49 protein-coding genes and 1 pseudogene are annotated in these 57579 nt (G+C 50.3%); 24 read left to right on the top strand and 26 right to left on the bottom strand.

Going from position 1 to position 57579, the window contains the following annotated elements; genetic code table 11:
• On the bottom strand, positions 1 to 517 hold a 517-nt coding region (locus tag HOM51_09755), incomplete at its 3' end, for a sel1 repeat family protein (protein MBT5034793.1).
• Positions 518 to 691: 174 nt separating this feature from the next.
• On the opposite strand from HOM51_09755, the gene HOM51_09750 reads away from it, so the two are divergent.
• Positions 692 to 1699, top strand: a complete 1008-nt coding sequence (locus HOM51_09750; GenBank protein MBT5034792.1) for a hypothetical protein — start codon at positions 692 to 694, stop codon at positions 1697 to 1699.
• Between the two features lie 61 nt (positions 1700 to 1760).
• Here HOM51_09750 and HOM51_09745 read toward each other — a convergent pair whose 3' ends face one another.
• From HOM51_09745 to HOM51_09730, 4 genes are all read right to left on the bottom strand, one after another.
• On the bottom strand, positions 1761 to 3059 hold the full coding sequence (locus tag HOM51_09745) for a hypothetical protein (protein MBT5034791.1): 1299 nt from the start codon (positions 3057 to 3059) through the stop codon (positions 1761 to 1763).
• Positions 3059 to 3241 (bottom strand): hypothetical protein, encoded by a 183-nt coding sequence (locus HOM51_09740; protein MBT5034790.1) that lies wholly within the window; start codon positions 3239 to 3241, stop codon positions 3059 to 3061. The genes HOM51_09745 and HOM51_09740 overlap by 1 nt, the downstream gene beginning before the upstream one ends.
• 329 nt (positions 3242 to 3570) lie before the next feature.
• Complete coding sequence (locus tag HOM51_09735; protein MBT5034789.1) at positions 3571 to 4332, bottom strand: hypothetical protein; 762 nt, start codon at positions 4330 to 4332, stop codon at positions 3571 to 3573.
• Positions 4333 to 4418: 86 nt separating this feature from the next.
• Positions 4419 to 5447 (bottom strand): SEL1-like repeat protein, encoded by a 1029-nt coding sequence (locus tag HOM51_09730; GenBank protein ID MBT5034788.1) that lies wholly within the window; start codon positions 5445 to 5447, stop codon positions 4419 to 4421.
• A gap of 119 nt (positions 5448 to 5566) precedes the next feature.
• On the opposite strand from HOM51_09730, the gene HOM51_09725 reads away from it, so the two are divergent.
• Positions 5567 to 6235, top strand: a complete 669-nt coding sequence (locus tag HOM51_09725) for a CPBP family intramembrane metalloprotease (protein MBT5034787.1) — start codon at positions 5567 to 5569, stop codon at positions 6233 to 6235.
• A gap of 6 nt (positions 6236 to 6241) precedes the next feature.
• Here HOM51_09725 and HOM51_09720 read toward each other — a convergent pair whose 3' ends face one another.
• Both HOM51_09720 and HOM51_09715 read right to left on the bottom strand, forming a co-directional pair.
• Positions 6242 to 6553, bottom strand: coding sequence for a hypothetical protein (locus tag HOM51_09720; protein ID MBT5034786.1), 312 nt, complete (start codon positions 6551 to 6553; stop codon positions 6242 to 6244).
• Between the two features lie 6 nt (positions 6554 to 6559).
• Positions 6560 to 7093: an HAD hydrolase family protein gene (locus HOM51_09715; protein MBT5034785.1), complete on the bottom strand. Its 534-nt coding sequence runs from the start codon at positions 7091 to 7093 to the stop codon at positions 6560 to 6562.
• 119 nt (positions 7094 to 7212) lie between these two features.
• On the opposite strand from HOM51_09715, the gene HOM51_09710 reads away from it, so the two are divergent.
• The 15 genes and pseudogenes from HOM51_09710 (at position 7213) to HOM51_09640 (ending at position 21845) form a co-directional block, all read left to right on the top strand.
• Positions 7213 to 8019, top strand: coding sequence for a sulfite exporter TauE/SafE family protein (locus HOM51_09710; protein ID MBT5034784.1), 807 nt, complete (start codon positions 7213 to 7215; stop codon positions 8017 to 8019).
• Between the two features lie 624 nt (positions 8020 to 8643).
• Entirely contained in the window at positions 8644 to 9099 is a 456-nt protein-coding gene (locus HOM51_09705) for a hypothetical protein (protein ID MBT5034783.1), read from the top strand.
• A 3-nt stretch (positions 9100 to 9102) separates the two neighbouring features.
• Positions 9103 to 10185: a hypothetical protein gene (locus HOM51_09700; GenBank protein ID MBT5034782.1), complete on the top strand. Its 1083-nt coding sequence runs from the start codon at positions 9103 to 9105 to the stop codon at positions 10183 to 10185.
• A gap of 532 nt (positions 10186 to 10717) precedes the next feature.
• Positions 10718 to 10870: pseudogene (locus HOM51_09695) on the top strand (esterase).
• A 131-nt stretch (positions 10871 to 11001) separates the two neighbouring features.
• On the top strand, positions 11002 to 11901 hold the full coding sequence (locus HOM51_09690; GenBank protein ID MBT5034781.1) for a hypothetical protein: 900 nt from the start codon (positions 11002 to 11004) through the stop codon (positions 11899 to 11901).
• Positions 11898 to 12962 carry a hypothetical protein gene (locus tag HOM51_09685; GenBank protein ID MBT5034780.1) on the top strand — a complete coding sequence of 355 codons (1065 nt, stop codon included), beginning with the start codon at positions 11898 to 11900 and terminating at the stop codon, positions 12960 to 12962. Before HOM51_09690 ends, HOM51_09685 begins: the two co-directional genes overlap by 4 nt.
• Before the next feature lie 185 nt (positions 12963 to 13147).
• Complete coding sequence (locus HOM51_09680) at positions 13148 to 13570, top strand: cupin domain-containing protein (protein MBT5034779.1); 423 nt, start codon at positions 13148 to 13150, stop codon at positions 13568 to 13570.
• 34 nt (positions 13571 to 13604) lie between these two features.
• A complete protein-coding gene (locus HOM51_09675; GenBank protein ID MBT5034778.1) occupies positions 13605 to 15047 on the top strand; it encodes a hypothetical protein in 1443 nt (480 codons plus the stop codon).
• Positions 15047 to 18337 (top strand): hypothetical protein, encoded by a 3291-nt coding sequence (locus tag HOM51_09670; GenBank protein ID MBT5034777.1) that lies wholly within the window; start codon positions 15047 to 15049, stop codon positions 18335 to 18337. The genes HOM51_09675 and HOM51_09670 overlap by 1 nt, the downstream gene beginning before the upstream one ends.
• A complete protein-coding gene (locus HOM51_09665) occupies positions 18337 to 18672 on the top strand; it encodes a hypothetical protein (GenBank protein MBT5034776.1) in 336 nt (111 codons plus the stop codon). Before HOM51_09670 ends, HOM51_09665 begins: the two co-directional genes overlap by 1 nt.
• Positions 18669 to 19082 carry a hypothetical protein gene (locus HOM51_09660; GenBank protein ID MBT5034775.1) on the top strand — a complete coding sequence of 138 codons (414 nt, stop codon included), beginning with the start codon at positions 18669 to 18671 and terminating at the stop codon, positions 19080 to 19082. Before HOM51_09665 ends, HOM51_09660 begins: the two co-directional genes overlap by 4 nt.
• Positions 19058 to 19603: a hypothetical protein gene (locus HOM51_09655; GenBank protein MBT5034774.1), complete on the top strand. Its 546-nt coding sequence runs from the start codon at positions 19058 to 19060 to the stop codon at positions 19601 to 19603. Before HOM51_09660 ends, HOM51_09655 begins: the two co-directional genes overlap by 25 nt.
• Positions 19604 to 19916: 313 nt before the next feature.
• The gene (locus HOM51_09650) at positions 19917 to 20402 is read left to right on the top strand and encodes a hypothetical protein (protein ID MBT5034773.1); all 486 of its coding nucleotides are present in this window, start codon (positions 19917 to 19919) and stop codon (positions 20400 to 20402) included.
• 308 nt (positions 20403 to 20710) lie between these two features.
• Positions 20711 to 21235 (top strand): phosphonopyruvate decarboxylase, encoded by a 525-nt coding sequence (locus HOM51_09645; protein MBT5034772.1) that lies wholly within the window; start codon positions 20711 to 20713, stop codon positions 21233 to 21235.
• A 7-nt stretch (positions 21236 to 21242) separates the two neighbouring features.
• Entirely contained in the window at positions 21243 to 21845 is a 603-nt protein-coding gene (locus HOM51_09640; protein ID MBT5034771.1) for an aldehyde dehydrogenase, read from the top strand.
• Between the two features lie 149 nt (positions 21846 to 21994).
• Here HOM51_09640 and HOM51_09635 read toward each other — a convergent pair whose 3' ends face one another.
• The 9 genes from HOM51_09635 to HOM51_09595 form a co-directional block, all read right to left on the bottom strand.
• A complete protein-coding gene (locus HOM51_09635; protein ID MBT5034770.1) occupies positions 21995 to 22882 on the bottom strand; it encodes a response regulator in 888 nt (295 codons plus the stop codon).
• 36 nt (positions 22883 to 22918) lie between these two features.
• On the bottom strand, positions 22919 to 23722 hold the full coding sequence (locus HOM51_09630) for a serine/threonine-protein phosphatase (protein ID MBT5034769.1): 804 nt from the start codon (positions 23720 to 23722) through the stop codon (positions 22919 to 22921).
• Between the two features lie 119 nt (positions 23723 to 23841).
• Positions 23842 to 24147 carry an STAS domain-containing protein gene (locus HOM51_09625; GenBank protein MBT5034768.1) on the bottom strand — a complete coding sequence of 102 codons (306 nt, stop codon included), beginning with the start codon at positions 24145 to 24147 and terminating at the stop codon, positions 23842 to 23844.
• Between the two features lie 43 nt (positions 24148 to 24190).
• Positions 24191 to 26866 carry a HAMP domain-containing protein gene (locus tag HOM51_09620; protein MBT5034767.1) on the bottom strand — a complete coding sequence of 892 codons (2676 nt, stop codon included), beginning with the start codon at positions 26864 to 26866 and terminating at the stop codon, positions 24191 to 24193.
• A 343-nt stretch (positions 26867 to 27209) separates the two neighbouring features.
• Complete coding sequence (locus HOM51_09615) at positions 27210 to 27515, bottom strand: STAS domain-containing protein (protein ID MBT5034766.1); 306 nt, start codon at positions 27513 to 27515, stop codon at positions 27210 to 27212.
• 316 nt (positions 27516 to 27831) lie between these two features.
• The gene (locus HOM51_09610) at positions 27832 to 30471 is read right to left on the bottom strand and encodes a PAS domain S-box protein (GenBank protein ID MBT5034765.1); all 2640 of its coding nucleotides are present in this window, start codon (positions 30469 to 30471) and stop codon (positions 27832 to 27834) included.
• 170 nt (positions 30472 to 30641) lie between these two features.
• On the bottom strand, positions 30642 to 31508 hold the full coding sequence (locus tag HOM51_09605) for a TauD/TfdA family dioxygenase (GenBank protein MBT5034764.1): 867 nt from the start codon (positions 31506 to 31508) through the stop codon (positions 30642 to 30644).
• A gap of 13 nt (positions 31509 to 31521) precedes the next feature.
• Positions 31522 to 33057, bottom strand: a complete 1536-nt coding sequence (locus HOM51_09600) for a methylmalonyl-CoA carboxyltransferase (GenBank protein MBT5034763.1) — start codon at positions 33055 to 33057, stop codon at positions 31522 to 31524.
• A 5-nt stretch (positions 33058 to 33062) separates the two neighbouring features.
• Positions 33063 to 34184: a 2-methylcitrate synthase gene (locus HOM51_09595; GenBank protein ID MBT5034762.1), complete on the bottom strand. Its 1122-nt coding sequence runs from the start codon at positions 34182 to 34184 to the stop codon at positions 33063 to 33065.
• Positions 34185 to 34492: 308 nt separating this feature from the next.
• On the opposite strand from HOM51_09595, the gene HOM51_09590 reads away from it, so the two are divergent.
• The 4 genes from HOM51_09590 to HOM51_09575 all read left to right on the top strand — a co-directional run bounded on the left by HOM51_09590 (position 34493) and on the right by HOM51_09575 (position 37255).
• On the top strand, positions 34493 to 35545 hold the full coding sequence (locus HOM51_09590; protein ID MBT5034761.1) for an Ldh family oxidoreductase: 1053 nt from the start codon (positions 34493 to 34495) through the stop codon (positions 35543 to 35545).
• Positions 35546 to 35728: 183 nt separating this feature from the next.
• Positions 35729 to 36457 carry a response regulator gene (locus HOM51_09585; GenBank protein MBT5034760.1) on the top strand — a complete coding sequence of 243 codons (729 nt, stop codon included), beginning with the start codon at positions 35729 to 35731 and terminating at the stop codon, positions 36455 to 36457.
• 160 nt (positions 36458 to 36617) lie between these two features.
• On the top strand, positions 36618 to 36848 hold the full coding sequence (locus HOM51_09580; protein MBT5034759.1) for a hypothetical protein: 231 nt from the start codon (positions 36618 to 36620) through the stop codon (positions 36846 to 36848).
• Between the two features lie 230 nt (positions 36849 to 37078).
• Positions 37079 to 37255 (top strand): hypothetical protein, encoded by a 177-nt coding sequence (locus HOM51_09575; protein MBT5034758.1) that lies wholly within the window; start codon positions 37079 to 37081, stop codon positions 37253 to 37255.
• 5 nt (positions 37256 to 37260) lie between these two features.
• Here HOM51_09575 and HOM51_09570 read toward each other — a convergent pair whose 3' ends face one another.
• Positions 37261 to 38202 carry an alpha/beta hydrolase gene (locus tag HOM51_09570; GenBank protein ID MBT5034757.1) on the bottom strand — a complete coding sequence of 314 codons (942 nt, stop codon included), beginning with the start codon at positions 38200 to 38202 and terminating at the stop codon, positions 37261 to 37263.
• Positions 38203 to 38397: 195 nt separating this feature from the next.
• Here HOM51_09570 and HOM51_09565 point away from each other — a divergent pair, with 195 nt between their 5' ends.
• On the top strand, positions 38398 to 39312 hold the full coding sequence (locus HOM51_09565) for a TauD/TfdA family dioxygenase (protein ID MBT5034756.1): 915 nt from the start codon (positions 38398 to 38400) through the stop codon (positions 39310 to 39312).
• Positions 39313 to 39339: 27 nt separating this feature from the next.
• Here the strand turns inward: HOM51_09565 and HOM51_09560 are convergent, their stop codons facing one another.
• The 3 genes from HOM51_09560 to HOM51_09550 all read right to left on the bottom strand — a co-directional run bounded on the left by HOM51_09560 (position 39340) and on the right by HOM51_09550 (position 42971).
• Entirely contained in the window at positions 39340 to 41325 is a 1986-nt protein-coding gene (locus HOM51_09560; protein ID MBT5034755.1) for a hypothetical protein, read from the bottom strand.
• A 7-nt stretch (positions 41326 to 41332) separates the two neighbouring features.
• Positions 41333 to 42346: a sulfotransferase gene (locus HOM51_09555; protein ID MBT5034754.1), complete on the bottom strand. Its 1014-nt coding sequence runs from the start codon at positions 42344 to 42346 to the stop codon at positions 41333 to 41335.
• A 91-nt stretch (positions 42347 to 42437) separates the two neighbouring features.
• On the bottom strand, positions 42438 to 42971 hold the full coding sequence (locus tag HOM51_09550; GenBank protein MBT5034753.1) for a hypothetical protein: 534 nt from the start codon (positions 42969 to 42971) through the stop codon (positions 42438 to 42440).
• Between the two features lie 203 nt (positions 42972 to 43174).
• Between HOM51_09550 and HOM51_09545 the strand changes: the two genes are divergently transcribed.
• Positions 43175 to 46117, top strand: coding sequence for a CHAT domain-containing protein (locus HOM51_09545; GenBank protein ID MBT5034752.1), 2943 nt, complete (start codon positions 43175 to 43177; stop codon positions 46115 to 46117).
• 73 nt (positions 46118 to 46190) lie between these two features.
• Positions 46191 to 47360: a mandelate racemase/muconate lactonizing enzyme family protein gene (locus HOM51_09540; protein MBT5034751.1), complete on the top strand. Its 1170-nt coding sequence runs from the start codon at positions 46191 to 46193 to the stop codon at positions 47358 to 47360.
• Between the two features lie 19 nt (positions 47361 to 47379).
• On the opposite strand, the gene HOM51_09535 is transcribed toward HOM51_09540, so the two are convergent.
• From HOM51_09535 to HOM51_09510, 6 genes are all read right to left on the bottom strand, one after another.
• On the bottom strand, positions 47380 to 48507 hold the full coding sequence (locus HOM51_09535; GenBank protein ID MBT5034750.1) for a response regulator: 1128 nt from the start codon (positions 48505 to 48507) through the stop codon (positions 47380 to 47382).
• A complete protein-coding gene (locus tag HOM51_09530) occupies positions 48504 to 51569 on the bottom strand; it encodes a response regulator (protein MBT5034749.1) in 3066 nt (1021 codons plus the stop codon). Before HOM51_09530 ends, HOM51_09535 begins: the two co-directional genes overlap by 4 nt.
• Before the next feature lie 305 nt (positions 51570 to 51874).
• Positions 51875 to 54391, bottom strand: a complete 2517-nt coding sequence (locus HOM51_09525; protein MBT5034748.1) for a PAS domain S-box protein — start codon at positions 54389 to 54391, stop codon at positions 51875 to 51877.
• A gap of 171 nt (positions 54392 to 54562) precedes the next feature.
• Positions 54563 to 56077 (bottom strand): C4-dicarboxylate ABC transporter permease, encoded by a 1515-nt coding sequence (locus tag HOM51_09520; GenBank protein ID MBT5034747.1) that lies wholly within the window; start codon positions 56075 to 56077, stop codon positions 54563 to 54565.
• A gap of 54 nt (positions 56078 to 56131) precedes the next feature.
• On the bottom strand, positions 56132 to 57130 hold the full coding sequence (locus HOM51_09515; GenBank protein ID MBT5034746.1) for a tripartite tricarboxylate transporter substrate binding protein: 999 nt from the start codon (positions 57128 to 57130) through the stop codon (positions 56132 to 56134).
• An 86-nt stretch (positions 57131 to 57216) separates the two neighbouring features.
• On the bottom strand, positions 57217 to 57579 hold a 363-nt coding region (locus tag HOM51_09510; protein ID MBT5034745.1), incomplete at its 5' end, for a tripartite tricarboxylate transporter TctB family protein.

Here is a 57579-nt window from a genome sequence, read left to right as displayed (position 1 = left end):
GGAATGAGTCGCGTCCATACATACTTCCAAGCATCGACATAATACCTGGGTCGTTTTTTTTGCTTGCGCGGCGTACCCAGTAGTTTCCTTTTTCCACATCCTGTTTGAGATGTTCGCCAGACAGATATAGATCGGCCAAATCAATTATGGCCATTGCATACCCCCCATCGGCCGCTCGAGTTAGCCATTTAATTGCGAGGGATACATTTTTTTCAACAACTCTCCCTTCTAAATAAAGCCGACCAAGATCATGTTGCGAATCGACATACCCGGTCTCGGCAGACCGGCGATAGAAGGAAATTCCGAGTTTGTGATTTTGTTTAATTCCCCATCCTCCGGTATATAGAAAACCTAGTTTATTTTGGGCTTCTGTGTTCCCAGAATGTGAGAGAGACGTCCAAATGTTTTCGGCAGTTTTGACATCTCCTGCAATATAGAATTTCTCAGCTTCATAGAGTTTTAATTGAGAGCAAGCTGAAGTCACAGCAATGCATATAAGAGTAATTAAGGTTCGCATTTGATGTCTCTATTTGATCCGAATTACTTGCAATAGCGTATCTCTGAATACATTGATAGCTATGAAAGCATTAGGCACGTTTTTCCAAGACAGTCGTAAACAATTCCGAACTAGCTCTCCACCGACATCCCCGAAGACGAACGCTCGGGTCTCACCCGGCAACTCGAAGCCGGCTTGCAAGACATCACCGAGCGGCAAGAGTTGCAGGCGATGGAGCAATCCATCCAGGCTGAAACTTTTACCGGCATTCAGACCGCTGCCCTAGCGGATCGGATCGAGCAAGGTCAAGCCGGACGCCACGATATTGCGGCTGCGGGGTTTTTGTTTGAAGAAGACGGCAGTGACAACCCTGTGCGTGCCCAGCTCAACGCGCTCGCCGATAAATCCATAAAAGACCGCCGCGATAAGACAACCCGGGTGAACTCCATCGCCAGTGCCTTGGGCGTGAACTCCCTCGATCCGCGCGACAAATCCCACGCACGTGGCCTCGACGAATTCTACGAAGACCGAGTCCTCCCGCAACTCACAAATCTAAATCCCCAACTCCGCGCCGAAGCAGAACTCGGCCTGGTCAAGCAGCTCGGCACCATCCCCAATCGCCTCGCCCAGACCACCCGAACTCACCTGACCCACGGCACCCCAGAGGCCGCCACCTTCGCCGCAAACTCGCTGATGAAACTCACCCGAGAAATCCCAACCGCACTCGCCCCCATCCCACCAAAAGACCTATCCCGCGCCGCCCTCCTAACCACCTACACCCAAACCGGCCTCGACCCGGCAACAGCAGCAGACCGCGCCAACGAAGCGCTCACCACAACCCCCGCGATCACCACCGAACGCGACACCGACTTCGCGGCAACGCTTGAAGACAACTTGTTCGATGAAGGCCTCTTGGGTGACTTCGGAGACGGGGTGTTTGATCCCGATGATCTAATCTTTCCTAATCCTGGGTTCGAGCCAGAGCTTCCGAAACTCCCTAATGATTGGAACACCTCACCTGTCGAGCCGAAAGAGTCAGGGGAGGGTGATGTGGAAGAAGAGCGGTATGATCTTCCCGTTGACCCGACGAAACCGCCGATTGATCTCCGAAAAATTCCGGAGGACATCATAATTATTGGCGATGACGACCTTCCGGAGAAACTTCCGAAAATTCGTAAATTGGTCCCTTTATGGAAACGCTGAGCCAAGCAACGGGCGTCGGGCGTTATATGTTGAATACTAAGGAGTGATTGGTTTGCCAGGACTACAGTTTGCAAGCTGCTCCCATTAGCTCTGAACTGTAGCAAGCCATTTCATAAATCTGATCCATCAGGTTGAAACCAGTTAATGTGATTAGTTTGTTAATTCCCCATCCGCCTGCAATGACGGTGGCCAGCCCAATGCCGAGCGCCAACGATATTACAATGAGACCATGCGCAATTTCTTCGGTGCGAAGTTTCTGTGCAATTTTGACACGCATTGAAATCGGGATCACCAGCAAGGGCAGACCAGCAACGGCGACGGTTAAGTGCAAGATTGTTGGAACCAAGTTTGTGAGTAGCATCAAGGTGAACCATAAACCGTTCGGTGAAAATGGCCCGTTGCTGGCAGAGAAAAGGAGGGGCGCATGGTTAAATTTCAAAGCAACGCCAAATTGATCAAGCATGAAATTGGTTATCTGAAATCCACCAATTAATGCAGCCGGTACCAATGCCAGCAACGCAATGGCGATTAGGGTGTCGTAGAGTAAGATGTGTGTAACGAACTTAAAGAGTGAATGATCATCTTTGATCGAGGTCGCGAGATGTCGGCTGACCGCCCAAGATGCCCAGTCGAATAAACCATTCATAACGGAAAGCATCGTACCAAATCCAAATATTCCAAGAAAGGCAACCACCGTTATGAGCGTCGCTCCCAAGTGGTTAAGCACCAAGGAGATGATCAGGGCAATAAGGCCGACAAGCACGACCCCTCGGCCTGAAATCGGGATGCGGCCTGCTGCCGCCGCCCCAATAAAGTGAATACCAAGCCCCGCAGCCGCCCCGATTGCCATTCCCGACGTTCCCTTGCCTTGAGCTAAGGTAACAGATACCGCCATTCCCACCGCGATGACGACAATGCACGAAACGCCCCCGACCCAGTTCTTGGATTTATCACTCAAGTCTGGAAGACGACGCCAGAATAAATAGCTTGCGGTAATGAAAATCAGAATGATGACAAATACGGTGACACGATTGCCCATGGGTTGTACTGGGAAAACTTTTATGTCGAACACACCGCCATGAAAGCCGAAGGTCCAGGCGAACATGAAAAAGAAAAAACCGTACGCACAACCAATCGCCATGCATCTATCTAACGCGTGGAAGGACCAGCCTTTGCCGAAGAACGAATGTAGCCCGTCCAGGCCCCACGTCAGAAAGGTGCTATATTTTTCCTCATACTGCTGGCTTTCGATTATAGCTGCTACGGCTTCTCGTTTGGCGGCGCTTTCATTTAAGAGCCTTATCCCCAAATTAAATAGAAAGGCGAAGATTGCGAGGCTGATTGCAAAGTTCTGGCCCATTAGCCGATTCCCAGTTCCTTGGCGGTGTCGTTGTTGACCCAAAAAAATAATTCTATCGCGCTACTCCGTTCGATCGTCGCGATAGGGTCTTCACCGATGACAATGATATGGCACAGAACGGTTATGGCAGCCGTTGCGGTCCAAGCCGCCGCCGTGTTGGGGGGCACCTGTGGTGGCAGCATCTTCGTTACCGAGAGATGAGTGGGTATGCCCGCTGTAAAAATTGACGGGTTTCTGGTCAGGACTAAAAGCGTAGACAGCGCCGGCCGATACGGCAACGACCAAAACAGCAGACAGAATGATCCTTAATTTATGTGACGGCATGGCTCGACCCTTTCGTCCCTGATCGCACGATCCGCACCAGGGATACATCTAAAAGTTATACAGAAATAATAAAAACACTTTTAACGATAATATGATATCGGTAAAGTTGTCAAATAACAATGTAAACACGTAAAACGGTAGGGGGCGGCGAAGGGTAATGAGTCAAGTTTCTCTAAACTGAGAAAAACTAATACGCAGATACCATTCGGCGGCGGAGTTGGGGCAGGGCCTCGGCGGCATTTCTGATCTGGGTCTTGGATTTCTCGTTGCACGGCGCGGTCGCTAATTTGGCCGCGTCGGAGAGGACCTTATTGACCGCGTTTTCGCTGGTGCGTTTTCGTAACGACAGTTCGACCACACTGAAATCTTCGCGCATTTGATTTCGTTGTGACGGGTTCAGAACTTGGCAGCGGCGTTCCAGATTGAGCCGAATGGCGGCGTTTTGGAATTGCCGTAGGTAGTTTTTCCATTCGGAAAATCCCGAACGGTACGGCTGCCTGATCATTGACTTCGACATTCGCCGGGCGAGGCCCAAGGTGTCGGTGACCGCCTTCTTCGCCTTCTTGTCGCACTTTTCAAACTTTTTTGAACTGGCACTGCTTTCCGCGGACGCGCGTGCTTTCGCCAGTGTTTGTGGTTTTACATAGCGGCGCAGCCCCCGAGTTAGCATCGTCGCATGCCATTCGAATTCACGGGTTGCTTGTTCCGGCAGGATTCTGCAGCGTTGATTGACAAACCATCCGCCCGAGATAAGGGCGTAGTCATTGACCATCTGTCCAATTCGCTTGCGGCGTTCTTCATTGGAGATCGCCTTCCCTTTCGCCTGAGAAATCTGTGGCGATGCGGCATCGGAGTTGGCTGCCGAAGCAATTGCTGAAAAGCCCGCAATTCCTACTGATAAAGCCCCTATTGATAAAGTATAGGCCAGGGTAAGTCGGAACAGGAACATTTCGTCTCCTAAAAGGCATTCACGTTTTAGAATCGTTTGCTATTCTGCCTGGGTTTTTCCGCTGTTGTCACGTGAAGAAATCGGCCCTACCCCTGTGTCATTGGCCTCAGTTTTTGATGGATGAGAACCGACGGGTTCAAGCCTTGGGCGCGGAGGCCCCGGACAAACCAGCTGTAGGCTCGGGTGATTCCGTCTCGGGCTTTTAATTCGCCGCCCAAGTACATGGCCGACAAGGAGAAGGCGGCGTTGGCATTGTTGTTGTTGGCAGATTTTTCAAACCAATGACGGGCGGATTTTAGATCACGCGCCGTGCCCCGTCCGTCCCGGTAGAGTTCCCCCAATTGAAATTGCGCCTTGGCGAGGCCTTGGGTAGCGGCAACGCTTAAGTGTTTCAGGGCCAGGGTGTAATCGACCGCCCGGCCTTCGCCTTTTAAGTACATTTCACCAAGATCTCCGTGCGCGTCGGCATCGCCTTGGACGGCCGCGCGGCCGAAGAAGCCAAGCGCCTTGGCCAGGTTTTTAGTAGCCCCGCGCCCTTCTCTGAAAATCCGACCGAGATCAACCAACGCGCCAACACTTCCCAGGGCGGCGGCGCGTTCAAACCAGGGCACGGCGCGGGCATCTGCTGCGGCGTTTTGGGTGGCTTGGTAGTAACTGCCGATCATGCGGACAATGAAGGGGTCGTTCGAGCGGGCAGCCCGGCGAAACCAGTATTCGGCTCGATCAAGGTCGCGGGCCTGACCATCGCCCCAGGCGAAGCTGCTGCCGAGGAGCATCTGGGCATGGGGATGATTTTGCTCAGCGGCGGGGCGCAGCCAGCGATTGGCCTGCTCCGGTCGCGGTCGCGTGATTTCGCCATTGGTAAATAAGAACCCCATGCGGAACTGCGCCGTGGCGTTGCCCTTATTCGCTAAATCCTGCCAGATTTCCACGGCGTCGGCATATTCATGCCGGATGTAAGCTTTTTCAGCCGTTCGCAGCAGAGGCTCAGCAACTGAAAGAGGCACGGATGCAAAAGAATTGGGGGCCTTCTTTGCCTCTGTTGTGGAGGGAGGCACAGGGCTAGCACAGGCACCCAAAATAAGAACAGAAGCGACGATAACGGGAAACTTCATGGAATCCTTAACCGGCAGCGCATCAATAGAATCGACCTGAATTTCAGTATACCTGCTGACGCAGTGTTTGGGTATAGGGTGAAATGCGATAAGCTGTGGACAAATATGGGGAACGGGTATTGGGGCGAGAATTAGCGATGGGGTCTCGGGCGACGGATTTGCTTATGGGGGCTGCGGTGGCGGCCCCTTTTGTGCTGAATGATTTTTTATTCGTTCGTGCCGAGGGGGTGACGGCCTGGCTGACGGTGGATTACGGTTCTCGGTTCCTGGCCTTGGCAGTGATCTTCTTTTATCCGCCATTTCGCGCCGCCGCGACGGAGGCACTTCGCTTCAACAAGTATCCGTCCCATCCGTGGGGGTCTTATTTTGGGAATTTCGCATTTGGGATTGGTCTTGTTGTGGTCTTATCAATGGCCGCTGAATACGCCGTGCGCCAACCCTTAAAAGAACTCATTCCGGGGACGGAACTATTTACCTATCCGGATTTAGACTTAGGGGCCGTGTATTGGCTGGATGTCACGTTCGGTCTGGCCTTGGTCGCATTAAGCGAGGAACTGGCCTTCCGCACGGTGGCCAAGAGGGTGATCGGCGCTTTTAGCGAAAACCAGGTTTGGTTGGTGGTGGTGTCATCGGTGGTGTTTGGGATCATCCATTGGTCCAACGGCGTGCCCAACATCATCGATAGCGCCGTGGTCGGGGCGGTTTTGATGGTGTTTTATCTGCGCTCAGGCTCAATTCTCGGCCCTGTGGCGGCACATTATTTAATCGATTTGTGGTATTTCGCGTGAGGCAGCTTACTTCACGCAGGTAAAGTTCGCCGCAATTGGGTTCATGAGCGGGCAGGTCAAGCGATCTTGATTCACAAACTTGGCCGATTTGCCAAACTTGCCACATTCATCTTTTGCCATTTCCAGAACGTCTTGGGCTGACGTGTCGCTCTTATTATAGCAGATGGTGAGTTCATCCCGATCTTTGATGTCTTTGTTAAAATTTTTGGCGTCTCGTTTGAATTCGATTGGATTGTGGATATAAGCGGGCGACTCGCAGGCGGCTGCCAGAAAGACGGAAAGGATTAGGGCCAGGGCGGTGAGGGGACGGTACTGCATGCGTCCTTAGTCCTCCAAACTCACTTTAGATTCAAGCAAAAGATCGCAAATTTCACGAACCGCACCCTGTCCACCGGCCCGATCTGTCACGTAGGCCGCACATTCCATCACTGCCGCCGCGCCATCTGCAACCGTGATCGGCACACCAACGGCCTGCATGAGGCTGAGGTCCGGTAGGTCGTCGCCAATATGCGCCACATCGTTTAGGTGGATGTCGAGGCTGTCGCAGATTTCCGAGAGTTCCTTAAGCTTGTCACTCACCCCAACCCGAACATGTTCGACGCCTAGATCCTTGGCGCGGGTGACCGTAGACGCGGGCCGACCGGCGGATATGATCGCGACTTCCAAGCCTGCCTCGCGGACGAGCACGATGCCTAAGCCGTCGCGCACATTGAATTTTCGAAATGCCAAACCATCGTCCGTATAATAAAGGCCGCCGTCGGTCAGCACGCCATCCACATCAAGTGACAATAGCTTGACCGACTTCAGTCTCTCGCCCAGTTGGTCGCGGTTAAGCTTGGTTTTAGATTGATACGCCATGGTGGGAAGAGTTTTAGCCAATCCGCGCGTGATCACAATACCTTTCACCTTAATTCACGCCGGGGTATAAATTCGGGGTATAAGATTTCCTTCCCCTCATTCGACGAAGTCTCTTCAACATGATGCAGCCTTTTCCTGAACTTTTTGGCATTTCCGTATTCGCGGGATTGGCCCTATGGGAAGTTGTGCTGTTGCTGTCAATTTATTCGATCGCTTTCTTTATTAAGGGAGCCATCGGCGTCGGTAACGTATCGATGATGGTGCTGTTCGGTGCGATGATCCTGGAGCCTCATCATGCGGTCGTCTTGGCAGCAATGACCAATTTCGTCGTGCAGATGCAGTTCATTCCGGAGGCTAATAGAGACGGCAACTATAGCGTCATTCGTACCGCCATTTGGCCTTATCTTCTGGGCGTCTTTGTTGGAATTACACTATTTGATTATCTGAGTGCGACCTGGTTGACCATTATTCTAGGCGTTTCAGTCGGGGCATTGGTCGGTTTGGATATGTTTGGGGTAATGCGTCATTTGTTTGATAGACTTAATCTCAAGTCGGCTAAATCTCTGTTCCCGTATACAAGCATATCAGGATTGATTGTCGGCGTGACCGGCGCCGGTGGATTGTTGATGCTGGCGTTCTATGTGAAGCAAGTTCTAAAGGTGCCGCGATCAATAAGAGGAACTATGTTGTTGATCAGCGTTATTGTCTCGGTCGCACGTGTTAGTGGGCTGAGTATTGCAGGGTTTGTTGACCTTAAAATTCTTACAGAAGTTCTGATTTGTTTGCCGATCGGATTCGTAGGTGGACAGTTGGGGCAGCTCTTTTTCAAACAACTTTCTGATAAAAACTACCACCGAATTTTGAGTGGAATTATGATGTTTGCGGCAATTATCCTGGCGGTTAAGGGTATCTCACAACTTATTTAAGCACTTTTTGGTATCTCAAAAATGTGAATTGGGCGCGCGGGGTGCCCGTGTCCCCGCGCGCGAGACCAAAAAAACAGGTCTCCAGCAACCCGCGTCCGGGCGCTTCCAAACTCTACAGTTCCGAGAATATCTATGAAAAGGTTAGGTCTATTTTTTCCTGTCCCATTGAGAACAAACGACAATTTAGACTTTAACAGAGGATGATACTGGACACTGGACACCTATTTTGTTCGCGAACAAAATAGGTGTTAAAGGTAGACACTTTTTTAATCGAAAATCACGCATATAACCCCCGCTTACATGGCTGCCAATTCGATGTTGACCGATCTACACCTGATGTCAGTATTGATTTCTATTAATATGGTGTTGGTAGAAAAATATTCTATATAAAACAATACGATATATTGTCTTTATGAAAGTTTAATTCCATTATTTAAAGTATGAAATATCAAAATAATTATACGTATTTGGTATGAAATGTCGGCATAAATAAGTGTCCAGTATCAGCATCGATTTGAAGCTGGACACTTTAAACTATTTTGTTCGCGAACATTTTAAAGTTTGCAACAAGGCCTAAAAATCCTTCACTTATACGACCCAGACAACACAGTTTGGGTGCGTAAATTGCAAAATAAAAATTACCGTAATGCGTTAAAAGGGTCGCTAAGAGATTGCTACCGACCTCACGGCTTACATTCCCCAAAGGGCAAATTTGTATGGGTTGCTATTGCGTTTTTTGCAGTAACGGCCTGTGCCCCTGTTTCGCTACACGGGGCGGAAGGGCAAACCGAAATTCGGCCTGAACGGGCGATTGAGGTTAAGCGCAGTGATGTATCTTCCCAGGATTTGGTTTGTGCCGAGCAGAAGGATATGGCGGCGGCACTGTTGAAAGCTTATGGCGAGCGGAGCATTTCAGCCGGCCTCGCCAGCACCGGGTATCTCCTGCAAATTTATGCCGCAAGGTCGGGATCGTTCACCATAGTTGCGACCGGCCCCAACGGAATTTCATGCATTGCCGCTGACGGACAAGGTTGGAACCCGATCCCCGTTGCTAAACCCTCAATTGGAAAAAGGAGTTAAGAAATGGCCCAGAAACATATCACGATTAATGACGTTAGTCCGCGTGCAACGTTTGTCGCCGACGGCGTAATAAAGATCTACGAATTTTCGTTCCCGGTCTTTTCCGGGGCTGACGTCAAAGTTTACTTGGACGACTCACTTCAAAGTTCTGGCTTTACAGTTGTCGTAAATAAGGCACCCACCGTCGGTGGTTCAGTAACGTTCACAATTGCGCCAACGGCGGACAGCGCGATTACGTTGGTTCGAAACTTGCCTATTCAACGACTGTCAGACTTTCAGGAGTCCGGCGAGTTTCGCGCCAAGATCATTAATGATGAATTGGATTATTTAACCGCGTTGGTTCAGCAAGTAGATGATGATGCCAGTCGTTCTATTGGGCTTAGTCCTTCTGATCCCGATGCCAGTTTGCTTTTGCCTGTCGTCAGTGCGCGCCTTGATAAGGCTCTTGTGTTTGATGCAAATGGCAACGTGGGAGTATCAGCCGAGGCTTACAGCACGATCTTACAACGGGCGACGGATTCGGAAGCTGCTGCAGCCAGTGCGGAAACAATTGAAGCTGCGGCTCTCGCGTCTGCGACGGCGGCAGGGGCAGCTGAAACCGCCGCCGCCGCCGCCGCCGCTGCTGCACAGGTAGTGGTGTCTCAGCTCGACGGCGAGGCCATTGCAGACGATGATGGCGACACTTCTTGGGAAACTGAACGCGGCACCGATGACGATACCTTGCGCGGCAAAGCCGGTGGCACGGACGTCATAGAGGCAGGCGCGACAGAGGTTAAATCGCTTGTGCCCTTCGATGTCACCGGCACCATTGTTGCCTCAGGGAATATCACGTCGTCTGGTGTGCTCAGTGGTGCGTCGGTCAGCACAGCGGGCAGTGTGACGGCTGGAAGTGTTTCCGCCGCCACAGTTGCCGCCACAACCCTCTCTGGAACGAATATTTCTTTTGCCGGTCCGATTACTCAGACCGTCCCCGGCACAGGGACGGGGCTGGATGCAGAACTTTGGGATGGTGCCACCAAGACAATATCCACCGGCGCACCTAGCGGTGGTGTCGACGGCGATATCTGGTTCCAGTACGACGCATAAAGGGGACATCATGGCCACAATACACACCAAAGTCGGGGCGACCTGGAAAGAAGCAACCAATGTCTTTGTGAAAGTATCCGGTGTCTGGAAAAGCGTAAATAATGTTTACGTCAGGCAAGGCGGTGTTTGGAAAGGTTTTGGTATTACGACGGTTTTGAATATCACCATCGATACCTTCAATTATGACATCTTTGTTGAAGCGGGGTCGCCGGTCGCTGCGGTTGATGTCGTCATAAATATCGCAAACGGCATAAAGGTAGGTTCCACCACGACAGCAACACCTGCCATGTATGGGTCGGCAAACCTGCCGACCGGATCAACCGTGGTGATTAATAACCTCGGCAAAATTCAAGGCAAAGGCGGCGACGCGAACGCTGGTACGGGGGGCGTGGCGCTACAACTTGTGGCGACGACAACAATCGATAATACCGCTGGCAATATTTGGGGCGGTGGTGGCGGCGGTGGAGAAGGCGGTCAGAGCCGGTTAAACATCGCCGATGACGAGGAACCCGCAAGCTATGTCTATGTCAATGGCGGCGCGGGCGGGGGTGGTGCGGGTCTTAACGGCGGCACCGGATGCAATGTCGGCACGGTGACTTCAGGCGGAGCTGGCTGTGCCGGTGCAATTTATCAAACGGTAATTGGTGGAGCAGGCGGCTTAGGTGGTGCCCCCGGCACAAATGGATCACTCGGCGGAGCTGGCAGTTTTACCCCTAATTCGCCTGGTGGGATTGCCGGCAAGGCGGTCAATCTAAACACCTTTACGCCGGTCTGGACGGGCGGAAACAACGCGACTCAAGTTAGAGGGCTCGTCTCATGATCAAGGCGCTTTTTTGGTATGGGCAAAATGGATTGATTGTTGGCGATGGGGTGCGCGAGCAATTGGCCACCAAGCCTAAATTGCCCTTTACCTTCGATGTCCTTTATTTCGAATCCACACAGATGTGGTGTTCGGACGCCGAATCCCGCCGCACCTTAACAGCGGAACAACAGCGCGTATGCGAAGACTTTGTCGACTCATATGCCTTCGCTGTGCCCCCCGAGCCACAGGTGCATCTGGTCGGCAAAGATGGCCTCTACAAGGGGCTGGGAAGACCAAGCGATGGCATCGTCGTCGGCCCACCGCCGTCGGATGGTGTGTATCGCTGGGACACCGACACCGAAACCTGGAACCGAGTCATGGGCGCGGATGTTGACGGGCAGTTCGTCATGGATGATGTCGATGCCGTCGCTCTGGTTACCCCTCGACCGCCAAGTTCAGACTCGTGGTGGCGCTGGGATGAATTAGAAAAGGACTGGAAAGACGTCCGCACCCTTCAAGACCTTCAGAGAGAAGGTGTTCAAATTCTAATGGAAGGAATTGAAGACGTCCGACTTGGATTTTTGGAACGGCGTGGATCGCAAGATTATATCTACATTCTAAAAGCCCGCGAGGCACAAGCGTTCAAGGATGCAGGCTCACCGGATTTTGTAGCCGGGGATTGGCCCTTTCTAAAGGCCGATATGGAGGTTGAGCGGTTCACCAATCCAACCATCACAGCCGATGAACTGGCCGATGCGATCTTGTATCAAGCGGCCTACAGTGCCGCGGCTCTCCTGCCCAGTGAACGCATCCGCCGTGGTGCTAAGAAATCGATCATGGCGGCGACAAGCAGTGACGAGATTGACCTGATCATTGATCTCGCGGTTTCTGAAATGGGGTCGCTGGTTCGATGATCGTTCACACCAGCCCCAAATCATTTTTACTTGCCGCCCAGCGCCTTGGACGGGAGCTTCCCGTTTATAAGAAGATCATTGGCTGGGCCGGGTTATCCCACGTGGATCGGTCGGAAACATTAGATCTTGGTTTCCCGATAAAAATCTTGGAGCCAATTCCAAAGGACCGCTTTACCGCTAAAACTTTCGCCGAAGTTTGTGACGATGCGGCAATTGAAATTATCAAAGGCGACATGCCAATCGATGTTGCCTGGTCGGGCGGTATCGACAGTACCGCGGCACTGGTCGCGTTATTAAAAGCTGGCATCGATTTGGATCGGCTGACGATCTTAATGCTGCCGGAAACACCGGGCACGAGAAGGCTTCCCTTTCGATGTGGTTCGGTCGCCGAGTACCCCGAATTCTTTAAGAAATACATCAATGGAAAAATTCAATGGCGCATGGTCAAGGACGTCCGCCAGGAAATTTGTTCTGATCGCCTTATGCTGACCGGGGAATTGGGGGATCAATTATTTGGCTCCATTCGTTTGTTCAGTCGCTTTCAACCCTATCTCATGCGCCGCCCGTATGAAGAAGTCATAAATATCGATGAGGGACTTTACAAAATCATCGACATTCTCCGGCCCTTTATTGCGGCCAGTCCTGTTCCCATCGTGAGCATCTACGATCTTATGTGGTGGCTGAACTTTGGACTTAAGTGGCAATCAGTCAGTTTTAGAATGTTAGCGCCCAACAGGTTTCATCTGTATCCGAACATGCGGCATTTTTTTGGAACCGATGATTTCCAGCGCTGGTCGATCACCAACCACCACATAAAAATGCAAGGCGTGGATTTAAAATCCTACAAGATGCCCGCCAAGGACTACATCTACGAATTTACCCGTGATGCGGATTATCGGGATAACAAACTCAAAGAACGATCATTGCCTGCAGGTGGCTTTGGGGCCGGGTTCTGCTGTGTCTTTGATGATCTCTCAACACTTAAATTCGGCGCGTATTCGGTCGAGGGCTCCGCCTTTACCGACGAAATACAAAATCAACTTAAAAGGAAGATGCAGTGACAACATACATCGCTCCCGGTCAGGAATATAACGCCAAGTCCAACCCTAATCTGCCGTACGCGCACGAAGTATTTGTTGGTGATTTTAATGTCGCCATCGGCGAAGGTGACTGCGCGTTTTACGTCCAACCGGAAGAAGGAATTGCCGGGGTGCGGCGCGGCGTGTGTTCGCTGTTTCTCAACGGAATGGCAGTCGTGGTGCGCGGCTTTGCGCCGATGGACACAACGATAATCTTAAATTCTGAAACCTGCCTGCCCTACGTCAATGGCTGTTCGACGAAACAAATTATTCCGCCGCCGAGACCAGGTGATCCGTCGCTACAGATGCTGCGAATTCCCGCCGGCTCCAGCGAACAAGCCCACCACATCCATTCCACGGCGCGCGTTGTCTATGTTCTGGAAGGCGAGGGGAAATCCATTGTCGGGATGGAAGACAATGCAGTTTCCCATGACCTGTCCCCCGGCACGGTTGTCGATCTTCCGGCCATGGTGCCGCATCATTTTGTTACCGGCCCGGATGCGGATTTGGTGGTCTTGCCTGTGCATGTCTGGAGCTCCACACCGTCCGAATTACACCACCCCATGTTTACCGGAACCCATTTGGCGTAACGCCAGCTCGCTCACATTTTGTAAGGATATTCTCATGGCTGAAGAACACATTAAGATTAACGACATCAATCCCCGGGTGCAGTTTGCCGCAGACGGTATTGCGGTTGAATTTGAATTCCTGTTTCCCGCCTTCGATCTATCAGAGGTCGAAGTTTATCTTGGGGACACGTTGCAAGTAACCGACCTTGCGGTGGAGCTGAATATTCCACCGGCGGTGGGAGGTACCGTGACGTTTGATGCCCCACCGGCTGCTGCAACCGTTGTGACGATTGTCAGGAATCTTCCAATCATCCGGACGACTGACTTTCAAGAATCGGGCGAGTTCAGATCGAAGGTGATTAACGATGAACTTGATTACCTGACGGCCTGCCTGCAGCAGGTGAATAACATCACAGGCCGCTCAATCACGCTGAACACGACCGACCCCGACGGCAGCCTAAATTTGCCGACAAAGGATGTCCGCGCCAGCAAGGCGTTGATCTTCGATGGCACTGGTGACATTGCGGTTTCAAACGACAACTACAATGATCAAGCGACCGCGGCAGCTGCGGACGCTGCATCAGCGACAGCATCGGCAGCAGCCGCAGCAATATCAGAAACCAATGCCGCGACTTCAGAAACAAACGCTGGGGTATCTGAGACCAACGCCGCGGCATCGGCCACAGCAGCGGCGACTGCGGCGACATCGAACCTGTTCAATACCATCACCAACAAGTCGGACGCCGACAGTCCCATCGCACCCGATTTGGGCGATGATGGTACCGTATTCGTTATCGATACAACCAGCGGCAACGTGGTCATCAACATGCCATCGATTGATACAGTCGGTGAAGGTTACCGAATTGGCATTGTCAAAAATGGGGCTGCAAATACGATCACCGTTAACCGCGATGGTACAGACACAATTAACGGCCTGACGGCACTCACCATCACAGAAGACACAGAGCAGTTCACTCTTGTTGCCGATGACAATTCGCCGGATAACTGGGTCGGTTTTGGGGGCTCCGCGATCATCAGTGCAGGCTCAATCGTGACGGCGATGTTGGCCGATGATGTGGTTACGACGGCGAAGATTGCCGCCGGTGCTGTGGCTCTCGCTGAAATGTCGAACGATGCAAAACGACAAGTGATTGCCATCGCCGTTGGCGACGAAGTGACGCCAATTGTGATCGGTACGGGTGCCGTCACGTTTCGTACGCCTTACGCCTTTACTCTGACAGATGTACGCGCGTCTCTGACCACGGCACAGGCCAGCGGCTCGATCTTGACGGTTGATATCAACGAGGGCGGCACCACGGTTCTGTCGACCAAGATCACACTGGACAATACAGAAAAAACATCCACCACAGCCGCCACTGCGCCGGTCATTTCCGACAGCGCGCTTGCCGATGATGCGGAGATTACCGTCGACATTGATCAAGTCGGTGACGGCACAGCGGCGGGTCTAAAAATCTATCTCATAGGATACCAAGCATAATGTCATTCATCATAAATCCATTTCGGTTCGGGGGAACCGGGTATGTCATTCCACAGTCTTGTCGGTTTAACGATGATGATAATGCGTATCTTTCATGGACCCCTGGCGTGGCAGCGACATCAACCACGTCCGGGACGTTTTCGTGCTGGTTCAAGCGTGGAAATATGAGTGAAACAGGCGCGCTACGGCGTCACTTTATTTCAGGTGATGGTTCAGACCGACTTGAATTCGATGACGGTGGCGACCCTCCCACGGGAGACCATCTTTGGTGGTTTGGAAATGGCGGTGCAAAATATATAACCACCGCAGAATTCCGTGACCCTACGGCGTGGTATCACGTGGTTGTGGCGATAGATACGACGGCTGTTGCTGCCGACAGAATGAAGATGTACGTCAACGGCGTCAGAATAACTGACTTCAGTACCGAAACCCAATACAGCGCCAGCCAAACGATTACCATCGGTAAAAATGGCACGACCACCTATATCAGCAAGCAAGATAACGCGAATGCCGGTCACTTTGATGGCTATATGGCGGAGTATGTTTGGATCGATGGTTCGCAAGAACCGGCGACATCGTTTGGGAGATTTGATTCCAACGGCAATTGGGTTCCCATTGATGTGGCAGCAGGTTTTCAGCAATACACTTTTCTTACAGGTGAAAGTTCCACGTTCGGCGATATAACAGGCGGTTCTGGAGTTGCGGGGTGCTTTGATGAGACTTCTGGAAATTCTTATGTTGCGTCAGGAGATAATTGGTATGCGGGTCAAGACTGGGGTTCAGGTATTACTAAAACCCCAATTAGATGCGTATATGAAGCCTCAAACGTTTCAGACATCGCAGGCGGCTCACACAACTCAGACCTTACGTTAACTGTTTACGGGTCCAATAGTCTGCCATCAAACGGAACGGATGGAACAGCCCTCGGAAGTACAACTGTAACAGACCCAAGTAACGGTCACTCAAATTCAGAACGCGTCATAATTGATGAATTAACTTCTACCACCGCTTATCGCTATCACTGGTTATATGCACTGGATACTGGTTCTAACAATGACAGTATGTATTGCGGTGAAATTGAATTCCATGAAGATAACGGGTTCGGGTTCGGAGCCAATGGGTTCTATTTAGATTTTAGCGACAGTTCAGATTTTGGTCGGGATGCTGTATCCAGGGGTTCCTCAACGGCCTATCGATATTTTCGCTTGAACATTACAGCCAATGGCGGATCAGGCAGTGCGCAGGTCGGCGAGCTAGAGCTCTTTACTTTAGATGGCACGGCCTATCCGACATCAAACATGACGTCTAACTCCGCGCCTTCGCCGCTGGTTGCCAGCGATAATGAAAGTGGATCGGACGCTTTTAAGGCATTTAATGGTGTAAATACGGATGGTAATACGTGGGGACTATCGACTGCCACAGGTTGGCTTAAAATTGATCTAGGCTCGGGAAACGAAATAGAGCTTGATCATTATACGATAACAGAATCCGCCTCGGCTGCCACAAATAACGCGCCAAAAGATTGGACACTAGAAGGCTCAAATACAGGGTCGTTTTCCGGCGAAGAAGAAATTATCGATACCGTCACAGGCGTGACTTTTGCGGCATCCGAAACTCAGACATTTATGAAAAATAATTTTGCGTCAAGCGGCTTAACCGCCGACGATCAAGTCAAAGACAGCCCAACAGACGATGTGGATAACAGTGTTGGGAACTATGCAGTCCAGAACCCACTGGACGTTAAAGGATCCAGCCTCGTATTTGCAGAGGGCAATACAAGAACCAGCAGGGCATCGGGGGCGTATGCGGGAAGTCACTCCTCAATTCCCATTCCATCGACAGGAAAATTTGGCTTTGAAGTTACGATCACTGTACTGGGCGGTGGCGGAAGGCATGGGGTTGTTAGCTTTAATGCGAACCAATGGGCAGATGAAGGTATGGACGTATCACAAGCCCCTTCGTCAACTTACACGACGCTGATATCGCTAGATGCTTCCGGTGATCTTTATCGGCGATTTAATAATGCGGGCTCCAGTACCACAGAAGCAACAGACACCAGCAATGTCGTGGGAGACGTGTTCGAATGGCTCGTTGATCGTGATGCCGCGACTGTAAAAGTGAAACGAAATGGCACGCTAGTCGGAACTGTTTCGAGTGTTCCCGCAGACCCGTTGTTTGCATATGGAAGTTGTTATGGTCGGACTTATGATTGGGACTTTGGACAGAATGGATATGTTCCTTCAGATGCAGCGTATTCGCCACTCTGCACGGCCAACCTACCTGCACCTGCCATCACCGACCCCAGCGCCTATTTCCAAACCAAGCTCTTCACCGGAAACGGAACCGCAATTGGGTCGGGTGGCAACGCGGTTGTGTTTGGTGGCAAAAAGGCACTGCAGCCCGACCTTGTGTGGATCAAGGATCGTGACACGGCGGTAGAGCATGTGCTCACAGACAGCGTTCGCGGTACGACAAAAGAAATCAGCACCAACGACACGTTATTAGAAGAAACAGTGAGCGAAGGGCTGAGTAGTTTCGATACGGATGGTTTCACTGTTGGAAGCGACGCAAGTTACAACGCGTCAAGTTCACCCAACGTCGCCTGGAGTTGGAAAAAAGGCGCAACGCCCGGCTTTGACATTGTTCAATACAATGGCGACAACACGGCAAACCGAAATATTTCCCATGGCCTTGGGGTTGTTCCGGCATTCGCAATTAACAAACGATTAGACGCGACCGGGGAATGGACTTTTTGGAGCCAGGTCCTAACCGGCGATGATTATTTTGTTAAGTATGCGACCGCGCAAAGCAACACGAATTCGCCGTGGGGAACCGGAAACTTTTCTTCAACGCAATTTATGGTGACGAATAACGGAACCAACAACGCAAACGCAAGCGGCACGAATAACTACGTTCAATATCTTTGGGCCGAAGTGGACGGGTTTAACAAGTTCGGAACCTACGTTGGGAATGGGTCGACAAATGGAACATTTATTTACACAGGTTTTCGTCCCGCACTGGTCATAACCAAGCGCTACAATTCGACCCAGCTTATGAGGATGTTTGACAACAAGCGCGAAGGCTATAACGCGACGACAGGAACAGATTTCTTCATCACATCTACAACGGCTGTTGAAGAACCGAGTGAGCCTTTCGATTTGCTGGCCAATGGGTTTAAAGCCCGAACATCTACGGCGTCCTTCAATGCGTCTGGCGGCACATACATGTTTGCCGCATGGGCAGAAAACCCCTTCGGTGGTAGTGGTGTTTCGCAGGCTCGAGCACGCTGATGGAGTGGTTTTCTGACTGGCGGTTTTGGGCGGTGGTGCTGGGCCAGACGGTGGCGCTTGTCGCGTTGCTGTTGCGGCTTCAGCGCTTCGCCACCTGTGTGCGGATCAAGGTCGAAGAACACGATCAGATGCTCAGCCGGGATAAGGTCGTCGAATGGGTTCAAGACCGCACCCGCCAGACCGAACAGATCAAACGCAACACCGAAGTCATCGATGAGCTGCGGCTTAAGGATCGCGACATCGGTGACACGCTGCGCCGGGTCTGGGAAGGGATCGAGTCCAACAACGTCAAGATCGCCGAGCTTAAACGCAATGGTCGGGGGAGTGCCGCATGATCTATGCACATTACTCCCTAATCCCGTGGAACGAGGCACGATGGCCGAATTTTTCCGCCATGGAAATTGCCTGTCGGTTTGATGGTGAAGCCTATCTCGATCTTGGATTTCTGGATGCGCTGCAACGGCTGCGGCGGTTGTTGAACAGGCCGGTCCTGTTGACATCTGCTCATAGGTCGCGCGTCCACAATCGTATGGTTGGCGGCGCGGTGAATTCAGAGCACCTGAAACTGGCGGTTGATGTTTCGCTGAAGGGGCACGAGCCGCGAACGCTATTGGGGGCGGCGAAGGAAGCCGGCTTTACGACTTTCGGATTCTACAAAACATTTTTGCATTGTGACCTCAGACCAAATCGCCGTTGGGCGACGAAAGAAGGAAAAAAGACATGGAAACGCTTGGTGATATCTTAGGCTTTGGCGCGAGCGTCGCCTCAGGCGGCCTGTTCGGCCTGATCGGATCCGGCTTGGGTGTGGTCGCGAAATATTTTCAAACCCGTGCCGACCGCGAATGGGAAGAAAAAAAGATCGAACTCGACATGCGTTTGTTTGATAAACAGATGGAAAGCCGCAAGCTCGAAACCGAAATGGAAATCGCCGTCGCATCGAGTGAAGGAGCCTGGGCCGGGCTTAGGGGATCAGTCTCCGCCGACAAAGCCCTGGCAGCCCACACAGGCCCTCTGATCAATGGTATCAAATCCTTGTTCCGTCCGTTCCTGACAACCGCCCTGGTCGGCCTCAGCTTCGCGGTGATCTTCATGATGTGGCATTCCATCACAGGCGCCACCGACAACTTGTTGACCCTATTCAACGAAGCCGAAATCAAAGACCTGCTGCGCTACATGATTTATTCTTTGTTCTTTGCAACAACGACCGCAATAACCTGGTGGTTCGGAGATCGCGCCTTTGCACCGCCAGGGATGAAGAATCGGTGAGGGTGGCGGCGTGCCCGGACTGGTGTTGGATATTACGATCACATCTATAAGTAATTTAAATAATTAATTAATCTTTTAAAACATGTCATTAAACGCGTGAGTTCATAGGCCTGTGGGACATCTCACAATTAAATTATGAATTTGTGACCTCTTGATCGAAGAAATTGGTTGAAAAAATTGGGGATAGGCACACCTAAATAGATATAGCTACCTTATTACTAAAGATATCCATATTTTTCGGATTATCGGTGTTGAGATTTAGGTTTGTCATAAATTGAAAAATCCCAATCATTCAAACCCTTATCGGGATTATATGCCTACGGTAACTGCGGACCTGTCGGTGATGAAGGGAGAGACTTCTCTCGAACTCTATCGTTATTGGGAGGGCCTTCGGAAGGGGCGGGATATGCCGGCGTGCGATGATTTCGCGATGATGGATATCTATAAGATCGCGCCTTATTTGATCATGTTGGATGTGGTGCGGGGTGGAGATGGTTCGATCCGACACCTGTATCGTTATGTTGGCACTAAGATCGTCGAATACCGCCGCAAGCGCGGCATGACTGCCCCAGACCATACTGGCCAGTTCGTGGATGAGGCGTCACGCTACTATTCACCTGAGTCGATTGCTAATTCGTATGCTCAGTGCACTGAAGAAGGAACACCGCTTCTTGCCTACGGTACTTTTAAAACAGATGTAAAAGTCGATCTTCACGAACGTTTATCGCTGCCTTTGGGCGATGGAAAAGGGTCGGTTCAAAGGCTTGCGGTATGTGTATACAGGCCCAAGGATCTATAGCTAACATGTCGTAAAGTTTTGTGGATATTGGCTTGTTCTGTTTTCATTCTGAAATGTTATAGACCAAATAAAACCGCACGATACGGATACCTACAAAACAGGGACATATTCCGGTTCTCACGAACGCGTGCTACTTCCGCTCGCTAACGAACACAGTACGGTCGATAAATTGGTGACTTGCGTTGACTGTCTTGAAAGCCATTAATTTGCCCATCTTTCTCTCTCATTTAACATTAAGATTTGCCACGACTGGGTCCAATTGGTAACAGTGGTTAAGCTAATTCTTCGTAATTTGTTTGAGGGGACACATGCCAAATTCATCTGTTGATTGGGCTGCCGGCGTGCACCGCGTCTTTCAGGATGCGGGGGTCAGCCTTGCCGCCTATGTGCCGGATGGTGGGCTAAAGGACATCATTCGCCATTGCGATGAAGATCCGGACATTCGCGCGATTCCCCTGACCAATGAAAGCGAAGGCCCGTGTTTGATGGCAGGTGCTTGGTTGGGCGGCGAACGCAGTGTCCTGCTTATGCAGGGCTCCGGCGTTGGCAATTGCATGAATAATTTTGGCATTACCATTGCCGGTAATTTTCCGCTGCTGACGATTGTCACGCTGCGTGGCAGTTGGGGGGAGGGCAATCCTTGGATGCTCTATCAAGGCCGCACGGTGGCCAGGATGTTCGATCTCGCAGGTTTCATGGTCAACGTCGTCGAACGCGCCGAAGATGTCGAAGACGCGGTTGGGGCCGCTGCCCAGACCGCTTTCAACGCTTCTGGTCGGATGGCGATCATTCTCAGCCAGCGCGTGACCGGCGCTAAGAAATTCAAGCGGTGAGGGTGATATGACAGACACACATCAAACAGACCCTCACCAAATTAACAGGCGCGCTTTAACGAAAGACATCCTCGGCGACCGCGAAGATATTTTGGCGATTTCTGGGTTGGGCGGCGCGGGTTATGACCTGACCGCATCGCGCGGCGACCATGACTTTAATTTCTGCCTGCATGGCTCCATGGGCGGCGCACCGCTTGTCGCTATGGGTCTAGCCTTGGCACAGCCTGAGCGGCGCGTTGTTGCGGTGCTGGGTGATGGCGACATGCTGATGGGCATTGGTTCATTGGCGACAATCATGACCGAACGTCCGACGAACCTTGCGGTGCTGGTGCTCGACAATGGGCATTACGTTGAAACTGGCGGCCAGAAAACTGCCGCAGGTCACGGCGCAGACCTAACCGCAATGGCCGCAGCAGCGGGTTTCGAGACAGCAATAACCCTGACCGATCCAAACAAACAAGCTGACGTCGTCAAGATCATCCAAGAAGCCCCAGGGCCGGTCTTCGTTTGCGCAAAGATTTCAAAAGACCAACCCGAATCCCTACCCAAGACCCGCGACGGCAACCTAATGAAGCTGCGCTTTCGGAAGGCGTTGTTGGGGACGGAGTAGGGGTATTCCCCCAGTTCACCAATTATTTAATGAGAATTAGTCTCATGTTCGCGAGGCGGGCACCCTGTCACGAATGACGGTGCATCTGGGTAATCAAGATGATGCGGAATGGCAGACCGATGAGCTTCGCGCGCAAGGCTTCAACTCCGTTACGACGTCGCTATTTTAATCACGACTTTGTTGCCGCTGCCTTGATATTCCATTGAGGAGAATCCAGAAAGCCCAGCCATCGCGATGCCTCGGCCATGCGTATGGGTTCCGCGAGAAGGGTCAAATTTCAAGTACGGGGTCCAGTCAAACCCATCGCCTTGGTCTTCGATCCGTATTTCAATTTCACCTTCATTCTTAACAATCCATACGTCGACCATTTTACTGGCGTACTCGGGCAAGGAATGGCGTCGGTCTATTTCTTCGGTGTACGTCTGATCCTGTTTCAGATCCGTTTTTTCGTCATAACTTATTCCCAAGTTTCCATGTTCTACCGCGTTCAGCATAAGCTCCACCAACCCAATGATCGCTGCGTCGGGCTCCGGGCAGGTGAGGGCAACAAGTTTTGAGACGTCGTGCGCTTGGGAAATTGTTTGAAACTGAAAATGCCCCAACCGCAGACTATCGACGGCTTCTTTTCTACTGTTAAGATCTTCACGTAAGTTTCGATAGAGCCTCGAATCATCAATCGCCGAGCTTACAATTGTCAACATGACGCTCGGGTCATAGGGCTTGGTTAAATAATAATAGGCCCCTGCTTTTATGCCTTCGGCAACCCGTTCGGTATCTTTTACCGCTGTCTGCATGATAACTGGAATATTACGAAGGTCCTCGGTCGCCTTGATCTTTCGCAAGACATCAAAGCCATCCATCTTCGGCATATTTTTATCGAGAAGAATTGCACTGAAATTGTTGCGGTTGGAGAGAAGTTCCAAAGCTTCTGGGCCATCTTCTGCCTCAACCACGTCATATCCCGCATCATCCAAATATATTTTTAGGTGGGCGCGATTGATCTCATCATCATCGATAACGAGGACACTGGCTTTCATGATGTGACTCTCATTCCATATGGTCGTTTAAGAGTGTCATTTGGCTTCGCCGTTCTTCGGATAGACAAGGCAAACAGCTGTAAGATCATCCTTTAAGGGACGAACGGCAAGATTAAAAAAACCTTCAAGTATTTTAGAAACATCGAGACTTTCGCCCGTGCTCTCACTTGCCGCCTTGAGAATATCCATAACACCATCGTCTTCGATGAACGTGCCGTCGGCTTGCTGGGTCTCGGTCATTGCGTCGCTATAAAGAAACAGCGCGGACCCCGGTGAGAAGGAGAGGCTTCGGTTCTCGTAGGATGTTTTGTCGGATATACCAAGTGGAAGGCCGGACCGTTCGCCGGCAATGACGTTGGTGGTGCCCAACTGCACCGTCAGTGGTTGAGTTGACCCAGCGGCGGCGTAAGTAAACGTATGGGCGGTAATGTCAACGATGCCATATATTATTGTCGCAAATTGCTGAGGCAAAAGGACGCGGCATAATTCCTTATTTAAAAATTGTACATACTTTGCAGGGTCACGCATCAGTTTATTGCGATGACGTACCAGCATGAAAAACCGGATTGTATTCATTGCCGCAGTAATTCCGTGCGTCGAAAAATCGACCAGACAAACTGCTAATTTGGTGGGACTGACTTGCCAAGCATCCCAAATGTCGCCGCTAATCTGACCGCTTGGTTCGAACCATGATGTAATATTTGTGCCAAACTTTCTCTGAAGACGCTGCAAATGTTCATCGGTGGGCAAAAGTTCTAATTGCATAATCCGAGCTGTAATTAGCTCGTATTCCATATCACTACGGTAATGCTCAATATCGGTGGCTTGGGATTCACTCAATTAAAAGGATCTCCATAAAATTATCCACCCGTTAATATATAACCAGAGAAATAAATTGCGCCGTTACGTCTTGCAGGTACCTTGGGGTCCCTAAACTTTACGTAAAATACACAAATTAGCTAGGCCTTGATCGTAATGACTTCCGCAAATTTTGATATTTCCAGCATCTTTTGAACCTGCCCGGTTGCGCCGCGAAATTCCACTGATTTTCCATCTTCATGAATGGCTTCATGGATTAGAATGAGCATTCCTAATCCAGCGGAATCGATATCATCCAGGCGCCCGAGTTGGACCGAACACTGTGAGCATCCACTGTCCTTAAACTCCTCGATGAGATTTCTGACAGCCTCATTATCAGAAAACGAGAACTTTCCGAGGAAATTGAATTCGCATGTTGCCCCGTCCTGATTCGATGAATACTCCATTTACTAGTCTCCTGCTTCTAATGATTGTTCTAAACTGTGAGAGTTAGCCGCGCACTGTTTCTAGGAACTCTGTAAGGTCACCTTGCATTTTTTTGGTCGGCGCATCCAGCTCTTCCGCCGCCCATAGGACCTTAATGGCGGAACCATAAGATTGGGCCGATTTTTGGGTAACGTTGGCAATTCTGGATGCGACCAACTTCGCACTCTGATCGACCCGTTCTACCGTCTGCGCAATTTCTGATGTGGCCGCACTTTGTTCTTCGACGGCTGCAGAAATTGATGTGACGATTTCATCGATATTGGTGATGGTATTGGTAACGTTTTGTATGGCGTTCATCGACTCCCGAGTTTCAGATTGAACCTTGCTAATTTGTTCGCTGATTTCATCGGTCGCTTTTGATGTCTGGCTGGCCAGGTTCTTTACCTCCGATGCGACGACGGCAAAACCTTTACCGGCATCCCCGGCTCGGGCTGCTTCAATGGTTGCATTCAGGGCCAACAAATTGGTTTGTTCAGCAATATCGGTGATCATACCCACGACCTCACCAATTTTTAGCGCGGCGTCATTCAGGCCTTGAATTTTAGTATTTACCTCCTCTGCTTCGCGGACTGCTGAATTTGCAACTGTAGAGGATTGTGCAACCTGTCGGCTAATCTCTTGAATTGATGCGCTGAGCTCTGCGGTGGCTGCTGCGGCAGACTCAACGTCATGGGACGTTGATATGGATGCTTCTGCAACCTCCAGCGAACCACTGGAGGTCCTGTTAATGCTTCCACCCATTGCGGTTGCAATATCAAATATATTTGTGGAACCAGTGACGATGGTTTTCACCGACGTGCCGACCGATTGATCCAGTTCATCGGCCATCTGATTCATCGTCGAGCGTTTTTCTTCTTCGGCCTCCTGCTTCAGCCGTTCTTGATCGGCCTTAAGTCTATCGCTTTCCAAGGCATTATTCTTGAACACCTCCACCGCTTCCGCCATGTCACCGATTTCGTCGCCACGTCCCGTGCCCGGTACATCAACGGTCATATCGCCGGCGGCAAGTGATTTCATGGAAGTGGTCATGTTGCCGATCGGGTTGGCGATGCCGGCGCCGATGACAACCGCTAGAATAATGCCGATAACCACGCCGCCGATGATGCAGGCCGCGATGAGAGTAAAGGTCGATTTAAGGGTGCTTTCATTCTGCGCCTTACGAGCATTCATTAGACCCGATTCTTCGGCTGCGAATTCACCCATCAGCTTGCGAAAGCCATCGAAGTAGACCTTGCCCTTCGCCTGGCCCACCAGGTCGGCCATGTCGTCCATGGTCTTGGCGGTGCCAATTTTGCGTCGGAGATCGATGGTTGGTTCGGTGACTTTTTGTTGCCAGCCTTTGATCGTGCCTTCTGTTTCTTTCAGCAGTTTGACTTGGGCCGGGTTGTCGCTGACGGTTTTACGAAGTCCCGCGATCTCACTGTAGAACGTTTTTGAACCACCTTTATAGGGATCAAGGAAGACATCTTTACCCGCCAGCAGGTAACCTCGCATGCCGGTTTCCATATCCACCGCGGACGAAAGAATGCCATTGGCCCGCGCAATCACTTTGTAGGTATGCGTGACCCAGCCTTCATTGTCCTTCATGACTTTCAGGTTGGCACCGACTTTGCTTTCGGCGGCTTTTGACTCCGCCTGCCGCTTGGCCATAAGTCCCGCTTCGATATTTTTGAAGTCGGCAATGTGTTTGCGCACGCCGTCGATGAATTTCTTGCCTAATTTCTGTGACACGTAGGCATCAATATCCTTATGGATTTTGGTGCCGGAATTAACCTGACCGCGCAGCTGAATGGCGGGCTCGGTGACATTTGCTACCCAGTCATTGATCAATGTTTCCACGGTTTTCAGGCGTTTGACCTGGGGCGGGTTATCGGAAACCGTGTTCTGCAGGGCTTTGATCTCTGCAAAGAAACCCTTCTTGCCGCCGTTGTAGGGATCAAGAAAATCGTCTTCACCGGCAAGCAAATAGCCACGCATGCCGGTTTCCATATCAACGACATTGGCGAGGACGCTTGTCGCGGCTGCCAGAACCTTTTGCGTATGAGAAACCCAACCGACCGTTTTGTTCATTACTCCAAATTGTTCGCCCACGGACTTTTGTGCTGTTTCGAATTCCGCGCGGCGTTTGTTCAACAAAGTTGCCTCACGCCCGATAAACTTGCCGATTTGGCCCCGGAATTTATCGAAGAAGACTTTGCCTTTTGCTTCCCCCACCAAAGATGCCATGTCGTTCATGGTCTTGGCGTCACCGATTTTACGGCGGAGGTCGATGGTCGGATTGGTGACGTCCTTTTGCCAGGCTCTCAGGGTCTTTTCGACCTCGCTTAGGCGTGCGACTTGCTTCGGGTTGTCGCTAACGGTCTTTTGGAGGTCCGCAATTTTACTATAGGTCGCCTTTTCGCCGCCTGTATAGGGATCGAGAAAACCTTCTTTCCCGGCCAGCAAATAACCCCTCATACCGGTTTCCATATCGACCGCCGAGCCAATGATAGAGGCAGTTTTGGCCAGCACGACGCGGGTATGATCAACCCACCCGTTGGTTTTGACGATGCTGTTGATGCTGGAAACTGAGACAGCCCCCAGAATAATCAACAAGGCCAAGGGTGACAAAACACCGATAAGGACCTTCGTCTTTGTTCGTAAGTTTGAGAACCAAGTTTGAATGGCATTGGACTGCATTGAATTTCCCCTAATTTGGACGAATTGTACGGGCCGATCAATTGTACTGGCCGATCAATTTTTCGGTCCGATCAGATTTTTATTTGGTCGAAATCGTATGATGTAAATGTTTCACAAATATTTCACTCAAATGTTATTTTATATCTATTTGTATATAAATTATGCAATTTTGTAATATATGTATATGTCTTAGGGCATATATCGCAGTCCGATTGTTCGTTAATTCAACCGGTTGCTCGTTAATTCAAGCGCTTGGTTTCGTTTGATACTTTCGCTTTGTAGATAAATTTTCTGTCCACGTTTTGGCCTGACGTGGTTCTGTGTGTTAGAAATTACAATATTGCTAGGCCTTGATCGTAATGACTTCCGCAAATTTTGATATTTCCAGCATCTTTTCAACCTGCCCGGTTGCGCCGCGAAATTCCACTGATTTTCCATCTTCATCAATGGCTTCATGAATTAGAATGAGCATTCCTAATCCAGCGGAGTCGATATCATCCAGGCGCCCGAGCTGGACCGAACACTGTGAGCATCCACTGTCCTTAAACTCCTCGATGAGATTTCTGACAGATTCATTGTCAGAAAACGAAAACTTTCCGAGGAAATTGAATTCGCATGTTGCCCCGTCCTGATTCGATGAATACTCCATTTTCTAATCCCCTGCTTCTCCTGAGCCGAACCTTTGCTGATCGAAATTAGCGTGCTTCATATCCTTATTTTTAAAATCGATGAAGCTGGTAATCTGTCCGCACGGCACTCATGGAATGCCTGTAACTCCATTTGGGAATATTAAACCAGACTTACAAGTGGTAGATTTAATATGTTTTTGATGCCAACGTGAAGCCAGTAAAATTGTTTCTGATGCCTGTCAGTTTTTCAGGTTGGCAAAAGATACGCTGACTTAATGCTGCACCAGGACCTTGATTTTTGTGCGGTGCATGGTCAAGCGCAGTCAAAAATTTGTCTTAACTCTGTCCATGAATTGAATTGGAAGGCCTGAAATTAGGCCCCCTTTTCGTCGGCACCTCGCTAATAAGGCGCTCAGCGGGAAAAACAACGGTAACCGTGGTGCCTTTGTTTTTTGTGCTCTTAATTTCAAATGTACAATTGTGGGCTTCTGCGAGCTTCTTCGCCAATGGTAGACCAAGGCCCGTTCCTTCATGCTTCCGGGCGAGTGACGAATCCACTTGCTCAAAGGGCCTTAGCGCCTTCTGAATTTCACTTTTAGTCATGCCGTCACCGGTGTCCGACACCATGAAACTGATCTGATTATTTTGTTCCAACTGACACTTAATATCGACTGTTCCCCCTTTAGGGGTAAATTTAACGGCGTTAGAAAGTATGTTAATAAGGATTTGTTTCAGCCGACGGACATCGGCGCGAATTGCAAATATGCCTTTGTCGATTTCAGACGTTAAAATGATGCCTCCTAAATCTGCCTTGGTTTTAATCAGTGTCAGGATTTGGTCGATCAAGGGAGTGATCACGACTTCGTCTTCATGCAAATCTAACTTGTCCGCCTCGATTGCGGAAATGTCGAGTATATCGTTTATCAGGTTTAGCAAATGGGTACCGCTGTCCAAAATATGGTTTACATATTCATCCTGCTTTTTATCTAGTTTATCTTTTGGAAGGTTCTGCATAAGTTGACTAAACCCGATGATTGCATTCATTGGGGTGCGCAGTTCATGGCTCATGTTGGCAAGGAATTCCGATTTTACCTGGCTGGCGCTCTCGGCTTCGTGCTTGGCTTGGGTAAGTTCGTTTTCGGTTTTCTTCCTGTCGGTTAGGTCATGCAATGTGCCGACGAATTTTATTTCTCCGTCGCTCATAAATTTATTGGTTGTTAAGTCCATGGGAAAGACCTTGCCGTCGCTTTTCTTGCCAACGACCTCACGATATTTTCCTAAAATTCTTTCCTCACCGGAATTAACGAAATTCGACAGGTGAACATCATGTTCGGAACGATACGGGTCTGGCATGAGATTCGAGACGTTTTTTCCAATCAATTCCTCGCTGCTATAGCCAAACATTTCGTTGACGGTGGGATTGACGTATTCAATCAGGCCGTCCGAATCAATCGTAACGACGCCTTCCGCCATGCTGTTGAGAATAAGATTGAGTTGGCCCATCGTTTCACGAGTTTTAGTTTGAGCTTGCTCAAGTTCGGTGACGTCCATACGAATAATGGCGGTGCCGCCGTTTTGGGTCTTAAATTCATGGACTTGAATAATTTGGCCCCCAGAAAAGTTTCTTTCTATCACCCCTTTTGGATTGCGGTGTCGCTCCAAGCGTTTTTGAATCCACGCTTCATCGCGCACTTCATGATCCTTGCTTTGGACGTTCCTGATGCGGGATCGCAAGAACTCTTCAAATGATACACCGGGTTTTAGATCGATATTAAATTGATCGTTGTTTTGAAATTTCTCATTGCATATGACCAGCCTGTCTTCCTCATCAAAGAGAGCAAAGCCATCTCTAAAGCTGAATACAGCATCTTGAAGCCGCAGACGTTCAGTTCGTGATAAAGCTTCGCTGTTTTGCAGCGCAGTTTCATTCTGTTTACGTTCGGTGATGTCGTGCAAGATTCCGACAAACATTTTTCCTTTGACGGTTTCCATGGGGGCCACATTAATTTCTATGGGAAAGATCGTTCCATCCTGACGCTTTCCTTCTAAGTCCCGGGACTTGTTTATTATTTTTGGAGAATGAATTTTCGATTTCTTAGTATACTCTTGATGAGCAGCTTGTTTATCTTGCGGCATTAAACAGGAGATGTTTTGTCCGAGTATTTCAGTGCTGTCATACCCGAACATATCCTCGGCGGCGGGGTTCATACTTGTGATTATTCCAGCGTCGTCGATCGAAACAATTCCCTCCGCCGTGTTATTTACAATTGAATTTAGCCAACTCGCTCGATCCGTAACCTCGAGCCAGAAACGACGCAGCAGCCAAACGATCAACCCGCACAATATTAATAAAACGGGGATAATCAGCGCCGAGTTTTTGATTAATGATTTACCTCTTTGGATCGTATTTGTGCTTTCCTTGATCCCGACCGCCCGCATTTTCGCCCACGTCGATTCGAGAACAATGAATGCGGCAAGTGCCTTTCGATCATCAACTTTAACGGCTTGGTCGATTTCCGTTTGAGACGCGCCTGACGCGACCAGCTTTATCGCCAGATTGATTTTGATAGCGTACTCTACAACCACGTCCTCGATAGCACTTACGGCGAGACGTTCTTTTTTGGAAAGAGTCGTGGTTTTGAGCAGCGCCAACTCGACCTTTAAATTATTAATACTTTTTTGCGCTTTTTCTATCGTCTTCGGTTCGGAACGAAGGACATAATTCTTAAAGTGATGAATGAAACCACCATAACCGAATTGTCTGAGTATGTGGGCCAGGTGCATGCCCTTTTTCTCTGGTTTTTCTTGGTAGACTGTCCAACTGTCCAATACCTTATCGAAGGTATTGGTGGTGAAGGCTCCAACAACAATAAGAATCGAAACCAGAAAAATAATCGCAGCACTGCCACCATATGCGAGAAGTTTAATTCTTCGATGGTCCTGAAAGGTTTGAATTTTCTGCGGTATGTTTTTCATACCCATTCTTTCAAGAAAATTCGATAAAGATTAGACGCATAACAACAGCCTGCGCGCCGTCTTCCTATGCTCCTCAATCATATACATGGGGCATAAGAGCGTATTGACCAAAGTCAAGGTGCGATAAATTTTGATTTTGTTAGGAGCAGCGGGTCGAGCGTTGGCTCACCTTAATGCGGCACAACGCCTTTAATCTGCGTGCGATGCATGATGCGGCGTTGGCTGTCATCGAAGGGGTTGCGGTGGTGCATGGTGGACCAGTTGTCCCAGATCAGCAGGTCGCCGACTTTCCATTCGTGACGCCAGGCGAATTTTTCTTGGGTGGCGTGTTCCCAAAGGTCATCCAGCAGCGCCTCGCTGTCGTTTAGTTCCATGTCCGTGATCAAAGCGTGCGGACGACGGCCAAGCATCAGATGCTTGCGGTTTGTCGCGTGGTGGTGGACGGCGATGGGGTGATGCGCGCCAGGGGTTTCCAGCGGGCTATCCTGTTCTTCCCAGTTCGGTGTGAGTGCGCCGGATGAATTGTGCGCGTGGTCGTGGACCAGTTCGTGCCCCTGCATACGAGCGCTGAGGTCATCAGGCAGGGTATCGAACGCCAGGTACTGATTCGAAAACCCGGTCTCACCACCTTGGCTTGGAATTTCCAGCGCGTACAGAAGGCTACACAGCGGCACGTCATCCAGATACGTCATGTCCGCATGCCAATAGGCTTCACTGGCACCAAGCGCGCCCATCTCTTTGCCGGAGTCATCTTTTAGGTTGGAGATAACAATGATTTCCGGGTGCTCAGGAATCCATGGGTCGTTATCAATCCGCGTCTTGCGCGGCAGATCGATCTCGCCAAAGAACCGCGCGAATTCTAAAAACTGTGGATCATCAATATCCTGCCCGCGAAATAAAATTACCTGATGTTCATGCAGCGCCTGTCTGATTTCAGGGAAAGAGGCGGCATCAACTTTGCTCACATCAACGCCTTTGATCTCAGCACCCAAGGGGCCGCCTGAGGGGATGATTTCGAGAGTTGATTTGTTACTCATGTTCAGCACTTTCCTAAACGTAACTTGTGGGCCAGTTGCTTAAATTATGCTCACCAATGCCGCCCGTCAATCTTGAGCGATGAATCTTTAGCATCGACTTCAGGTAGGCGCGTGTCTCTCTGGGGTCGATGACTTCTTTAACGCCGTAGACAGCGGCCAAGTCATAGGCGCTGCCGCCGCGTTCGCGGAGTTCGTCGAGCAATTGATTAAACCGTTCCGGATCATCATCTTCATCAATGCCATGCACGATGGAAACGGCGGAGCGGGGGTCCATGAAGCTGACATCCGCTGACCACCACGCGGCAATTTCCTCGACCGTGCCACCGGCTCCCATGTTGATGAAACCGCGACCGTAACTTTTCCGCATGATGATTGTGATCTTGGGGATGGTGGTTTGCAGCATCGCGTTCATCCAATTGATGACCTTACCGATGACGCCTTCTTTCTCGGCTTCGGGGCCGATTAGGAATCCAGGCTGATCTTGCAAAAACACCACCGGGATATTGTACGAATCACACAGCACCAAAAAGCTCGTCGCCTTGGTGCATCCCATCGCGTCCATGACGCCGCCTTTGAACTTTGGATTGTTGGCGATGAAGCCGACGGAATGTCCATCGATGCGCGCCAATCCTGTGGTCAGGCTTTTGGCATAGCGCGCTTTGATTTCGAAAAAGCTGTCGGTATCGACGGTTGCTTTGATGACGTTGCGGACGTCGTAGGTTTTGGACAAGGCTTCTGGAATCAAATCTAGAATAGTTTCAGCGGCATCGTCTGAACCCTCGGGCACGGCGAGCACGGGCGGGGCTTCGTTCTGGTGACTGGGCATATAGCTCAGGAACTTTTTCACCAAGTCGATGGCGTCTTCATCTGTGTCGGCCACTGCATCGGCAAAGCCTGTGTGGTCGGCATGAACTTTCCAGCCACCGAGTTCTTCGCCCGTCACGTCGCGCCCCAATGCCTTGGATACCATTCGTTCGCTGGAGACAGCCAAGACGGAGCCCTTGCGAAATACATTGAAGTCAGCAGCGCAAGCATGCCATGCGGCAGACCCCAGCGCGTATCCCATGATCGCGGACACCCAGGGGGATTCTCTTTTTCTTAAAAACCGCGGGCCTTCGTTGGTGTTGCCCATGCCTTCGCCCATGATGTCGGGCATGCGCACACCGGTGGATTCACTCAGGAACACAATTGGAAATCCGCGCTTGGCTCCCATCTCTTTGATGTGCGCCATCTTCTTGTTGTTGGTGGCGCTGGACGATGATCCTTTGACGGTGAAGTCATAGCCGACAACGCCGACTTGCCGTCCGTCAACTTCCCCAAAGCCACAGACCTTTCCATCGGTCGGGGTTTGGTCTCGCATCTCTTTAATATACGACGTGCCGAACAAACCGGATTCACGAAAGCTGTCGCCGTCGACTAAACGCTCTACCCGTTCGCGCGCATTGAGGGTCTTATCGTTACGTCGGCGTTCAAGTTTCTTCGGTCCGCCCATGGCTTTGGCGGTGGCGCTGCGCTTTGCGTGCTCGTCTATTTTATCGTCGTAACTCATGGGAATTACCCTCGATCCTCAAGGGCAGGGAAGTCTCTTGGTTCGGTGCCAATGAACTGTGAGGACGGATGGATCAACCGGTTATAGGCACGCTGTTCTGTGATGTGGGCAATAAGACCACAGGTCCGCGCAATCAAGAACAACGTCGGGAAAATATGTGTCGGCAAGCCGCACATTTTGTAAATCACGGCGGTGTAATAATCCAAGTTGGCGAACATCTTCTTCTCGCGCCACATGACGGATTCAACGCGTTCTGCAATATCATAAAGTGCGGTGTCACCTGCGGCATCAGACAAGTCCTTCGCCCATTTGCGATTGATCGCGTTCCGAGGATCGGCGGTGGCATAGGCGCGTTGGCCAAAGCCGGTCAGGCGGACTTTATTGGCGATCATATCAATGACCGATGCTTCTGCCTGATCTGGGTTTTCAAATTTTTCCAGGGTCGTCATGACCTTGGCATTTGCGCCGCCATGCAAGGGACCGCGTAGCGTGCCGATTGCGGACGTCATGCACGAATAAATATCTGACAGTGTTGATCCTGCAATCCGCGCTGCATAGGTCGATGAATTGAAATCATGCTCGGCATAGATGATCAGCGACACATCAAGCGCACGGCGAAACGTCTCGTCAGGTTCTTCGCCATGCAGCAGGTGAAGAAAGTGCCCAGCCACGGTTTCTTCGCCGGTTTCAGTTTCAATGCGGGTGCCGGACTCAACATAGTGATGCCAATACATCAGCATCGAACAGAAACGATTGGCGAGCTTGGAACCAATAACGACGATATTGTTATCCTCAGTTTCCGGCTCCAGGCTGCCCATGATGGAGCAGCCCGTCCTGAGAACATCCATGGGGTTGGAACCTGCCGGAATTTTCTCCAATACAGATGTTAAATCATCCGAAAGGTAGCGCCCTTGGGCCAGGGTCTCTTTGTAGCCCTTCAGCTGATCCGCCGTCGGTAATTCGCCATGTGCCAATAAATAAGAAACCTCTTCGTAGGTCGCTTTGGCGGTGAGGTCTTTTATCTCGTAGCCATAATAAAAAAGAAGGTTTTCGTCTTTATTGATTTGGCAAATCCGGGTCTCGTCAACCAAGACGCCCGCCAAGCCCTTGTGCACTTCTCCGCTCATGAAAATCTTCCTCAATTTATTAGATTAATTGTTGCCGCCTGAATACGATTATATGAACGATATATCATGCTTTTAGGCCGTCACTTGTCAAGTTAAGGGGGGCGAGTGAGAATGAGCGGGAGAATAGGGGAAGTCGGAAATAAAGTGCCGCTGAGCGTCCTTCGAGACGCGCTCAAGCGAGCGCTCCTCAGGATGAGGTTGATTTTATTTTATATAATTTTCAAAGTCCTACCCAATATCCTCATCCTGAGGAGCCGCGTTAGCGGCGTCTCGAAGGACGCTCAGCGGCACACTGTTAGGAGATTAGAGTGATCGTTCAAGATCTGCAGCCTCGTCGTTTTATGGCAAAATCTCTTTTGGATTTTACCTTCGAAATTCTCGTCGCTGCGGGTTTGTCTCGTTCAGACGCTGAAACCATTGCTAAATACATCATTCAGGCTGACGAAATTGGTTCTGATTCCCATGGAATTTTCCGACTGCCCCAATACATCGATGAAATTCGGAACGGCAAGATAAAAACCCATTCAAACATTCGTATCGAATCCGAAACAAATTCCACGGCGGTGGTGAATGGCGACACTGGGTTCGGCCATTTGACCCTGAAGACCGCCACGGGCTTGGCGATCAAAAAGGCATCTGCCGAGGGCGCTGCGTGGGTTGGGGTGAACCACGGCAATCTTGCAGGCCCCGGCGCGATCTGGGTTCGGGAGATTCTTGCCCATGATATGATCGGTATCTACGGTGCCGTCGGCGGAAATAACCTGGTGCCGCCGTGGGGTGGGACGGACCGCCTGTTGGGCAGCAATCCAATCGCGATTGGTGTTCCAGGAGGAGAAGAGTCGCCTCTCGTATTGGATATGGCAACCACAGTGGCCTCTAACGGCAGTGTCCAATTGAAGGCTCAGCAGGGCGAAGCAATGCCCGAGGGCTGGATGGTTGACCAAGAGGGCAATCCCCTTACCGATCCAGCTAAATCCAAAGAAGGCTTTTTGCTGCCCGTCGGCGACTACAAAGGATTTGGCTTGGCGATGATGGTGGGGTTATTGGGCGGGGTTCTAAACGGCGCTGCCATGGGCCGCGATGTGACACAGAAATCTCCCAACATTGGTCAATTCATCGCCGCGATTTCCATCGACTCCTTCGGCGACGTGGAGACCTTTAAGCGCAATGTAGACACCGTCGCGCGCGATATTCGGGGATCGGGAAAATTACCAGGGGTCGCGGCGGTTCGGCTGCCAGGTGACGCCGCAGAAGCAAAACGGCTGGACCGTTTGGCGAATGGAATTCCGATAGGGAAGGAGCTTTATGCGACGTTGAACGACGTTGCAGGAAAATTAGATGTGGCCGAATTAGCCAATTAAATCCACCAATTAATTAATTAATTTATCAATTAAGTTCTTTTATTGATAATAATTAATATTTATGATTGTTAAAAATTTATTCTATGGAATGATTGTACTTCTGATATGAATCCAATTGCCGACTCAATTCTTTCAACGACATCCATTTTTTACATTGAAGATGATCAGGCGAATGTCTCTTTGATGAAGTTGATCATCAAGAGAGCCGGAAATCTTACATTAGAAACGGCGAGATCAGCGGAAGAGGGGCTTCCTGCTATCGCAGAGAGACAACCTGACCTCGTTCTTATGGATATCAATTTGCCGGGATTGAGCGGAATTGATGCAACCCGGAAATTAAAAGAGAACAAGGCGACATCTCATATCCCGGTGGTTGCTGTTAGCGCAAATGCCACAACTTACGATAAAGTCCTCGCCAAAAGTGCGGACTTTTTTTGTTATCTAACCAAGCCATTAAATGTGGGCGATGTTATGGAGGTTATCGTCGCGGCTGTTGGCGGTGAAAAGCGATCGATTGAACCGGATTCAACGGAACAAGAAGCCCCCCCGCAGGTGGAAGAGGAGACAGGTATACTATCAGCCAGCGCCATCGAAATTATCCAACGTTCTAAGAAGACATTGCCGGATGGTTATATAGATGTAATACGGAAAATGTTTTTGGGCATCCCTGAATTACGGGATAAATTACAATCTGCCTTGGACACTGATGATTTTAAATCTGCGGAAACTGCGGCCCATAAGCTTAAAACATATAGCGCAACTTTGGGTGCCGTTAAATTATCTAAGATGGCAGAGAAAGCGGAATTTGCGACAAAGAATGAAAATTTGAATGAGATTACGGAATTACTCCAAGAAATGAGCCATGAATATTATCGGGTTACCCCTGCCATAGAAAAATTGTTGGAGTCCTAGTGATAACTCAAGTTATTGAAGATTGCCTGCCTCTTGACTTTTTAGTACGAAAATTGCATTTACTGCGGCCAACGACATCCCATGTTATTAAGTGATCGTCGGCTCGGCATATCAGTGGGATCTGTCGGGGACCTAGTTTCGGTTAGAGGGAGGCCTAAAAATGGCACGCAAAAAACCCAAAGGCACGAACTCGTCGTTCATGATGTTTAATGTCACCTATGAAGACGGCATGGTGACGTCGAACAGGCGGGTCGCAAATGAACTCCTCGATCAGAAGTTTGGCGACTCGATACAAGATTTGGCCCTTTCTGCCATTATGGAACAAGATAATGAGATCGCCCGCCGGTCCAGCCAGCGCCGCGCTAAGATTAAAACCATCGCCAGAGCTTAGAAATATTCTTGTTTAGGCATCAATAGGGCTGAAACGCCCGCTCTCCTTCAAAAATTTTAATAAATAACCTGCGCGAATACGAAATCGTGCGCGGTGTTGACTATGTCTTTGGATGCTCACCGTATACATTTAGACATATAAAAATATACTTTAGACATATTCCAGACAGATTCATTCCGTATCCTGACATCATTGGATTTGTCGACAAAATTTAGATTGGAGAATATATTATGAGCAAAGCCAACAGTCGCAACGAATATTACATCAAGCGTTCATTATCGATTAGAGGATGGGACCTGATGAAGGGCGACGTCGTCGTTTCATGTTTCTTTTCCAAAAGCAGTGCCGCCGAAGGATGCGCGATTCTATCGCAGCATTCTGACATACAGATGTCGGCCGCGAATTAGCAGCTTTAACTCAGATCGGCGTGATAGACCGACGGAGGCTGGGTTAGGAAGCCCAGCAAGACGTGATAGGCCAGCATGTAATTTTTCTGCTGGAAACTGGCGTGGGAAATGCCCGCCATCACCGTGAACTGCTTATCCGGATTGGGAATCTTGTTAAAGAATTCCAATAAGTCTTCCATCGACGCAATCCCATCCCATTGGCCGCGCATCACAAAACACGGCATCGTCAATTTTTCAGGATCAACCACCGGCAAGTTCTGACACATGTCGACGTAGGTGCCGTTGGGGATCGAGTCATCTAGTTTACAAATAGCTTCCGCGAAAGCTTCGACCACTGAATCTTCGGCACATCCTGGATGGTCGCGGCTGAAGATGGAGCGCACGAAGTCCAGGTTAATCGGACGACGGCGGTTGGCTTTGAATTCAGGTAATTTCTTGGCACGGTCTACCAGGGTCGGGCTTCCTTTTCCGGTCCAGACCATCGCGTCCATGACCAGCCGGTCCACCTTATCTGGGTTTTGTTCGGCAAACAGGGCGGCCCGCAATGCGCCGGATGAAATCCCATACATGTGGGCCTTGCTGACGCTGCGGAGATTGTAAATGTAATCGCACGCGGACTTTACATCATTGGCCCCGTCTTGAATGTAAAATTGCGCGTCCCGGTCTTTGTCTGAACGGCCATAGCCTTCCATATCGACGCACCATGTATCATAGCCCTGCAGCGCGAAGTAATTCATCGCGGAAGAAAACGGGCGGCCTTCGACGTGCAAATCAAACGTCGGCTGTGACGCCATGGATGACCCATGTACAAAGATGATGGTGCCCTTAGAGTCGCCAGGGTTCCCGACATACTTGTTCCACATGAAGATGTTGATCGAACCGTCCTTTTTGGTCCAATGCTCTTCACCTTTGACATCTTGTTCTGTTGGTTGGGCCATTTGATCCATAGTCTCCGCAATGTTTGATTTAAAAACGTAATAGTTACAAAGCCAGAGGGTAAGCTCTGCAGGATAGAAGGCAATAGCCATCTCCGATATTTTTTACTCTTACTTGACCGGTTTCTGTGCCGCGCTTACCATTTAAGAATGCAAAACATAAGAGAAACCCCCCTTTCAAGCCCGATGACATGGTCGGCGGAGACCTTGTTGGAGAACGATGGGCTTGTCACCCTTGATGCAAATTGTCTCGCTGAAATGGATCAGGTGGCGGCAGAGCTTGAGGCCAATCCACTACCATCAGAGGCTCTTGACCCGAGCTTTTTTGAAATGCCGTCCTGTCAGGCTGCGATGGCTAAGGTGCATGCTCAAATCCACACTGGAATTGGTTTCGCCATTATCGATCGCTTACCACTTGAGCGCTTGGAAACTGAGACAGCGAAGAAGCTGTATTGGTTGCTGATGTCGATGATCAGCCGTCCGGTCGCCCAAAAATGGGACGGGACGATGATCTACGATGTGCATGACACCGGGGCGACGGTGGGTGCGGGCTCCGATGTTCGATCATCGAAAACCCATGCTGGGCAAGGCTATCACATCGACAACGCCTTTAACTTACCGCCAGACTTTGTCGCGTTGTTTTGTCTACAAGTCGCACGCGAAGGCGGCATGAGCGGGCTGGTGAGTTTCGAGACGGTCTATAATCTTTTGTTGGAAGAATGCCCAGAGGTGCTGCCACGGCTGTTCGAACCGTTCTTTTATGACCGCCAGAAGGAACACGCGCCTGGCGACGAAGATGTGTCTGAAAAGCCGGTTTTTGAATCCGATGGCAATGTGGTCTTTGCGAATTATTCTCCGCGCATCATCCGCCAAGGCTACGAAATAATGGATCAGAAAATGGACGCTGCCACCCAGACCGCCATGGACGCGCTGATGGATATTTCAGAACGCTCTGGCCTTGGCAAAACCTTTGTCTTCCAACCCGGCCAAATTCAGATCGTCAACAACAAGCGCCTCGGCCACCGGCGTACGGAATTCCACGATTGGCCAGAGCCTGAACGCCGTCGGCATTTGGTGCGAATCTGGTTGCGGGGGGAGGGGCGGCCATTTTATCAGGGGTAGCGAACCTTTAGTTGAGCGATGCTCAGTTTACGATTCCAAATAACTGATAGCACAGGGGCCTGTCATGGTAGGGGGATCTTCCCGATGAACCTTTCCGGTCTCAAGATCAATCCATTCAACATCTGTTGCATTATCCGGGATCGAACTTTCTCCTGAGAATTCGACAACGACTCGCCTGCCATCGCTTCCCTTAAGAACATCCTCCTCAAGCACCCACTCATCCCCACTCAGCAACCCCATCAGGTGTTTGATCACATGGCTGCCGAGTTTCGGATTGTAGCGCCGATCAACAAGACCGGCGCGGGCGAAGTAGCCGCGGTCACTATCGGCGAATGTATCGAGGGTGACTTCAACCGCAGCGGTGCCGACAGCGGCGATTAAAGCTTTAGCAAAGCGGGTGGTGTTTTCAGCTTCGTCCATAAAGGCCTCAGCAGGGCTGGAGCCCGAGGTTCTGATATAGAGGCACATAATTCGGCCGAGAAATTTATTGATTTCCATGGCTTCGCGGGCCGCAGCAATTGGGCAGACATCGTTGTTGATCTTGAACATGAAGCCGTCGATGGCGTCTGTTCCTTTGGTTTCTTTGATGAATTTCATCAGGTCTTGCAACTCAGCAAAGACAAAGCCATGGCTGATCAGATGATTAAACCGTGCGCCTTCGAATTTCCCGGCGTCCTTCCTATTGACGCGGGAGAGATATATAGGGACACCCGTCGCAGTCTTTAGGTCCGCAATTTTCGGCATCACTTTCGCAACGTCTTCCCAAACAATCACAATTTCTAAAACGTGAATGAGTGCCGCGTGTGCGGTGATTGCTTCCAGCACCTTTCCCGTCGGCACGCCATAGCAGTAGACCTGAAACACGTGTCCTGCTTGTGTGAGGATTTCCATGCGGCGTCGAATGCGGGGGTCGACCAAGTCCTGGACCGGGACCCGAAGCCGCCGCACCCCCATCTCCCACAGGGCCAAGACGGGATAATCATTGCGGGCGCGCTTGCGCTCAAATTCATCGACCGCCCCAGAAGGCGCAATTTCCAATTCTTCGGCCCACGGATGGCGCATGTCGAGTCCAACCGACGTAATGGTGGATTCCTTTGGCTGGACCGTTGGCGCAGTGGGTGGCCAGTCGGTTAAGCTATCGCCTTCATCAAGGGTGCGGCCATAGGTTCGAAGGTTCTCTACCACGTGGCCGTGTTCGTAAACCCGTACCCTGAAATAGCCGAGTTTCGGTTCATCGTTGCGACCGAATTGATCGCCGGGCTCGATCTTGAAAAATTCACTGTAATCGTGGCGCACGAAGGCGGTAGAGGGCAGCAGGTAAATTTCAGTCTCGCCAACAACGTCATACCAAAAATTATGTACGTGGCCGCAGAACATCGCTTCCGGCTTATAGGTTTTGATCAGATCAAGAAGCCATGTCCGTCCTGGCTCATCGATGTTGTCATAGGACGAATTTTCATCGCGGTTGGAAATGTAAGGTGGGTAATGAATACAGATGAACGTTCTGGCGTCCTCATGGACGGCCAAGTCAGCCTCCAGCCATTTGCGTTGCATCTCCTCACTCTCTAGGCCGGAGTTAATGATCGAGGCGTTCAAGATAATAATATGAAGTCCGTTCTGGTCGAACGAGAAATAATCATCACCGAAATGGGATCGATAGATGTCTAAGAATTCATCGGTGACAGTGCCCGCCGGCATCCAAGATACCGGCTTGTCGCCGACGTCATGATTTCCGGGCACGACAAAATAGGGCGCGTCCAGGTTTGCAATCTGAGATTTGAAATGCCCCGCGGCTTCGGCGTAGGTCGGCAGCTCCGGCACTGGGTTTACGATATCGCCCAAGTGCACAACGAACTCAGGTTTCAGAAGATTAAGCTCCGCAATTACCCGCCGGGTCCGCGCATTGGCCAGCGCGTTGGCAGGGTAGGGGGAGGACGAATAATCCTCCGACTGGTTCATGTGCGTGTCAGCGATAACCGCGAAGGTGAAGAGATGCTTTCCTAACTTCGCCACAACAGACTCACACAAAGCCCCAGATTTGCCCCTCACGGTCTTCTGTTTTCCAGACGCCCTTATCCAACCGGTCCTGACGTCGCTTGCGGAGTTCAGGCTTGAAGGCCGCGTTGGCGAGCAAGGTGATGGAATCAGCAGCCAGTAACTGACGGACAAGATGCGGTGACGGGGTGGTTTCGGGCATGCTGCGCGCATAGCCGAGGTCTTCCAACAAATCCCCAATCAGGAATTCAATTAACGAACGATCATTTTCATCCAGCGCCTTATACAACTCGCAGTACTCAGTAGAAATCGGCCGCGATGTTCTGGCGTGCAGGGTATCGGACTTGCCCCAATGCTTGGCGGATTCCGTTTCGCTGTGTTGCAACATCAACGGTGAATAGTCTTCGCCGATGAAATCACAAACAGTTCGTAAATGAGCTTCCGGCGCGGCGCAGAAATCTTCGTACTTAACTTCGAGATAAGAATCCGCCGACAGGCTTTTTGCCGAATGACGAATGGACGAGACCCAGGTTTGCCAAACGTTGGCCCCGGAATAAAGTGTCTCCGGAAACAGCGAGGATTCTGCCAAGTCCATTGCCGCGTCACGGCCATCCCGGATCAGGTGAATGAACTGCGCGCCAGAAAAATCGCTTTTAATCTCATTGACCCACAGCGCATTGCGAGGCGACTTTTCACCCCAACGCGGCTTCCCCTTGGTTTCCGCATACAGCAGATGAAGCGCATCATAAAGACCTGGAAAAGTCGGCTCCGGCGCGCGCGCGACAAGCTGATCGGCGCTAAAGGTTTCCGCCCATCTTTGAATGGTCGGACAATCGAGCATGTCCTGGGCCATTGCTTTAAGGTTCTCAGGAACCGTGGTGTCACCATAACTATAAATATAAGGCTGAAAGAAATCATACAGCCAAGCCGGTGGGGGAACCGCGATATTCGGGTGGGAGTCCATGATCAAGCGAAACAGGGTTGAACCAGACCGAGGCGAACTAACTAAAAATATTGGTTTTTCGTGAAGACCAGCCATAAAATTCTCCTTAAACAATGCACGCATGATGCAATATGTATGCACCTTGTCAAGGGGGGCGGCGTGCTTTGGGAGGTGTGTTATAAGACGACTATTTCAATCCACCTAAAATCACCGCCGTGCTGGCAACAATAACCGGGAATAGAAAGAGTGCTGCTCCGACAGGTTCGGTGAGGACCCGAGTTATGGAACGCCCACTCTCTTCGGCAACTCGAAGGGCTGTCAGCCAAAGGGCTAATCCCCCAGCTGCAACCCAGAACCAGTAGCCAATGAGAAGTGGAAACTTTTCCAGAAATGGAATGTGCCACGAAATCATAATGCCGAGTGCGAACGCAAAAAGCCGAATTGCGAGTTTCGGCCAAGCGAAAACAGTCACCATACCGATCACATAGAATTCATTTGCCAGCCACCCAATGGCGATAAAGAGGAATTCGAAGAACTCACGTGGTGTCTTGATGGAGCGACCTTCACTAAGCAACCGCCAAAATTCTTTGTGGGCGAGTTCGGCACCGTCATAACCTATATTCTTATCCAGGATCGGTAAGAACCAGCAGATGGCGAAGAAGGCGAGCGATGCCAACCAGCCAAACTTTCGGACGCGGGGTGTGTTAAATTCTTGCAGCATGAAACCTGACCGTCCTTCAAAATTCTTCAACACAGAGGTTATGAAGAGATTAGAGACATTATTCGCCAAAGTTTAGCCCTATTGAGGAAAGGTGGAAGCATGTAAGTTGATACGGATCGTTGTCAGGTGGACGGATTGTTAACTTTACCAAGGGAATGTTCGTGTTGAACCAATGTATAAGGTGTGTCGTTGGGTTAATCTTGTTGAGCTTGCTCGTCGGCGGTTCGGTGACAGTATTCGCCCAGTCTCCAGAATTGCTCAAATCATATCAGCAGGCCGTGGCGTTTCACAAAAAGGGAAATTACAAAGAGGCCGTTTCCTTTTTCCAAAAAACTCTAAAGCGGGGTGAAATGGAATTCGGCCCTGATCACACCATAAGCGCTGACATAATGAACAGTCTTGGCGAGGCCTATTATGCGCAAAGCCGACATAGGAAGGCCGAGACTTTCTTTAATAAGGCGCTGGCGATCAGAAAAAAGAATTTGGCACCCACGCATCGAGACATTGCCCAGAGCCTTAATAATTTGGGTTTGTTGTATGCCGACCTAGGTCGTTATGGAGACGCGGAGGAATTCTACAAGAACTCCATGACGATCTATGAAAAGGCCTTGGGGCCCGATCACTCCCGCGTCGGAACGAGCCTCAACAACTTGGCCGAATTGTATCGAGTTCAGGGGCGCTATGCTATTGCCGAGCCGTTGTATAAAAAATCGCAGGCGATTTTCAAAAAGACGCTGGGTTCCGAAAGTTTCGCCCTTGCGAACAGCCTCAGCAATCTCGGATTGCTGTATTACAAACAAGGCAGATACGCTGAGGCTGAACCCCTTTTTAAGCGCTCTATAGTGGTTAAGGAAAAGACTCTTGGATTGGAACATTCCCTCGTTGGGGAAAGCCTCAACAACCTTGCATTGCTCTACTTTGGCCAGGATCGTTTGTCCGCCGCGGAGCCGCTATATAAACGCGCCCTGGAGATCTATGAAAGAACCCTGGAACCAGGGCATGGTAGCGTCGCCATCGCCCTCAATAATTTGGCGGGCGTGTATTACAAACAAGGTCGGTACGCTGACGCCGAACCTCTTTACCTGCGATCCTTGGCGATTTTGGAAAAGTCCTTAGGTCCTGACCACACCCGCGTGGCGACGAGCCTCAATAATTTGGCGATGATATACAATAAACAACGTCGTTTTGTGGATGCGGAACGATTTTATAAACGTGCTTTGATAATCGGTGAAAAGGCTCTCGGCCCGCAGCATCCAAACTTGGCGAAGAGCCTCAATAATCTCGCCAGGCTGTATAAATCACAGGGCCGGTTCGCGGATGCAGAACCGCTGTACAAACGATCATTGGCAATGAATGAGCGGGCTCTCGGGCTTCGACATCCAGATGTCGCGCTGAATCTTCGAAATCTTGGTGGGCTCTATACCACCCAGGGCCGAGACGTCGAGGGGCTTGAATACTACCGACGCGCCACAGCAATCCATCAGGCCCGCGCTGCACACGGCGGAAACCAAAGTTTGGGAGGATTAAGCGAGCAAAAATCCAAACGCTATCTATTCACGGCACATGTTCGCACCGCCGTCTCCGTTGCCCGGAAGTCAACGTCCGACCGTGATCGTTTAGTTTCTGAATCTTTCTCTGTTGGTCAACTCACCCGTGCGACTCAAGCAGGCGTTGCCGTGTCGCGTATGGCGGCGCGCTTTGCTGCGGGCAGCGATAGCTTGGCAAAAACCGTCCGCGAACTTCAAGACTCCATAGCACTTTGGCAAAAATTGGACGTGCGCTTGATCAAGTTGGTTAGCGCCACGCCTGACAAGCGCAATCGATCCCGAGAAAAAAATGTGCGCAACCGGCTGGAGGGCTTAGAAGCCAAGGTCGCAACTCTGTCGAATAAGTTAACTGCCGAGTTTCCAAATTATACCGAATTGGCGGCATCCAAACCTGTTCACTTAGGTGCTGTTCAAAAATTGCTGAGGCCTGATGAAGCCATGATCGCATACTTGGTCACAAAGTGGGTAACCTATGTCTGGGTGGTGCGTCGGGAATCAGCCGTGGTTTTTCCGGCGCGCGTAGGTCGCGATGCCCTTCAAGATGCAATTGATGATTTGCGCGGCGGCTTGGATGCGAGCGGTATAGATAAACTCGCTGATTTGCCGACATTTGATCGAACAGCCGCTCACAAATTGTTCAAGCAGATTTTTGCCCCCATCGACAAATTCTTAATAGGTGCCCGCCATGTTTTTGTGGTCGCGGATGGTGCGCTGCAAAGTCTGCCGTTGGGTGTTTTGGTGACGGATAAGCCTGAGAAAGAGTTCAAGGATTTCTCCGGTTATCGACAGACTGCGTGGCTGGCCAAGAAGTATGCACTGACAACGTTGCCATCAGTATCATCGTTACGGGCGCTTAGAACCTTTGCCAAGCGGGCGGTGGCTACTATTCCTTTTACTGGGTTCGGCGACCCATTGCTGAATGGTCCGCAAGGCGGAACGAGAGGGATTAAACTGGCGAACCTGTTCCGGGGTTCGGTCGCAAATGTCGATGCGATCCGAGACCTTCCTCCCTTACCCGATACGGCGAAAGAACTTCTGGCTCTCTCTGCAGCGGTGAACGGAGACAGCAAACATATTTACATGCGCAAGCGGGCAACCGAACGAACAGTCAAAAAAACAAACCTGTCGAACAGCCGCATTATTACCTTCGCCACCCACGGATTGGTGGCAGGCGATATGAAGAACGCGGAACCGGCATTGGTCCTCACACCGCCCGCAAAGGGAACCACGTTGGACGATGGCTTGCTGACAGCGAGTGAGGTGGCGCATCTGAAACTCAACGCCGATCTTGTGATCCTGTCGGCCTGCAATACCGCAGCCGGTGATGGCACGGAAGGGGCAGAGGGTTTGTCCGGCCTCGCCAAGGCCTTTTTCTACGCCGGCAGCCGCGCGCTACTGGTCTCACATTGGCCGGTGGTCTCAGACGCGGCAGTCAGACTGACCACGAAGATGCTGACGGCCGGCGCAGGTGTCGGACCCGCGGTGGCTCTGCAACGTTCCATGCTTGCCTTGATGAACAGCGCTGATAAACCGCACTACGCCCATCCCTTGTTCTGGGCTCCGTTCGTTGTCGTCGGTGAAGGGGGCAACCCTAATTAAGCGAGCCTGATACTCAGCCCCTTGCCCTGTAACCAGCCTCAGTTCAAAATGCGGCAACAAGGAGGATCAGCGCATGAAAATTACTGAAATTGAAGTCATTCCGGTCTGGATGGAACCGTCGGACCTTTATCATCGGATGTTTGGGTCTAACAAAGCCGTCGGCACATCGGTGCATGCGCGGGAGGCTTGGTTCGCGAATATTGAATACAAGCAAAATGTCTTTATTAAAATTTTTACCGATGAAGGGATTATCGGCTGGGGCGAAGCGACGGCGCATCCTGTCACCAGTGAGACTCAGGAAAGCATCGTCTCCACCATCAAACTGTTCGCCAAGCAGATCATCGGCATGAACCCATTTCACATTGGTGCTGTGCATGAAAAATTGGATGATCTTTTTTTGCATGGCAATGCAGGCGCGCGCAGTGCCATCGACATCGCGTGTTATGACATTATGGGGAAAGCCTCTGGTCAGCCAATTTATAATCTTCTCGGCGGTGGATTTCAGACTGAATTTGGACTGATGGGGACGACGCCAAGAGAGACCCCGGAGAAGATGGCCGAACAAGTCGCAGCACTCAGCGAGAAAGGCTACACCTGTTTCGAGCCTAAAATGACGGGACACCTTGAATCCTTGGATGCAGACGGGGACCGGTTGGAAGCCATCCTTAAGGTCGCGCCCAAAGAAGCCCTGATCATGGCCGACCCCAATCAGACGTGGGGGACAGCGAAGGACTCGATTGAACTTTTACTGCGCCGTTTCCAAGGAGTGCAGAATCTCGCAATTGAACAGCCGGTGATGTATCACGACCTAAAGGGCCTGGCGGAAATTACCCGCGCCGTGCCGCAAAAGGTCATTGCCGATGAAGCGATTACATCGGTGAATACGATGATCGAAATCGCGGCCCACCACATGGCCGATATGATCAGCATCAAGCTCGGAAAATGTGGTGGGTTCTATAAGGCGATGCAGATCATCCGCATGGCCGAAGCCGCTTCCATGCCGGTGCGGATCGACTGGACCCAAGGCAGCCGCCTGCTGGACACAGCGACCGGCCACATGCACGCCGCCGTGCGTCTTGTCGCGTGTGATCCTGGCATGGATTACCATCTGCGGCTCAAGGACGAACCGGTTGCCGATGGCGGGGCTCAATTCGACGGCGGCAACTGCAAAATGCCAGACGGCCCAGGGTTGGGGCTTACAGTGGATGAAGATGTTGTGAAGCGGATGTCGGAGCGGGGGTAGGCTTTAGGTGGGGGGTTAATTACAGAACGTCTTCTTCTGAATCTTGGAATTCATTGGCGATTTCTAAGAATTGTTCAGATATTTCCATAAAGACATCTGTCATAACGGGATCAAAGTGTTGGCCCTTGCCTTCGCTAATAATTGCGACTGATTTTTCATGGGGGAAGGGGGGTTTGTAGACCCGCCGGCTGATAAGCGCGTCATAGACATCGGCAATGGCCATCAGGCGCGCAGAAAGCGGGATATCTTCACCGGACAATCCTGCCGGGTAGCCGCTACCGTCCCATTTTTCTTGGTGATAATGCGCAATTTCCCAACCGACCGTTAAAAATCCTCGGGTTTCTTCATCCTCAATTGAGGATGCGGCTTCCTCGATGGCATCCGCACCGTAGACAGTATGCTTTTTCATTTCTTCGAATTCTTCTGGCGTTAGCTTGCCGGGCTTGAGAAGAATGGCATCTGGTACACCGACCTTGCCGATATCGTGCAAGGGGGCAGATTTATAAAGTTGGCTAATATATTCCGGTGTAAGGATATCGGCATAGCGGGATTGTTCTGAAAGTTTTTCTGCCAGAAGTTTCACGTAACGTTGGGTGCGTCGAATATGGTTTCCGGTCTCGTTGTCCCTGGTTTCTGCAAGGGAGCCCATGGCGACCATGGTGGCGTCTTGCAGGGTAGAGAGCTGGCGGGTTCGTTCTTCGACTTTTTCTTCAAGAATTTTAGCTTGAATTTTCCGCTCATTATAAAGCGCGCGAACTTCCAACATGTTGACAATCCGGTTCAACAATTCAATGCGCTCAAAGGGTTTGGTGACGAAATCTTTCGCGCCGATTTCGAGAGCACGGTGTTTTGTTTCCAACTCTTGTTGCGCGGTGATGACCAGGATGGGCAGGTAATCGTTTTCAATGCCGTCCATCAACTGTTCCATGACCTCGAACCCGTCCATGTGCGGCATCCGAATATCCAGCAAGATCAGATCAAATTCATTTTCCTTGTAGAGCCCTTCGACTTCGCGCGGGTCGGTCGTGCTGGTGATGTTGGTGTAACCTGCCCTTCCGAGCATCATTTCCAAAAGATTCACGTTGGTTGGATTGTCGTCTACGATTAAAATATTTGAGTTTAAAATATCCTCGGTAGGCGTTTTCATGGAGCATCCTCTAATACCGCCTTGATGGCATTAACCACGACGGGAATATCAATTGGCTTGGTCAGGTAGTCACGAAATCCAGCCTTCATACCTTTATTAATATCGTTCCGTGTTGCTGCCGCGCTGAGCGCCATGATTGGAATATTTGATGTCTCTTTAAATTTGCTAAGTTTCTTCAAGGCGTCAAATCCGCTCATTCCGGGCAGGTTAATATCTAGAATTATAATATCCGGTATTTTTTCCCGCGCCAATTTAATACCGGTTTCTGCTGTGGAGGCGGAAATTAGAGTGAGATCGTCGACGCGATCTACGATCAATTTCATAAGCTCTAAATTTGCAGGGTTGTCTTCGACGTAAAGCAATGTTCCGACAGCCTGTCCTAACTTGTGAATATCGGATGCTTTATCCTTCTTGGGCTGGGCTTGTTCGCCGCTGATGGTTCCATCACTCATCGGGAGTTCGAACCAGAACGTACTGCCTTCGCCGACTGTACTTTCAAAGCCGATATCTCCGGCCATCAATTCAACGATTTCCTTGGTAACGACAAGGCCAATACCTGTGCCTTCGATTTCAGACGCTTCTGCACCCAATCGGCTGAAGGGTTGGAAGAGTTCTTCCTGAAGTTCCTCCGAAATACCTTCACCCGTATCGGTCACGCTGAATCGAACAATTTGTTTCGCTGTTTCGGATACTTCAATTCGAATTTTGCCATTTTCTCTGTTGTATTTGACCGCATTGGAAAGAAGATTGATAAAGACCTGCTTGAATCGAGTCGCGTCTGCCCGTGCGGTGTCAGGGATTTTTAGAGGGTCTGGTGATTCAATTTTTATGCCTCTTTCTTCGGCCAATGGACCTATCAATGACAGGCATTCAAGAAGCGTATCCGCGATTGAAGCGTCTTCGATCTTGAGGTTGATATTACCCGATTCAATGCGCGCCAGCTCGAGCACTTCGTTGATCAAATCCAACAGGTGTCTTCCGCCTTTTAAGATGTGGTCCAAGCAGTCCTGTTGCTCATCGGTAAGCGGTTGATCCGGGTTGTATTCAAGCATTTGGGCGAAGCCAAGAATGGCGTTCATGGGGGTTCGAAGCTCATGGCTCATGGAAGACAGGAAATCAGACTTGGCCTTATTGGCACGATCGGCTTCCTCTTTGGCGAGTTTTAGTTCGGAAATATCTGTCCGTAATCCGACACGCATTCCATTGGGCAGGACGCTATTGAATACGCGTACCCACTGCTCCTCTCCTAATCTTTGTTCATAAAGCTGTCGTGGATTCTTTCGTCGTTCAAGGGTTTCCTGAACCCATTCTTCCTCACGACCAACGGCTTCCAACATGCCGTCCCGTGCGGCAGTACCGCGAATGATATCTTCGTATTTCGCCCCAGGAACAATCAGGTCATATGAATTTGCGTACATTCTACGGTATTGGTTGTTGCATAATACCAGTCGATCATCCTGGTCATACAAAACAAATCCATCATTCATGTTATCGATGGCACTGGCCAATCGATCTGAACTTTCTTTCAGCGCCACCTCTTGTTCTTTGCGTACCGATATGTCACGAAAAATTAACGTTGAGTATTGCTTTTCAGCGATATCCCAATTTGTCAGTGAAACATCACAAAGGATGTCTTCACCGTCTTTTTGAGGTACAGAAATTTCCACCAGTTCCGACGATTTAGCAGTCATATCCTGGTGTTTTTCTGAGATGATGAAGGAGAGGGATTTTCCGAATGTTTCAGACGCATCATATCCAAACAAATTCTCGGCACCATCATTCCAATGGATAATGCGTTTTTCATCGTCGGCGGTAATGATCGCTTCCGGTGCGGTTCGCGTGACAGCGCGGTAGAGCGCTTCGCTTTCCTTTAGTCGAAGGTTCGTGCTGTTCAGATCGCGTGCGCGTTTTGCCCGGGAAATGACAGAGATTACGAGTTCGTTTGGCGAAATTCCCTTACGCAGGAAATCATCGCCGCCGGACTGAGCAAACTTAATCCAACCGTCTTCAATGTCGGCACCCGATAAAAACATGATCGGGGTGTGGACGAATTCTCTGTCATGGCGAATGACCTGCGCCAGTTCGAAGCCGCTACATTCCGGCATCTGGATGTCCATGAGAATTACGTCAGGCCGCAATTCTCGGATTGGGGCCATGACCGCATAAGGATCGTTTACAACGACCGTGACCAATCCTGCTTCGTTCAGCAGGGCAGCATTGAAAGCGGCAGCGGAAGGAGAATCATCGACGACCAAGACTCGGTAGGCTTCTTCACCGGTCTGACCGGTCACGCGATAGAGAATATCGACCAGTTCTGCCAAGTCGAGTGGCTTGACCAGATATTCCTCGCAACCAATGCGAACAGCTTGCAATCGAATGTCAAAATCGCCACGAATTGACATGAATATGACCGGCGACGTTAAAAGGCCCTCGTTCCGCAAGCTCTCAACTGTGGTTAAACCGGCCGTTGAATCCCCAGGAAAGGACACATCCATCAGCACGACAGATCTCGGGTTTGCGACAAGGGTTTCACGTAGCTTTGTATGTTCAGTCAGCGCGAGTACTTTAAATCCGAAATAGGTCAGTTGACTTTCTAGGGCACCGATAAATACTTCATCATCATCGACGACAATAACCGTCTGAATATCATCCCTTCTGCGGCTTTGACCTACGCTCGAAATATTTAAACTTGGAAGTCGACTTTCCTCTTTCTTTGTTTCCTTTTCGGCTTCTTCTTTAATTTTGTCAAAATGCTCAAGAATTTTCTCTTTTGCGCCGGGAGTAATAGATTCGTTCGTATCTAACATCTGAATAATGTGCTGAGCGAAGTCTCGAGTCACATCAGAGATTGCAGAAAAGCCGAAGGTTCCAGCCCCGCCCGCTAGCTTGTGCGACAGTCCGTGAAGGGTCTCTAGCGCATGTTTGGATTTAAGCGTGAGATCGCCTAATTCAATTGACTGAATGACGGTTTCCAGTTCCTGGACCTTCTGGCTCAGGTTTGCTTTGTAAGCAGCCTGCAGGGCCGCCATTTTCTTTATAAATTTTTGCCTTTTATCCGGCATGAACGGTAACCCATAAGATTTATTAAAATAATGCAGAAACATAAACGTGTATTTTTTAATATGGGGGTATTATACAGGTTTTCCAAGGACATTAGCTATGGTTTTAGGCCTCCGCCAAGGAGGACGCCGTATCCATATTTATGGAAGTGTAGAAGATAGTTCCGATCAGCGGGCGTCGGCGTAGTTGGGGGCCTGGTCAATGACCTGTTTGTACAATGCTGTGGCTTCGGTCAGTTAGCCCGCCTGATGGAGGTGAAGGCCGTTTTGAAGAGGCTTTTGATGCGCGGCTTTCATTTTTGAAACCTTTATTCCGATTTAGGAATATCGATCGAAAAGGTGGACCCTCGGCCTTCTTCAGACGTGACTGTTAATTTAAGCCCAAGAAGGTCGGCTGTTCTTTTGGCAATGGCCAGGCCCAATCCCAATCCTTTGGTTCGGTCTCGTTGCTGATTTCCGACTTGGTAAAATTCATCGAAGATGTGTGCTAAATTTTCTTTTGAAATACCAATGCCTTTGTCTTGAACTTCAATCCTAATATTGTCCCCATCTTGATGCGCGCGGAAGATGACTTCTCCTGCATCGGTATAACGGATCGCATTGCTTAGGAAATTGCTTAAAATTTGACCCAACATTGTTTCGTCGCATAGGGTTCTAAGTTCAGTGGATTCAAAATTAAAGCCGAGGCCCTTTTCCTTGGCCTGAGGCTCGAACTGACCAAACAAACGCTGCATGAAAATGCCAACACTGAACTCGGTGATCGTCGGCGTCAGAGTTTGCGCTTCCAGCTTGGAAATATCCAAAAGCGTATCAAACATTCCAGTAAGCACAGAAACTGAATCATTCATACGAGCAACAAGTGATTGGATTGTTTCGTCACTGCCTACGGAAGACTCTGCCAGTTTGTCGTCCAAGACAGACAAAAATAACCCCATGGCCTGAAGCGGTTGGCGGACGTCATGGCTGGCGGCTGCTAGGAATGTCGATTTGGCGCGGCTGGCGTCGTCGGCAATTTCCTTCGATTTCTGAAGGCTTTCCTCGGCGAGTTTACGGGTGGAAATATCCGACCGAATAGAACAAACCGCAGGTTCCCCATCCCAGTTAATAACAAAAGAACGGCGGTCTTCCCAAAATTTATTTCCGTTCTTTCTCACTCCCATGGTTTCCCGGTCAGCGATCAGTGGTTCGCCCTCCGAATGATGCAGAAGTCCTCCTAAGTCGTAGTCGGGATGGGTAAGTATTGCGGTCGACTCTAACTCAGTTATTTCATTAATCGAGTCATATCCGTACAAATCAGCAAGGGCATGGTTTGCATATAATGGTTTGAAATTACGATGAACGAGAATGCCGTAATTCGCTGCTTCAAAAAGAGTGCGAAAACGTTCCTCGCTTTCTAGCAGGGCCTCTTCAGACTTTTTTCGATCCGTTATGTCAAGAATTACGGTGCAAATACCAGAAATGTCGCCATCCGCAGAATAAATTGGCGACTTATGGGACGATATGAAACGATGCTTCCCGTCATTGTATAATCTTGATCCCTCGACCATTATTTTTTTGCCGGTCTCCAGTATTTCCTGTTCGCCACTATTTTTGGGCTCGGATAGATCGTCCTGATAAAAATCATTGATGGTCTTGCCAATAATTTCCTCGGGACTTGCATTCATCCATTCGACAAAAGTTTTATTGACCGATAAAAACCGGCCTTCGCGGTCTTTCATTGTTAAGGCAGCAGGGGAATTGTCGACCACCGTTTGAAACAAACTTTCACTTTCTGCCAGTGAGGATTGAATTTTTAGGAGGTCGGTAACATCCGTGCGGATGGATGCAATGCCGCCGTTATCGGTTCGTATTTCATTTATTTGGTAGGTTTTGCCACTGGCGAACTTTGAATACATCGGCCCTTGTGGGTTCTTATGGAGCTTAATCCTTTCTTCGATGGGAATTCTATTTTCACTTTGATCCTTAATCCGTTGGCCACTCTTTTCATATATCCTCAGTTGCTCCTCATAGGTCATGCCAAGTTTCATGGTTTCAACGGCATCAGGGCGGGATTTAAAATAGTTCTGATTAAATAGAACAAGCCGGTCCGCCTTGTCGTACATAGCAAACCCTTCAGGAATGCTCTCAATAGCGGAGCGAAGGGTTTCTTCCGATTGTCGTAAGGCGGATTCGTTGTTTTTAATCTCCGTGGTGTCCTGGGCGACCCCCATTAATCTTATGACACGACCATCGTTGTCTTTGACGGGCTCAAAACTACTTGAAAAGTGCACAAGGCCGAATTCGCCTTTTGCAGTGAATTCAAACGTTGAGCCTTCCCCTTGTATTGCGCGTTCCATTAACTTGGCGATACGCTCCCGGTCCTCAGGAACAGGAATATCAAGATATTCAAGCCCGCGAATTTGAGACTCATTCTCAACCCCCATCATTTCAAGGCCCGCCGTATTCATCGACAGAAGCTTTCCATCTAGGTCAATTTCATGAATGCAAAATGGCGTGACGTTCACCAAATTACGGTATTTTTCTTCGCTGGCTTTTAGCGCGACTTCCGCTTGGGTTTTTAACTCTAATTCCTGCGCATGATTTGCAAGTTTTGTAATGATAACCGGCAATAAATTTTCGTAAATTGTAGGTGAATCCTTGGTTAGATAGTGGCGAACCCCAATATTTAACGCCTCCGCAGCAATCGATTCATTTCCCCTTCCCGTAATCATGACGACGGGAAGGTCAGGTCGATCCGACAATACGGTATGGCAAATTTGCAGGCCGGTCATGTCAGGAAGTTCGTGGTCTACAGCCAGGACGTCGTAAGTCTCCGAAGACCACAAGCTTAATCCTTCGGCACCTGTCTCAGCGGTGTCGACCTGAAAACCGCACTTCTCTTCAACGACTAATTTAAAGAGTTAGCGCTGAAATTCAGAATCTTCAATATAAAGGACACGAATTTTTGACATGTCTTGGAAGATAGAGAAAATAGCGCTGTGGTGAAACCGGTATGTTTAATGCCCGCTGGCTGATTGTGACAAACGCTTTCTTCCTTTGGCCTCGCTCACAAACGCGCTGACCACCATTCCGATCACAATTAAAATTAAGATGATACAAATTGGGCTTGAGAAGAAGACACCCCAGACAGAACCATCAATGGTGCCCAGCAGCAGTGACCGCCTAAATCCTTCTTCTGCCATTGGGGCCAAAATAATTCCTAAAACGACGGAAGGCAGCGAGAAACCAAACTTCATCATGAAGAAGCCAAGCACGCCGGTGCTGGCCGCGATGAAGATATCGACGACGCTGTTCTGGAAAGAATATGTTCCAATCAACGCCAGCATCATCACCGTCGGCACGATATAGGCGGTCCGCACGCGCAGCACAGCGGCAAATACGGGCGCGGCAAGCCCGCCGACGATCAACATCGCCACGACAACCGGGATAAAGCCGACCATGAATCCATAGACCACACTGGCGTGTTCGGTAAACAGTCTGCCTCCGGGAGACAGCCCATGAAGCGTGAGAGCGCCGAACAGCACTGCGGCACTTGCCGAGCCCGGAATGCCAAAGGCGAGCAGGGGGATGAGAGATCCGCCGACCATGGCGTTATTGGCGCATTCGGATGCGATCACGCCCTCTGGAATACCGGTGCCGAATTTCTCCGGCTCCTTGGAAAAGCGTTTGGCTTCGCTGTAAGAAACGAAGCTGGCGATGGACGCTCCGGCCCCTGGCAAAATTCCAATGAAGGTCCCAATGATGGCGGACCGAAGGACCAGTACCGGGCGCTGCCACATGAATAGGGAGACTCTTTTAAACGATCCCGGCGTTGGCAGGACCTCGGCCACTGTTTGGTCTTTTGCACCGGCCAGCATCAACATTTGCGGGATGGCGAAGAAGCCAATGATACACGGTACAAGGCTGATACCAGCTTCAATTTCAGGGATGTCATAAGCAAAACGCGGGTAGCCGGTTTCCAACTCATAGCCAATGGTGGCGATGAACATGCCGATCAAGGCCGACATCACGCCTTTGACAAAGTTGGCGGCGGTCAGGTTGCAGACAATGGCGAGGCCCGCAATGGCCAGCCAGAACATTTCCGGTGATTTAAATTTTAGGGACAGCTCAGCCAAAGGCGGGGTGAAGCCGATCAGCACCAACACGCCGACCAAGCCGCCGACGCTGGACGCGAGTATGGCAGCATGAAGGGCTTCTTGTGCCCGGCCTTGACGCGCCATGGGATGGCCATCAAGTGCTGTACAAACCGCTGCTGCGGTCCCCGGAGTATTAATTAAAATGGCGGAGATCGATCCGCCGTATTCCGCCGCCATGTAAACCCCACCAAGGGCGACGAGGCTGGTCAACGGATCAAGTGAAAACGCAATTGGCAGAAGCAGCGCAATTGTGATGGACGGGCTGATCCCCGGAAGTGCGCCGCCAAGCATACCAATGGCGACGCCCATGAAAATCAGCCCAATAAGTTGCCCATCTAGGAGCCCCGGAAGTGCCGCAGCTAAACCTTCTAGCATGTGTATCCTCGCATTCGATGTTTGCTAAGTGTTCAACTGCGGCAAATGACTTCCTTATTTCTTCTTCTTTTTCTTCTGCTTCGACTTCATGAGCGCAAAAACCGCTTGGTTTTTGGCAACGTAGTTGTTGACGTAAGCAGTGGTCGCCGCGCTGTCCATAAAGTTTGGCACCAGGCCAACTTTCTTCATGTCCTTCACGTAGGCTGGATCTTTGGTCAGTCTACCGAAGGCATCGGACAAGACTTTGATCCTGGCCTTGTCTACTTTGGCGGACGCTGTGAAGGTCCGGGTCAGATTGTCGACATAGTTGACGCCCAATTCCTTCAACGTCGGCGCATCAGGCAGAAGCTCATACCGCTTTTCACCTGCAACCGCGACAGTGATCAGCTTGTCCGGGAAACGCACGCCCCAATTGGCGTTCGATGACATGACTTCGACTTCGTTGCCAAGCATACCCTTAAGCATTTTGGATCCACCCCGATACGGGATCAGCGTGATGTTGGCAGCCGCCATTCTGGTCCAATTATAATGGAACGCCGCACTTCCGCTGGTGGCACCTGGCGTGCCCGCTTTGAGCTTTCCAGGGGCCTTGCGGGCGGCCTTCGTTAGTGCGCCGAACGTCTTAAATGGCGCGGTCGTTTTCACCATGATCGTGCTTGGCAGCAGCACCAAGTTGGAAACCCACTGAATGTCTTTCAGCCGGTAGCCCTTTTTTGACAGCTGGGTCGGGATTGTTTGGTGCGGAACGTTGGCGGCTGCAATCGTGTAGCCGTCGGTCTTATATTTCGTCACCAACAAATTATGGGCAACTTTTCCGCCGCCGCCTTTTTTGTAGATGATCTTAAATTCAACACCGAGGTGCTTCTTGATGTGCTTGCCAACGGTGCGGACAAACGAATCAATACCGCCGCCTGGGCCCCAACCAATAACAACCGTGATCGGCTTATCAGGATACGCAGCAGACGCCGGGGCAGAAAGCCCCACCATCGCAAGACAAGAAAGGGTGGTGCCCAATCCAATAACAAAGTTCTTTCGTGTAGGTAACTTCAACATAGTACTTCTTCCTCCCATTTGAGAAACGTGAATGAACGTCGATTTTGCGGGGATTGTTTTTGATTTTCCCCTTGGTAATTACTTAATTAAAATAAAAATCCAGAAGGCGATTCTACTCCTAATGCCTTATGGAAGACGACCCATAGGACGACGGAAAGGCCGACGATAAAGGCGGCAAGCATGGCCAACGCCTTGGCGTCTTTTGGGCGACCCGTCAGGTTCCAAGTGACCAGCCCGACAAAGAAAACCCCAGGAATAAGAAACCCCAGCGCTTCGACAAAAAAGATGACGGCGATCCATGCCCCAGCAACTAAAGTGATGACCGGCCAGTGAATGTCGGTAAACATTTTTGGAGATTCTTTTTTATCGAAGAACGTCCGACCGATAAGTATGAAGGAACACAGCAGCAACCCACCGGCAATCAATTTAGGGAAAGCGGCAGGGCCTTC

It is taken from the genome of Rhodospirillaceae bacterium (assembly GCA_018660465.1).
GTDB lineage: Bacteria > Pseudomonadota > Alphaproteobacteria > Rhodospirillales > JABJKH01 > JABJKH01.
Note: the sequence above shows the minus strand (reverse complement) of the source record. Positions and strands in the feature narration are given on the sequence as shown.

Excerpts from the sequence above, each read along its gene's own strand:
- HOM51_09745 (MBT5034791.1), bottom strand. The coding sequence starts at position 3,059 with ATGGGCCAGAACTTTGCAATCAGCCTCGCAATCTTCGCCTTTCTATTT.
- HOM51_09740 (MBT5034790.1), bottom strand. The coding sequence starts at position 3,241 with ATGCTGCCACCACAGGTGCCCCCCAACACGGCGGCGGCTTGGACCGCA.
- HOM51_09735 (MBT5034789.1), bottom strand. The coding sequence starts at position 4,332 with ATGTTCCTGTTCCGACTTACCCTGGCCTATACTTTATCAATAGGGGCT.
- HOM51_09730 (MBT5034788.1), bottom strand. The coding sequence starts at position 5,447 with ATGAAGTTTCCCGTTATCGTCGCTTCTGTTCTTATTTTGGGTGCCTGT.
- HOM51_09720 (MBT5034786.1), bottom strand. The coding sequence starts at position 6,553 with ATGCAGTACCGTCCCCTCACCGCCCTGGCCCTAATCCTTTCCGTCTTT.
- HOM51_09715 (MBT5034785.1), bottom strand. The coding sequence starts at position 7,093 with ATGGCGTATCAATCTAAAACCAAGCTTAACCGCGACCAACTGGGCGAG.
- HOM51_09710 (MBT5034784.1), top strand. The coding sequence starts at position 7,213 with ATGATGCAGCCTTTTCCTGAACTTTTTGGCATTTCCGTATTCGCGGGA.
- HOM51_09700 (MBT5034782.1), top strand. The coding sequence starts at position 9,103 with ATGGCCCAGAAACATATCACGATTAATGACGTTAGTCCGCGTGCAACG.
- HOM51_09690 (MBT5034781.1), top strand. The coding sequence starts at position 11,002 with ATGATCAAGGCGCTTTTTTGGTATGGGCAAAATGGATTGATTGTTGGC.
- HOM51_09685 (MBT5034780.1), top strand. The coding sequence starts at position 11,898 with ATGATCGTTCACACCAGCCCCAAATCATTTTTACTTGCCGCCCAGCGC.
- HOM51_09680 (MBT5034779.1), top strand. The coding sequence starts at position 13,148 with ATGGCAGTCGTGGTGCGCGGCTTTGCGCCGATGGACACAACGATAATC.
- HOM51_09675 (MBT5034778.1), top strand. The coding sequence starts at position 13,605 with ATGGCTGAAGAACACATTAAGATTAACGACATCAATCCCCGGGTGCAG.
- HOM51_09670 (MBT5034777.1), top strand. The coding sequence starts at position 15,047 with ATGTCATTCATCATAAATCCATTTCGGTTCGGGGGAACCGGGTATGTC.
- HOM51_09665 (MBT5034776.1), top strand. The coding sequence starts at position 18,337 with ATGGAGTGGTTTTCTGACTGGCGGTTTTGGGCGGTGGTGCTGGGCCAG.
- HOM51_09660 (MBT5034775.1), top strand. The coding sequence starts at position 18,669 with ATGATCTATGCACATTACTCCCTAATCCCGTGGAACGAGGCACGATGG.
- HOM51_09655 (MBT5034774.1), top strand. The coding sequence starts at position 19,058 with ATGGAAACGCTTGGTGATATCTTAGGCTTTGGCGCGAGCGTCGCCTCA.
- HOM51_09650 (MBT5034773.1), top strand. The coding sequence starts at position 19,917 with ATGCCTACGGTAACTGCGGACCTGTCGGTGATGAAGGGAGAGACTTCT.
- HOM51_09645 (MBT5034772.1), top strand. The coding sequence starts at position 20,711 with ATGCCAAATTCATCTGTTGATTGGGCTGCCGGCGTGCACCGCGTCTTT.
- HOM51_09640 (MBT5034771.1), top strand. The coding sequence starts at position 21,243 with ATGACAGACACACATCAAACAGACCCTCACCAAATTAACAGGCGCGCT.
- HOM51_09635 (MBT5034770.1), bottom strand. The coding sequence starts at position 22,882 with ATGAAAGCCAGTGTCCTCGTTATCGATGATGATGAGATCAATCGCGCC.
- HOM51_09625 (MBT5034768.1), bottom strand. The coding sequence starts at position 24,147 with ATGGAGTATTCATCGAATCAGGACGGGGCAACATGCGAATTCAATTTC.
- HOM51_09620 (MBT5034767.1), bottom strand. The coding sequence starts at position 26,866 with ATGCAGTCCAATGCCATTCAAACTTGGTTCTCAAACTTACGAACAAAG.
- HOM51_09615 (MBT5034766.1), bottom strand. The coding sequence starts at position 27,515 with ATGGAGTATTCATCGAATCAGGACGGGGCAACATGCGAATTCAATTTC.
- HOM51_09610 (MBT5034765.1), bottom strand. The coding sequence starts at position 30,471 with ATGAAAAACATACCGCAGAAAATTCAAACCTTTCAGGACCATCGAAGA.
- HOM51_09605 (MBT5034764.1), bottom strand. The coding sequence starts at position 31,508 with ATGAGTAACAAATCAACTCTCGAAATCATCCCCTCAGGCGGCCCCTTG.
- HOM51_09600 (MBT5034763.1), bottom strand. The coding sequence starts at position 33,057 with ATGAGTTACGACGATAAAATAGACGAGCACGCAAAGCGCAGCGCCACC.
- HOM51_09595 (MBT5034762.1), bottom strand. The coding sequence starts at position 34,184 with ATGAGCGGAGAAGTGCACAAGGGCTTGGCGGGCGTCTTGGTTGACGAG.
- HOM51_09585 (MBT5034760.1), top strand. The coding sequence starts at position 35,729 with ATGAAGTTGATCATCAAGAGAGCCGGAAATCTTACATTAGAAACGGCG.
- HOM51_09580 (MBT5034759.1), top strand. The coding sequence starts at position 36,618 with ATGGCACGCAAAAAACCCAAAGGCACGAACTCGTCGTTCATGATGTTT.
- HOM51_09575 (MBT5034758.1), top strand. The coding sequence starts at position 37,079 with ATGAGCAAAGCCAACAGTCGCAACGAATATTACATCAAGCGTTCATTA.
- HOM51_09570 (MBT5034757.1), bottom strand. The coding sequence starts at position 38,202 with ATGGATCAAATGGCCCAACCAACAGAACAAGATGTCAAAGGTGAAGAG.
- HOM51_09555 (MBT5034754.1), bottom strand. The coding sequence starts at position 42,346 with ATGGCTGGTCTTCACGAAAAACCAATATTTTTAGTTAGTTCGCCTCGG.
- HOM51_09550 (MBT5034753.1), bottom strand. The coding sequence starts at position 42,971 with ATGCTGCAAGAATTTAACACACCCCGCGTCCGAAAGTTTGGCTGGTTG.
- HOM51_09540 (MBT5034751.1), top strand. The coding sequence starts at position 46,191 with ATGAAAATTACTGAAATTGAAGTCATTCCGGTCTGGATGGAACCGTCG.
- HOM51_09535 (MBT5034750.1), bottom strand. The coding sequence starts at position 48,507 with ATGAAAACGCCTACCGAGGATATTTTAAACTCAAATATTTTAATCGTA.
- HOM51_09530 (MBT5034749.1), bottom strand. The coding sequence starts at position 51,569 with ATGCCGGATAAAAGGCAAAAATTTATAAAGAAAATGGCGGCCCTGCAG.
- HOM51_09520 (MBT5034747.1), bottom strand. The coding sequence starts at position 56,077 with ATGCTAGAAGGTTTAGCTGCGGCACTTCCGGGGCTCCTAGATGGGCAA.
- HOM51_09515 (MBT5034746.1), bottom strand. The coding sequence starts at position 57,130 with ATGTTGAAGTTACCTACACGAAAGAACTTTGTTATTGGATTGGGCACC.